Origin of the sequence: Billgrantia gudaonensis (assembly GCF_900100195.1) — a bacterium.
Taxonomy (GTDB): domain Bacteria; phylum Pseudomonadota; class Gammaproteobacteria; order Pseudomonadales; family Halomonadaceae; genus Halomonas; species Halomonas gudaonensis.
The window spans coordinates 57,672-99,013 of sequence record NZ_FNES01000004.1 but is presented as its reverse complement, the minus strand read 5'-3'; the positions used below and the strand labels follow the sequence as shown (position 1 = coordinate 99,013).

The window sequence follows — 41,342 nt, the reverse complement described above, 5'->3', positions numbered from 1 at the left end:
CCCCACGGCAGCGTGGCCGCCTGAAGAGTGCCTGAACGGGCCGACTGGCAGCACCGGAAGGCGGCGCGGCGAGCCAATTGACCTCGAACAGCTCCGGTCGCGACCGGGGCTGTTCCCAGAGCGACATCGGGATATCTCTGGCCCGGCCTGAGGTCTACCGAACATTGTCCCCGTAGGTGGTGGGTGCCAACATGATATCGAGGCGCCAGCCAATGATAACGAGTCCATCATGACCGTCCAGACCGTGAACCCCAACCGTCGCCTGCGCGGCAAGCCCCGTGGTCGCGAACTCGACCTCGGTGAGTTCGACGCCCTGCGTCGGCTGCTCGGCGACGAGCGCGAGCAGCCGACGCTGCGCCGGCGCGATCTGTTGATCGAACACCTCCACGCCATCCAGGACGCCCGTGGCCACCTGCCACTGGCGGCTCTGCGCGCCCTGGCCGCCTACATGAGCCTGCCCATGGCGGCGGTCTACGAGACGGCAACCTTCTACGCCCACTTCGACGTGGTCCACGACGATCAGACCGCACCGCCGGCGGTCACCGTGCGCGTTTGCGACTCGCTCTCCTGCCAGCTGACCGGCGCGGCCGCCCTCAAGGCCGAACTCGAAGCCGGCTTCGACCCGGCGGAGGTGCGCGTGGTACGTGCCCCCTGCATGGGACGCTGCGAGACGGCACCGGTGGTGGAGGTGGGCCACCGCCACCTTGGCCATGCCACCTCGCCGGCGGTCGAAGCGGCGATCGACGCTGGCGATCTGCATCCGGAGCCGATCGACTGGCCGCGCCTGGACGCCTACCGCGCTGCCGGCGGCTACGCCTTGCTGGAAGCTTGCCGAGCCGGGCGCGTCACGGTGGAAACGCTGATGGCCGAGCTGGAGGCGGCCAACCTGCGTGGCCTTGGGGGAGCCGGCTTCCCGACCTTCAAGAAGTGGTATTTCGTCCGCCAGGAGGCGGGACCGCGCTATTGCGTGATCAACGCCGATGAGGGCGAGCCCGGTACCTTCAAGGACCGCTACTACCTCGAGCGCGAGCCGCACCGTTTCCTCGAAGGGGCGCTGGTCAGCGCCTGGGCGGTGGAGGCGGAGGCGCTCTACGTCTATCTGCGCGACGAGTACCCCGGGTTGCGCCGGGTGCTCGCCGAGGCGATCGCCGAACTGGAGGCGGCCGGTCTGATCGAGCCGGGGTACGTGGTGCTGCGCCGCGGCGCCGGCGCCTACATCTGCGGCGAGGAGTCGGCGCTGATCGAGTCGCTGGAGGGCAAACCCGGCAAGCCGCGCCATCGCCCGCCCTTCGTTGCCCAGAAGGGGCTCTTCGACCGTCCGACGCTGGTCAACAACGTGGAGACCGTCTACTGGATCCCGGGGATCCACGAGCACGGCGCGGCATGGTTCGCCGACCAGGGGCGACACGGGCGCAGTGGCCTTCGCAGCTTCTCGGTCTCCGGGCGGGTGAAGCGCCCCGGCGTACACCTGGCGCCGGCCGGGATCACCCTGAACGAGCTGATCGAAGAATACTGTGGCGGCATGGCCGAGGGCCATCGCCTCGCCGGCTACCTTCCGGGGGGTGCCTCCGGTGGCATCCTGCCGGCGAGCAAGGCGGACATCCCGCTCGATTTCGACACCTTGCAGGCGGAAGGCTGCTTCATCGGATCGGCGGCACTCATCGTTCTCTCGGACCAGGACGATCTGCGCGGCGTGGCTACCAACCTGCTGGCCTTCTTCGCTGACGAGTCGTGCGGGCAGTGCACGCCGTGCCGTGTCGGCAGCGAGAAGATGCTGACGCTGCTCGAGCGCGATGCCTGGGATGCCGGTGCGCTCGAGCGCCTCGCCCAGGTGATGATGGACGCCTCCATCTGCGGACTGGGGCAGGCGGCACCCAACCCGGTGCTGGGACTGCTCAAGGACTTCCGCGGCGAACTGGCCGCCCAGAATCTGATCATCAAGGGGTGAAATGATGAGCGACACGAGCTTCACCCTGACCCTAGACGGCATCGAGGTCCGCGCCCGCCCCGGCGAGACGCTGTGGCAGGTGGCCAAGCGCGCCGGCGAGACCATTCCTCATCTGTGCTTCAAGGACGCCCCCGGCTACCGCGCCGACGGCAACTGCCGAGCCTGCATGGTCGAGGTCGAGGGCGAGCGCGTGCTGGCCGCGAGCTGCATCCGCGAGGCGCGCCCTGACATGGTGGTCAGGAGCCACTCTTCCGAGCGTGCCCGCGTGGCCCGCGAGGGCGTGCTGGAATTGCTCGCCGTCGACCAGCCCGAGCGCGAGGCGAGTCCCGATCGTTCGAGCCACTTCTGGGCCATGGCCGATCAACTCACCGTGGACGCCACGGCGGTGCGCGAGTGGCTGCCGCAGCACGTCGAGCGCGCCACGCCCACCGTGCAGCATGTCGCCCCGCGTGATGGTGCCCTGAGCCATGCCCAAGGGCATGACGGCAGCCATTCGGCGATGCGCGTCAACCTCGACGCCTGCATCGAGTGCAACCTCTGCGTGCGCGCCTGCCGGGAGGTGCAGGTCAACGACGTCATCGGCCTGGCCCACCGCGGTTCGGCGGCCAAGATCGTCTTCGACTTCGACGACCCCATGGGCGACAGCACCTGCGTGGCCTGCGGCGAGTGCGTCCAGGCCTGCCCCACCGGGGCGCTGATGCCGGCGACCCTGGTCGACGAGCAGGGCCGGGGCGACTCCGCCGTGGCGGATCGCCGGGTCGACTCCGTCTGCCCCTACTGCGGCGTGGGCTGCCAGCTCACCTATCACGTGAAGGATGACGGCATCCTGTTCGTCGAGGGCAAGAATGGCCCGGCCAACCAGGAGCGGCTGTGCGTGAAGGGGCGCTTCGGCTTCGACTACCCCAATCACGCGGCGCGCCTGACCACCCCGCTGATTCGCCGCGACGGCGTGGCCAAGGGACTCGACCCGGACTTCGACCCCGCCCAGCCGCTGACCCATTTCCGCGAGGCGAGCTGGGAGGAGGCGCTGGACCTGGCCGCCCAGGGACTCGTCGACCTCAAGGCCGCCCAGGGGCCCGAGACGCTGGCCGGCTTCGGCAGCGCCAAGTGTTCCAACGAGGAGGCTTGGCTGTTCCAGAAGCTGGTGCGCACGGGCTTCGGCTCCAACAACGTCGATCACTGCACGCGGCTGTGCCATGCCAGCTCGGTGGCGGCGCTCATGGAGTGCATCGGCTCCGGTGCGGTGACCGCGTCGTTCATGCAGGCGGCCAACGCTGACGTGGTGATTCTCACCGGCTGCAACCCGGCGGTGAACCACCCGGTGGCGGCCACCTTCTTCAAGCAGGCCGCCAAGCGCGGCACCAAGTTCATCGTGCTCGACCCGCGCGGCCAGGCTCTGGACGCCTATGCCCATCTCAGTGTGCGCTTCACGCCGGGGGCCGATGTCTCGCTGTTCAACGCGTTGCTCAACGTCATCGTTAGCGAGGGGCTCTACGACGAGGATTACATCGCCGAGCACACCGAGGGCTTCGAGGCGCTCAAGGCGCACGTGGCCGAGATGACCCCCGAGTCGATGGCGCCGGCCTGCGGCGTCGATCCGGCCACCATCCGCGAAGTGGCGCGCCTCTACGCCACGGCCGAGCGGGCGATGATCTTCTGGGGCATGGGGATCTCCCAGCATGTTCACGGCACCGACAACGCGCGCTGCTTGATCTCTCTGGCGCTGGCCTGCGGCCACACCGGTCGGCCCGGCACCGGGCTGCACCCGCTGCGCGGCCAGAACAACGTGCAGGGTGCCTCCGACGCCGGTCTGATCCCCATGGTGCTGCCGGACTACCAGCCGGTCGGCGATGCCCAGTTGCGCGCCGCCTTCGAGGAGCTGTGGAACGCCCCGCTGGACGAGCAGCCGGGCTTGACCGTGGTGGAGATCGTGCACGCCATCCACGACGGCACCATCCGCGGCATGTACATTCAGGGCGAGAACCCGGCGATGTCCGATCCCGACCTGGATCACGCCCGGGCGGCGCTGGCCAAGCTCGAGCACCTGGTGGTGCAGGACCTCTTCGTCACCGAGACGGCACAGTTCGCCGACGTCATCCTGCCGGCCTCCAGCTGGTCGGAGAAGGAGGGCACCGTCACCAACACCAACCGCCAGGTGCAGCTCGGTCGGGCCGCGGTGTCGCTGCCCGGTGAGGCCAAGCCCGACTGGTGGATCATCCAGGAGATCGCCCGGCGTTTCGGCCTCGACTGGCGCTATGCGCACCCTCGCGAGGTCTTCGCGGAGATGAAGCGAGGCATGCCCTCGCTCGACCACATTACCTGGGAGCGGCTCGAGCGCGAGCATTCGGTCTCCTATCCCTGTCCGGCCGACGACGCCCCCGGTGCCGACGTGGTGTTCTCCGACGCCTTTCCCACCGCCAGCGGCAAGGCCAGGTTCTCGCCGACCCTGCCGCTGCCGCCGGACGAGCCGATCGACGCCGACTACCCGGTGGTGCTGACCACCGGCCGCCAGCTGGAGCACTGGCACACCGGCTCCATGACGCGCCGCGCGCGCGTGCTCGACGACCTCGAGCCGGCGGCGGTGGCGAGCCTTGCCCCGGCGGAAGCGCGCCACCTGGATGTGGCGCCCGGCGAACCGATCACCATCACCACCCGGCGCGGCAGCATCACCCTGGCGGCGCGCGTCGACCCGGCCATGCCGGAGGGTATGGTATTCGTGCCGTTCTGTTACGCCGAGGCGGCCGCCAACGTGCTGACCAATCCGGCGCTGGACCCCTTCGGCAAGATTCCCGAGTTCAAATACGCGGCGGCACGGCTGTCGAGGGCAGCGACCGCCGAGCCGAATGAAACTGTCGAATCGCGGTAAAGGGAGGGCTGGGTATGATGATCGCTGAGTTGGTCGATGGCGACGACTTTCGCCAGCGGCTGGTGGCGCTGGGGGTGCGCATTCCCGACGGCGCCTGCCCCGAGACCTGCGCGCGCATGGCGCGGCTGATGCACGAGCAGGTGGGTGTCGAGGGGCTGGTGGCGCTGGTGGCCGAGCTCGAGGCGCAGCGCGAGGTGATGTTGCCTTCGGTGCGCAACGCCCTGGAGCAGTTCCTGGTGCCGGTAGTGGCAGGGGGCGCGAAACCGTGAGAGTGACCCCGCCGCAAGGGTGGGGCCGCTATCCTTTCAGCCCTGTACCACCTGCAGCGACGGGGCGCTGTGGTTGAGGTTCTCCCGCAGCCGCTCGCTGTACCAGTCGATGAAGTCGATCACCCCGAACTCGTAGGTCTCGGAGTAGGGACCGGGCTCATAGGCCCTGGAGTTGATGCCGCGCTGGTTCTCTTCGGCGAGGCGGCGGTCCTGATCGTTGGTGGCATCCCACACGTGGCGCATCCGCTCGGGATGGTAGTCCACGCCCTCCACGGCATCCTTGTGTACCAGCCACTTGGTGGTGACCACCGTCTGCTGGGGACCCAACGGCATGACGCGGAAGACCACGGCGTGGTCGCCCATGAAGTGGTTCCAGGAATTGGGCAGATGCAGGATGCGCAGCGATCCCATATCGGGGTTCGAGAGGCGTCCCATCAGCTTCTGGCACGCCGGCTTGCCATCCAGGGTCATGGAGACGGTGCCGTTGAGCATTGGGGTACGGGTCAGGCGGTTGCGCTTGCCGAAACGCTTGAGCTGCCAAGGCACCTGCTGGGCATCCCATTCGGCCTGCTTGCGTGCAACGAGTGCCTTGTAGGCCGGGGTGGCACGCGGGTCGTCGGTGTCGTCGAACTCCTGCAGGGAATTGAGCAGCTCAGGGTGGGCGCCATTGCAGTGATAGCACTCGCGGTTGTTTTCGATGACCAGCTTCCAGTTGGCCTGTTCGACGATGGAGGACTCTACGGCCACCTTGACGTTGGTCATGTCGTAGGGTTCCAGGTAGTGCTCCAGCGTGTCCAGGAAGTCGTCGACGGCCGGTGGGGTTTCGCTCAGGTTGATGAAAATGAAGCCCCCGGCACACTTCACATGGACCGGCTTGAGGCCGTAGGCGGCGAGGTCGAAGCTATCGCCCATGTCGCTGCCCGCGAACAGCAGGCGGCCGTCCAGCTCGTAGGTCCACTGGTGGTAGGGGCAGACCAGCTTGGCCACCTTGCCCTTGTCCTTCATGCACAGTCTCGAACCGCGATGGCGACAGACGTTGTGGAAGGCATGCACCTGCCCCTCGTGACCGCGCACGATGACGATCGGGTTGCTGGCGACATCGAGCGTCATGAAGTTGCCCTTGGCGGGTATCTCGCAGGTCATGCCAGCGAATAGCCACTCCTTCTCGAAGATCTCTTGCATGTCGAGATCGAACAGCCTGGCATCGTTATAGAACGGCTGGGGTAGCGAAAAGTTGCGGACCCTCGACTGCAACATGTCGGCAGTCGCCTCGCGTGCCTTGGCCAAGGGGTCGTCCAGTTCGTGAGTCGCTATCAGGTTCATACCGAATATCCTTTTGAACGCCGCCTCCCCGCGAGGACGGCGATACGATCATGGGTTGCTGTTGTTGTCGTGAGCGGATTGGCATTGACGCATGGAACAACCTGGCGTCCGTATTTTTCGGCGATTGTGGTGCATGTCCGACGCTGCCAGATGTCTGTTCACGACCTCGGATGATGCAACGGCGACCAGGCAGCTGTATCTCCGCCAGGGAATGGGTGCGGAAGGCATGCGCATGTCGCAAACAGGCAAGCCAGATATTCAGTGCGTACTCAGAATGCGGACGTGAAAAGGCGCTGGACCGTGTGCACGTTACGGACCGGTGGAGGCATAGCCACGGCACTGCCAGGCAGAGACGACGATGACAATGAATTTTTTCAACCCGGTCACGACCCAAACCTGGACCAATGGGCGTCATGCGGTCCGCTGCGTCAAGGTGATCCAGGAAACCTGGGATGTACGGACTTTCTGCTTCATGGCAGAGCAGCCGGTACTGTTCTTTTTCAAACCGGGCCAGTTCGTGACGTTGGAGTTGGAAATCGATAACGAGCCGACGATGCGCTCGTACACCATCTCCAGTTCGCCATCCATACCCTACAGCTTTTCGATCACGGTCAAGCGGATACCGGGGGGCAAAGTATCCAACTGGATACACGAGAACCTCAAGGTCGGCGATGAGCTGGTGGTGCACGGGCCGGTAGGCAATTTCAATTCGATCGACTTTCCTGCCGATAAGGTCTTGTTTCTTTCCGGCGGTGTAGGCATCACTCCACTGATGTCGATGACGCGTTGGCTCTTCGATACCAATGCCAATGTCGATGTCGAATTCGTCCATAGCGCCAGGGCTCCCCGCGATGTCATTTACCATCGTGAGCTGGTGCATATGTTCTCTCGGATACCCGAGTTCAAATTGCACATCGTTTGCGAAAGCAAGGATGATATTGGCGAGGCTTGGGCCGGTTACCGTGGCTACTTGAATCAGCAGATGCTGGAGTTGATGGTGCCCGATTACCTCGAAAGGGAGGTTTTCTGTTGCGGCCCTGCACCGTACATGAATGCCATCAAGAATATCCTGCGCAGCAATGGCTTCGACATGAGCCATTACCATGAAGAGTCTTTCGTAGCCACGCCGTCGGACGTTCGTGAAGACGTTCTGGAACTGGCCGAGCAGGCCGAGGCGGAAGCCGAGGACATCGATTACGAAGACCTGATCAGCGTCGAGTTTGCCGGGTCGGGAAAAAGCGTGCGCATTCAGCCGGGCGAGACGGTGCATGCGGCTGCATCGAAGCTCGGTCTGCATATTCCCAAGGCCTGCGGAATGGGGATATGCGGCACCTGTCGGGTCGGACTGAAGTCGGGTGACGTGGAGATGGATCACAACGGTGGCATTACCGACGAGGACATCGACGAAGGGTATATTCTTTCCTGTTGCAGCAAGCCGTTGGGCGATGTGGTAGTGGATTACTGAGCCGTGACGGCAGCAGGGTGCGGCTGGCGCGATTATGGCCGCCAAGTTGTCGCATCCGTTCAATCTTCGTGTTTCGGCATCCGCTATCAATAGCGGGTGGCAGAGTCGGCCGCTCGGGCGATTCCGGCGTGTTGGCCTGTCTCGCTCGATGATGACGGTGTCGTTTTCAGAATACCGCGCGCCCCCTTTTCGCCTATCGTTGAACAGCCACTTCCCAGGGTGATGTCATGAACGCCAACAACCTTACGACAGCCGACCCCCAGATTGCCGCCGCCATCGCCGACGAGGTGGCGCGTCAGGAGGCCCACATCGAGCTGATCGCCTCCGAGAACTACGCCAGCCCTCAGGTGATGGAGGCTCAGGGCAGCCAACTGACCAACAAGTACGCCGAGGGTTATCCAGGCAAACGCTACTATGGCGGCTGCGAGCACGTCGATGCGGTCGAGCGGCTGGCCATCGAGCGGGCCTGCGCGCTGTTCGGTGCCGACTACGCCAACGTCCAGCCCCACTCCGGTGCCCAGGCCAACGCCGCAGCCTTCATGGCCCTGGTCTCCCCGGGCGACACCGTGCTGGGCATGAGCCTGGCCCATGGTGGCCACCTGACCCACGGCGCCGCACCCAACTTCTCCGGCAAGTACTACCACGCCGTTCAGTACGGCCTGAATACGGAGACCGGCGAGATCGACTACGACGAGGTCGAGCGCCTGGCCAACGAGCACCGGCCCAAGCTGATCATCGCCGGCTTCTCGGCGTACTCCCGGGTCATCGACTGGCGGCGTTTCCGCGACATCGCCGACGAAGTGGGTGCCTGGCTGATGGTCGACATGGCTCATGTGGCGGGCCTGATCGCGGCCGGCCACTATCCGAGCCCGCTGCCCCACGCCCACGTGGTGACCACCACCACCCACAAGACCCTGCGCGGTCCGCGCGGCGGCCTGATTCTCTCCGCCAGCGGCGACGAGACGCTCTACAAGAAGCTCAACGGGGCGGTCTTTCCCGGCCAGCAGGGCGGTCCGCTGATGCACGTCATCGCCGCCAAGGCGGTGGCCTTTCGCGAGGCCATGAGTCAGGACTTCGTGCGCTACCAGGCCCAGGTCATCGACAATGCCCGGGCCATGGCCGGCGTCTTCGTCGACCGTGGCTTCGAGGTGGTTTCCGGCGGTACCGACGACCATCTCTTTCTGGTCTCGTTGATCAAGCAGGGCGTGACCGGCAAGGACGCGGACGCCGCCCTGGGCCGCGCCCACATCACCGTCAACAAGAACGCCGTGCCGGGCGACCCGCAAAGCCCCTTCGTGACGTCCGGGCTGCGTATCGGCACTCCGGCCGTGACCACCCGCGGCTTCGGCCAGACGGAGTGCGAAACGCTGGCCGGTTGGATCTGCGACATCCTCGACGTCCTGGCGCTGGGCGCCGACACCACCGGAGTCGAGATCGAAGTGCGCGGCAAGGTGGCCGAGTTGTGTGCTCGCCATCCCGTCTATGCCCAGGCGACCGCCGCGGCCGGCACGTCCATCGCGTGAGTCCGTTCCCCGCCGGTACCCCCGGCGGGGCCCTCGAGGAGTAGATCCCTATGCAACGTTATTCAGGCTTCGGGCTGGTCAAGCACGCGCTGAGCCACCACGAGAACTGGCAGCGCCAGTGGCGCAATCCCACGCCCAAGAAAGCGTACGACGTCATCATCGTCGGCGGCGGTGGCCATGGCCTGGCCACCGCCTACTACCTGGCCAAGGAACACGGCATCAGGAACGTTGCCGTGATCGAGAAGGGCTGGCTGGGCGGCGGCAACACCGCGCGCAATACCACCATCGTGCGCTCCAACTACTTGTGGGACGAGGCGGCAGCCCTCTACGAGCACTCCATGAAGCTGTGGGAGGGCCTGTCCCAGGACCTCAACTACAACGTCATGTTCTCCCAGCGCGGCGTCTTGAACCTTGGCCACACCCTGCAGGACATGCGCGACATCCAGCGCCGGGTCAACGCCAATCGGCTGAACGGTATCGACAGCGAGGTGCTGGATACCCAGGGCGTCCAGGCGTTGGTGCCGATCATGGACTGCTCCAAGAACGCCCGCTATCCGGTGCTCGGCGCCTCCTGGCAGCCGCGCGCCGGCGTGGCCCGGCACGACGCCGTGGCCTGGGGCTTCGCCCGCGGTGCCGATGCCCACGGAGTGGACATCCTGCAGCAGACCGAGGTCACCGGCTTCAAGATCCGCGACGGTCAGGTGTACGGCGTGCACACCAATCGTGGCGACATCGAGGCCAAGACCGTCGGCTGCGTGGCGGCCGGCAACTCGGGGGTGCTGGCGAAGATGGCCGGCCTCAAGCTGCCGCTGGAGTCGCACCCGCTGCAGGCACTGGTCTCCGAGCCGCTAAAGCCGGTGCTCGACACCGTGGTGATGTCCAACCACGTGCACGGCTACATCAGCCAGACCGACAAGGGCGACCTGGTCATCGGCGCCGGCATCGACGGCTACAACGGCTATGGTCAGCGCGGCAGCTATCCGACCGTGGAGCACACCCTGCAGGCCATCGTCGAGATGTTCCCGATCTTCTCCCGGGTGCGCATGAACCGCCAGTGGGGCGGCATCGTCGATACCTGTCCCGACGCCTGCCCGATCCTCTCCAAGACCAAGGTCAAGGGGCTCTACTTCAACTGCGGCTGGGGCACCGGTGGCTTCAAGGCGACGCCGGGGTCGGCGCACGTATTCGCCGCCAGCCTGGCCAAGGGTGAGATGCATCCGCTGGCCGCGCCGTTCTCTATCGACCGTTTCCATACCGGAGCGCTGGTCGATGAGCACGGCGCCGCCGGCGTGGCCCATTGAGAACAACGTGAGGACAGGCGCTTCGAGATGCGCGCCGGGGGCAAGGCGAAGCGAGGGTCTTTTGCCATGGATGGCAAAAGTAGCGCCCAGGGATGGGTTCACAGCGCCCTCGCGCAGACTTGTCGCCGGAGAAGCTCATCGGATCCGGAGTGAAAGTCTCTCCAAGGGAGAACCACCATGCTTCATATCTACTGCCCCTACTGCGGCGAGACCCGCGAGGAAGAGGAATTCCACCCCAAGGGCCAGGCGCACATCGCTCGCCCGGCGGACCCCGAAGCGTGCTCGGATGAAGAGTGGGGCGACTATTTGTTCTTCCGCGACAATCCCCGCGGCATCCACCACGAGCTGTGGGTGCACGCCGTAGGCTGCCGCAAGTTCTTCAACGTCACCCGCAACACCGTGACCTACGAGATCCTCGAGACCTACAAGATGGGCGAACGGCCGACGATCACCGCCGAGCACCCCGAAGGCCGGCCGGCCGACGCCACCGCCCAGCAGACATCGCTTCGTGACGGAGTCCGCGCATGAGCCAGTTCAATCGTCTCACCCAGGGCGGCCGCATCGACCGTTCTCGCAAGCTGAGCTTCACCTTTAACGGCAAGGCCTATGAGGGGCATACCGGGGATACCCTGGCCTCGGCGCTGCTCGCCAACGGCGTCGACATCGTCAATCGCAGCTTCAAGTACTCGCGGCCTCGCGGCATCGTCGCCGCTGGCGCCGAGGAGCCCAATGCGGTGGTCCAGCTCGGCACCACCGAGGCGGCCCAGGTGCCCAACGTGCGCGCGACCCAGCAGGCGCTTTACGATGGCCTCGAGGCATGCAGCACCAACGGCTGGCCCAACGTCCAGCGCGACCTGATGAGCCTGGTCGGCAAGCTGGGCGGCCAGTTCATGCCGCCGGGCTTCTACTACAAGACCTTCATGGCTCCGGCCTCGCTGTGGATGACCTACGAGAAGGTCATCCGCAAAGGGGCGGGACTGGGGCGCAGCCCCATGGAGCACGATCCGGACAGCTACGACCACCTCAACCAGCACTGCGACCTGTTGGTGATCGGCGCCGGCCCGGCCGGCTTGGCGGCGGCGCTCACCGCGGCGCGTGCCGGTGCCCGGGTGATCCTGTGTGACGAGCAGGAGGAGCTGGGCGGTTCGCTGCTCGATACCCGCGAGTTGCTCGATGACCGGCCCGCCGCCCAGTGGGCCGAGCAGGTGATCGCCCAACTCACCGAGTGCGACAACGTCACATTGCTGGCCCGCACCACCGCCAATGGCTACCACGACCATCACTTCGTGACCCTGCACGAGCGGCGTACCGAACACCTCGGCGAGACCGCGCCCACCGTGGACGGTCATCGCCCCTCCCGCTCGCGCATGCACCGCGTGCGTGCCGGCCAGGTGCTGCTCGCCACCGGTGCCCACGAGCGACCGCTGGTCTACGCGGGCAACGACGTGCCGGGCAACCTGGTGGCCGGGGCGGTCGCCACTTACATCCGCCGCTACGGGGTGGTGCCGGGCAACAAGCTGGTGCTCTCCACCAGCAACGACTACGCCTACCGCGCCGCTCTGGATTGGCTCGAGGCCGGCCGCGAGGTAGTGGCCATCGTCGATGCGCGCCGCAACCCGGACGGTGAGCTGGTCGAGCAGGCCCGTGCCCGCGGCATTCGCATCATCGAAGGCGCGGCGGTGCTCGAGGCCAAGGGAGACAAGCGCGTCAGCGGCGCCCGTGTTGCCACCATCGATGCCGAAGCTTTCAGGGTCACCGGTCAGGCCGAGACCCTGGCCTGCGATACCATTGCCAGCTCCGGCGGCTATAGCCCGGTGATCCATCTGGCTTCCCACACCGGCGCCCGGCCGACCTGGAACGACGAGATCCTCGGTTTCGTGCCCGGCCTGGTGAAGGGCGTGCACGCTGCCGGCAGCGCCCGCGGCGTGCATGACCTGGCCGAGGGCATGGCCGACGGCATGGCCAAGGCGTGCGAGGCGCTGACAGCGCTGGGCAGGTCCGCCGACACCATCGAGCTGCCCCGGGCCGACGCCATCCGCGAAGGCAAGGCCTGCGCGCTCTACCATGTGCCCCACGAGAAGCCGACCCTGCGCGGGCCCAAGCAGTTCGTCGACCTGCAGAACGACGTGACCGCGGCGGCCATCGAACTCGCCACCCGCGAGGGCTTCGAATCCATCGAGCACGTCAAGCGCTACACCGCCATGGGCTTCGGTACCGACCAGGGCAAGCTCGGCAACATCAACGGCATGGCCATCGCCGCGCGCTGCCTGGGCAAGACGATCCCCGAGGTGGGCACCACGGTGTTCCGCCCCAACTACACCCCGGTCACCTTCGGCGCCATCGTCGGTCGCCATTGTCTCGAGCTGTTCGACCCAGAGCGTTACACGGCCTTGCACCAGTGGCACGTTGAGCACGGCGCCGAGTTCGAGGACGTGGGCCAGTGGAAGCGCCCCTGGTATTTTCCCAAAGCCCGCGCTGGCGCCGTCAACGGCGAACGCGAGAGCATGGCGGAAGCGGTGGCTCGGGAGTGTCGGGCGGTGCGCGAGGCGGTGGGCATTCTCGACGCCTCGACGCTCGGCAAGATCGACATCCAGGGCCCCGACGCCCGGGAGTTCCTGGGGCGGGTCTACACCAACAAGTGGGCCAAGTTGGTCCCCGGCCGCGTCCGCTACGGTCTGATGTGCAAGGACGACGGCATGGTGTTCGACGACGGCACCACCAGTTGCCTGGGCGAGAACCACTTTCTGATGACCACCACCACCGGCGGCGCGGCCACGGTGCTGGAGTGGCTGGAGATCTGGCACCAGACCGAGTGGCCGGAGCTGGAGGTCTACTTCAACTCGGTGACCGACCATTGGGCGACCATGACCATCACCGGGCCGGAGGCGCGCAAGTTGCTGGCCGAAATAACGGACATGGACCTGGATCGTGAGTCCTTCAAGTTCATGGATTGGCGCGAGGGCGTCGTCGCCGGGGTGCCGGCGCGGGTGTTCCGCATCTCCTTCACCGGCGAGCTGGCCTTCGAGATCAATGTCCAGGCCAACTATGCCCTGCACGTATGGGAGACGCTGTTCGCCCATGGCGACAAGTACGGCCTGACGCCCTACGGAACGGAGACGATGCACGTCTTGAGGGCGGAAAAGGGGTTCATCATCGCCGGTCAGGACACCGACGGTTCGGTGACCCCGGAGGACCTGGGCATGCAGTGGGCGATCGGCTACGACAAGCCGTTCTCCTGGATCGGCAAGCGGGCTCTGTCACGTCCCGACACCGCTCGCAGCGACCGCAAGCAGCTGGTGGGCCTCCGGCCCAAGGATCCCCAAGTGGTGCTGGAGGAGGGTGCCCAGATCGTCTTCGATCCCCATCATGCCATCCCCATGCCCATGGTGGGGCATGTGACCTCCAGCTATTACAGCCCGACCCTGGACTCAGGCTTCGCCCTGGCCGTGGTCAAGGGCGGTCAGCAGAAGATGGGCGAGAGCGTCTATCTGTCCATGGCCGACGGCCAGGTCCATGAGGCCGAAATCGTCAGCCCGATCTTCGTCGACCCCAAGGGAGAGCGCCAGAATGTCTAATACCGCTGCCGAGAAGGTCAGAACCTTCGATACCCGCACCCAAGCCAAGATTCCGGTGGAATCGCCGCTGGCCTACTCCTATCGCCGCTCGGGGGCGCCGGCGCCCACCGCCAAGAGCCGGGTGGTGCTGCGCGAGCGGCCCTTCCTGGGTCACCTGGTGCTGCGTGGCGGGGCCATCGTCCTCGACGAGGCGGTCCGCGAGGTGCTCGGCATCCCGCTGCCCGGCGAGCCCCAGGGCCTGGTCCACGACGCCGATGGCCAGCGCTCCATCCAGTGGATCTCCCCGGACGAGTGGTTGGTCATCGTGCCCGGTGGCGAGGAGTTCGCGCTGGAGAACCGGTTGCGCGCGGTCCTGGGCGACGCCCACTTCGCGATCAGCAACGTCAGCGGGGGGCAGACTCTGGTCGAGCTGACGGGCGAGGCGGCCCGCGAGCTGCTGATGAAATCGGTGATCTACGATGTGCACCCGAGCCACTTCCCGGTGGGCAAGGGCGTCACCACCGTCTTCGCCAAGGCCACGGTGATCCTGCGCCGACCGACGGAAACCCGCTGGGAGCTGGTGGTGCGCCGCAGCTTTGCCGACTACACCTATCGCTGGCTTCTGGACGCGGGCGAGGAGTACGGCATCGGCGTCGAGCGCTGATCCGAGGGCTTTCCAGGCCGGGGTTTGCTCCCGGCCTGCTTCATCAGGAGACTCGCCATGAGCCGTAGTGCCGATACCTGGATTCTCACCGCCCAGTGCCCGAGCCGCCTGGGCACCGTCGATGTGGTCACTCGATTCCTGAAGGAAAGGCGCTGTTACATCACCGAGCAGCACTCCTTCGACGATCGCCACGGCGAGCGCTTCTTCATCCGCACCGAGTTCCGGCCTCAGGACCCCGACTTCGATGCGCAGGCCTTCCAGGCCGTCTTCGCGCCCCGGGCCGCGGCGTTCGAGATGGTCTTCGAGCTGACCGCGCCGGAGGCACGCACGCCGGTGGTGATCATGGTCTCCAAGGCCGATCACTGCCTCAACGACCTTTTGTATCGTTACCGCACCGGGCAGTTGCCCATCGACATCCGGGCCGTGGTCTCCAACCACCCGGATCTGCAGTCACTGGCCGACTGGCATGGCTTGCCCTATTACCATTTCCCGATCACGCCCGAGACCAAGGCCGAGCAGGAGGCCCAGGTCTGGCAGGTGATCGAAGAAACCGGAGCGGAGCTGGTGATCCTGGCTCGCTACATGCAAGTGCTGTCCAGCGAGATGTGCGAGCGGCTCGCCGGCCGGGCGATCAACATCCACCACTCCCTGCTGCCGGGTTTCAAGGGTGCCAAGCCCTACCATCAGGCCTACGAGAAGGGCGTCAAGCTGGTCGGCGCTACCGCTCACTACATCAATGACGATCTCGACGAGGGGCCGATCATCACCCAGGGCGTTGAGCCGGTCAGCCATGCCGACTACCCGGAGGACCTGGTGGCCAAGGGGCGCGACGTGGAATGTCTGACCCTGGCCAGAGCCGTGGCTTACCACCTCGAGCGGCGGGTATTCCTGCACGCCAAACGCACGGTGGTATTCGCCAAGTAACGCGGAAGCCTGCCTGCGCTCGAGCATGTGGCGTTCGGTGCGGAGTGCGCCATCGGTCTCTCGGTGTCCTCGTCGGTTGCGTGGCATCGGGGCGATGGCGCTCTGCCGTCTTGTTGAGCGTGCTCAAAAAAGAGCCGTTTGCCCATGCAAATGAGAGGTCTTCCATTGTAGCTGTGAGTGATAATATTTATCATGTCTCTGGTCTCATCCCGCTCCATCCAACCCTGCCAGAGATAGACACATGCATCCTTCATCCCATTCTGCTGCCATGCAGCCTCTCGCCGCCGCGGTTCGTCGTGCCATTGGCGTGTCGGTATCGGGCATCCTGCTCTCGGTCCCCCTGGTCGCTCAGGCCCAGGAAGAGGCCATGGAAACCGATACGGAAACCATGGTGGTGGTGGGTACGGCGCTGAAGGTGGCATCTCCACTGGTCGAGACCCCGCGTCCCGTCTCCATCGTGGAACGCGAGGAACTGGACGAGCGCAACGTCCAGCGCCTCGACGAGACCTACCGCTATCGCTCCGGCGTCCTCTCCGGCCACTACGGAGCAGACAACAACACCGACTGGTTCAAGGTCCGGGGCTTCGATCAGGCAACCTATCAGGACGGCCTGCGGATTTACCGCGAAGGCTTTTACCAATGGTTGCCAGAGCCCTATGGGCTGGATCGTGTTGAACTCTTCAAAGGGCCCTCGTCGATTCTCTACGGCGAGGCACCATCCGGTGGCTTGATCAATGCCGTCAGCAAGCGGCCCACGGACGAGCCGCAGGGCGAGATCGAGATACAGGCTGGCAATCGCAATCACCGGCAGTTCGCCTTCGATACCTCGGGGCCTGCCACCGACGAGGGCGACGTTCGCTACCGCATGGTAGGCCTGTACAAGGAACGTGACGGCGACCTGGACGATACCGATAACGAACGTTTCTACCTGGCGCCCAGTCTCGAATGGGACATTTCCGATGATACTCAGTTGACCGTGCTGGCCAGCTTTCAGAAGGACGACGGCGTCCCCGTCAACCCTTTCAAGCTGGCCTATGGCACGGTTCAGGATACGCCGTTTGGCAGGGTGGATCCTCAGACCAACTACGGGGCCCCCGGTTACGACAAGGACGAGCGTACCCAGACGGCGGTTGGATACGAGTTCGAGCATGCCTTCAACGACACGTGGAGGTTCGAGCAGAACTTCCGCTATAGCCATCTCGATCTGGATCTGCGCAGTACCTATATGATGATGGGCACCGGTGATGGTCAGACGGCATTTCGCGGTCATCTGCAGCGTGACGGCGAGATCGACAGCTTTACCGTCGACAACCGCATGGTCGGAAAATGGTATGGCGACCGCACGGAAAACACGCTATTACTCGGGGTGGACTACCAGGACCTGACACTGGATGGCAGGGAGTTCGACAACTACTTCTACGACAGTGTCGATATCTTCAATCCCCAGAGCGGCATTGCCCCAGTACCCAGCGATCAGTTGACCCGCCGCAAGATCGACAAGGAGCAGTTGGGGCTCTATCTGCAGGATCAACTGCGTATCGACGATCGCTGGGTACTGCTGGGAGCCGTTCGTCACGACAGTGCCGATGTACGCAACGAATCCGAACGCGATAACAACACCGTGGATGAAACCCAGTCCGCGACCTCCTGGTCCGGTGGTGTCATGTATCTTGGCGATAATGGCCTGAACCCCTATCTCAGCTACACGGAATCCTTCCGACCGGCAGCGCAGACTAATTCTAACGGTGCCATATTCGAGGAAATCGAGGGCGAGCAGTGGGAGCTGGGCGTCAAGTACGCACCGTTCGACTGGGATGGCTATGTAACCGCAGCGCTCTTCGATATCGAGGAGTCGAACTCCTTTGCCACGGCGCCTGGTGGATATCAAACGTAGGAAGGCGAGACGACCTCCAGCGGATTCGAGATCGAGGGGGTGAGCTACCTCACTGACGCTCTCAAGCTGACGGCGGCTTACACTTACACGGATGCGCGCGATAAGGATGACAATCGCAAGGCCCTGATTCCCCGTCATATGGCGTCGGCATGGCTGAACTACGATTTCGAAGGGACCGCTCTGGATGGCTTGCGCTTGGGGGCAGGTATACGCCATGCCGGTGAGTCCGTGGATGGCGACATTACCGTGCCGGATTACACCGTGGGAGACGCCATGGCCAGCTATGACTTCAACCGTCATTGGACTGCCCAGATCAACGTCAACAACGTTACCGATGAAGAGTACGTCGCCAGCTGTGACTTCTGGTGCTACTACGGCGAATCGCGCAGCGTGATCGGTAGCCTGAGCTATCGCTGGTAGGTTGCCACCCGAACGGCCCTGTCCTGCGCCCGGCCTCTGGCCGGGCGCAGCGCTCGTTACAGCGCTTTGAGGTCAAGGGCCTCGTCATCCTGTCCGAGACAGGGCCGTTGCCATCTGGGGAGTCTGAGCGCTTGCCAATGGCGACGCAGACGAGCTGGAGATTGCCGGTACGCAAACCAGACGCTGGGTGTGGGGGTCGCGAATCACGTGGGCATCGAGGTCGAAGACCTGCTTGAGCCTGGCGGCGGTGAAAACCGCTTCGGGGCTGCCTCCATGCATGATGCGTCCATCGCGCATCATCACCAGCTCGTCGGCATAGGCTGCGGCCAGGTTTAGGTCGTGCAACACGACCAGGAGCGTGCGGCCCTGGTCGTGGGCCAAGTGTGCCAGCAGTTCGAGCAGATCGACCTGAACTTTCAGGTCGAGGAAGGTGGTCGGTTCGTCGAGCAGCAAGAGATCGGTTTCCTGAGCCAGCACCATGGCGATCCAGCAACGCTGACGCTGGCCGCCGGATAGAGAGTCCACGGGTCGCGAGGCGAACTCCGTGACCCGTGCGATGGACATGGCGTCGTTCACCGCTCGCTCGTCTTCGCGCGACCATTGACGCCACAGTCGCTGGTGGGGAAAGCGCCCCATACCGACCAGTTCGCGTACCGTCAGCCCCTCGGGAGCCGTTGGGCTCTGCGGCAGTATGCCGAGCTTGCGAGCGACGTCGCGGGTGGGCGTGCGGTGGAGGTCCTTGCCGTCGAGCAGTACCTGACCGCGCTGCGGACCGAGCGTGCGTGCCAGCGTCTTGAGCAGGGTCGACTTGCCGCTGCCGTTGGGTCCGAGCAGGATCGTCAGGCGTCCCTCGGCAACCTGGAAGTCCACTTCGTCGAGAACGCGGCGACTCTCGTAGCCGACGCAGAGGCGCTCTCCCCGCAGGCGGTGGGAGGTCATGCTGGCTGTCACCTCTAAAAAGTGAGAATCATTTGTATCAGGGCGCGAGAGTGTGGCATCGTCAGCGCCCCTCTGTCCAATAGCGTGTTGCAGGAAGCGATCATGAGCCGTTCGATCTCCGTTGCCCTGTGGGCCATTGCCTGTTTGCTCGCGCTTTCCGGCCTGCCGCGGGAGACCCGGGCCGAGCCGGTGCGAACGGTCGATCACGCCTTCGGCGAGAGCCGGATCGCAGGCAGCCCGCAGCGTATCGTGACGCTCTATCAGGGAGCCACGGACAGCGCACTGGCACTGGGGCTGGAACCGGCGGGGGTGGTGGAATCCTGGCTCGAGCGCCCCATGTACCGATATCTGCGCGACAGCCTGCCCGAAGACGTGCGCTATCTTGGCCTGGAGACACAGCCGGATCTGGAGGCGATCGCGGAGCTGGCTCCCGACCTGATCGTCGGCGCGCGTTACCGCCAGGCGAGTGTCTACCCGCTGTTGTCGCGCATCGCTCCCACGGTGATCGCCGATACCGCCTATGAATTCGAAGCCATGCTCGAACTCCTCGGGAAGGCGACCGGTCGCCGGACGAAGGCGCGGGCGCTGCTCGATGCCTGGCACCAGCGCGTCGCCGACTTCCGCTGCCGGGCCGCAGCGGCACTGGGCGATGCCTGGCCGCAGGAGGTCTCGGTTGTCAGCTTTCGGGGCGATCATGTGCGCCTCTACTACGATGGTTTTGCCTGGCGCGTTCTCGAGCAGCTCGGGTTTCGCCGGCCCGAGGGGCAAACGGGGGCCGGCTGGGGGATCAAACTGGTCAGTCGCGAGAGTCTGCCGGCCATGGACGCCGATGCCATCTTCGTCTTCATGCGTGACGATCCGGCCGTGGCCGAGCAGCATCGAGCCTGGACCGCCCACCCGTTATGGCAGAACCTCGAGGCGGTGAAACGCGATCGAGTCCATGAAGTCGACCCGGTGATCTGGAGCATGGGGGCCGGCATTCTGGCCGCCAACCGCTTGCTCGACGAGCTCTACGCACACTATGGCTTGGTGCCTGGCCGTTCGAAGAGCGGTGGCCAGAAGGAAGGCAAGGGCGAGTCATGCTGAAGGTGCCCACGGCTCGGATTGTCGGCCTGCTGTTGGGGGTGGCATTGGCCGTCGCCGCGGCGTTTGCCAGCCTTGTGTTTGGCGCCACCGAGATCGCGCCGACGACTCTGATGGACGCCGTGTTTCGGCCCGACCCGGAGTCCGTGGAACACCTCATCCTGCGCACCGAGCGTCTTCCCAGAGCGGCCATCGCCGCCCTGGTAGGTGCCAGCCTGGCGGTCGCGGGTGCCCTGATGCAGACCTTGACCCGTAACGCCCTGGCCGCGCCGAGCGTGCTCGGTATCAATGCCGGTGCGATGTGCTTCGTGGTGGTGGCGAGTGCCATCTTCGCCCTGCGTTCGCCGCTGGCGCTGGTGTGGGTGGCCTTTCTTGGTGCCCTGGTGGCAGCACTGCTGGTCGCCTCGTTGGGGCGTGAGCGGAGTGGCGGTCTTTCCCCGGTGCGGTTGGTGTTGGCGGGAGTGGCGGTCACTGCGCTTTTCGTGTCTTTGGCCCAGGGGCTGTTGATCGTCGACCAGGCGCGCTTCGAGAGCCTGCTGTTGTGGCTGGCCGGGTCGGTAGCCGGGCGCGGCCTCGAGGTCATGACGCCGTTGTTGCCGTTCTTCGTCGCTGCCGCGTTGCTCTGCCTGCTGTTGGTTCGTCAGCTCAACCTGCTGGCGTTGGACGATGACGTGGTCAAGGGCCTCGGGCAGCGGACCGGCCGGGTCAAGTTGCTGGCCGGAGCCGTGATCATCGTGCTGGCCGGAGGCGCGGTGGCGATGGCCGGCATGATCGGTTTCGTGGGCCTGATCGTGCCGCACATGGTGCGTGCCCTGTACGGTCGGGATCATCGCTGGTTATTGCCTGGCTGCGCTCTGCTGGGGGCCACGCTGTTGTTGGTCGCCGACACCCTGGCACGCTTTCTGATGCCACCTCAGGAGGTGCCGGTGGGCGTGATGACGGCGCTGCTGGGCACGCCCTTTTTCCTCTATCTGGCCCGCCGACGGAGTCTGACACCATGAGTTCGACATGGCTTCTGCGCGTTGCCGATGGGCGGTTTTCGCTACGTTTCGAGCGCCGAACCCTGGCGGTGACGCTGCTGCTGGTCTTGGCGCTCGTCATCAGCGCCCTGGCGTCGCTGAGCCTGGGCAGTCGGGCTACGCCGCTGGCCCAGGTGCTGGAGGCGCTGCTGTTTCCTGAACGCAGTGACATCGTGCTGATCGTGCATGAGATTCGCCTGCCACGGGTGCTCTTGGCGATTCTGGTCGGCGGCTGTCTGGGTGTCGCCGGGCTGCTGCTGCAGGGGCTGGTGCGCAATCCGCTCGCTTCGCCGGACGTGATCGGCATCACCGGCGGTGCGTCGCTCGCGGCGGTGAGCTTTATGGCGCTGGGTGGGGCGGCGCTGGGCGAGGCCTGGCTGCCACTGGCGGCACTGACCGGCGCACTGCTGGTGGCGCTGGGAATTCTCGCTCTGGCCGGGCGTGGTGTGACGCCGGCAAGGCTGGTGCTGATCGGCATTGGTATCGCTGCTGCTCTGGGGGCGGCGACCACGCTGGTGCTGGTGCTCGCTGCCGATACCACGGCGATGCAAGCTTACGTGTGGCTGACCGGCAGTCTCTATGCTGCCCAGTGGCGAGAGGTGGCGTGGCTGGCACCCTGGGCGCTGCTAGGGCTGCCACTGGCGCTGGGGATGGCGCGAAGACTCGATGCTCTGGCACTCGGGGACGACATGGCCACGGGGTTGGGAACGGCCGTGTCGGGTACGCGGCTCTCCTTGCTGCTGCTGGCCGTGGCCCTCTCCGGCGCGGCGGTGGCCTTTGCCGGCGGGTTGAGTTTCATCGGTTTGCTCGCTCCGCACATCGCACGTCGCCTGGTGGCGCGCGGCCATACCGCCCTGGTGCCGACGTCCGCCCTGATCGGTGCTCTGATCCTGCTCTATGCCGACCTGCTGGGTCGAATCGCCTTCCTTCCACGCGACCTGCCGGCGGGGATCTTCGTGGCCGGGATCGGGGCGCCGTTTTTCGTCTACTTGCTGTATCGCTGGCGCTGAGGCATGAAAAAGGCGGCGCCGTAGCGCCGCCATGCGGTGAGCGAGACTCCAACCGAAGCGGTGATCAGAAATCGAGCTGGTAGCCGAGGGTCAGCGTTCGTCCGCGCCCCTTGAAGTAATACTCGTCACTGTTCCGTGCCGCCTGGGAGTAATAGGTGAAGTAATCTTCGTCCGTCAGGTTCTCGATGCCGAATGACATCCGGCCCAAGGGCAGCCGGTAGGTCAGGGAGGCATCGACCAGTCCATGACCGTCGAATTCGAGCTCGGGATCGTCGACGCTTCGCTCGAAGTAGTGGCTGTATTGCAGGTGAGATGAGAGCTTTTCGCCCCAGGCTGCGCTCCATGCCAGCTTGAGGGTGTCGGGAGCGATGTTCATGCCGGTCAGTTCGGTGTCGACGCTGCCATCGCCATCGGTATCCGATTCGCCCTCGGCCTGGGTATAGGAGAGCCGTATGCGATGGGCATCGTTCAACCGTGCTTCGCCAGTGACCTCGAAACCCTGGATCTCGGTTTTCTCGCGGTTGCCGACCCAGGTGCCGTTTTCGAAGGCGAGACGCTCGCCGTAGTCCGAGTTCGACTCGTAATAGCTCAGCTCGAGGCCATAGCGCTTCCAATCGAAGCGTGCGCCGATCTCGCGGTTGTCGGTAACGATCGGCTGCAATTGGAGCAGGGAGTCGACGTCCTGTCCGGGGGAGCTGATGCCGCGCAGCACCCGGCCCACGTCGGGCATGCCGAAGCCTTCCGAGTAGTTGGCGTAGAGCTGGGCCCAGTCGTTGGCCTGATAGACGATGCCGGCGTTGAACAGGGTCTCGTCGACGTCCAGCTCGGCCTGCTCATGGCGGACCCCGGCGTGCAGGGTCAAGGCGTCGGTGGCAGCGATGTCGCCCTGTAGAAAGGTCGCCACGTTGCGGAAGCGGGTTTCCGGCACGTAGGTTCGTCCAGTGTGGACGAGCATCTGGCGGGTATCGTCCTGCAGCAGGTCGAGACCGGTAGTCAGGGTCAGGCGGTCGTTCAGCAAACCATCTCGGGATAGGGTGAACTTGGCACCGAGCTTGTCGGACTCGTTGCGTGTCTGGTCGTAGAGAGTGTTGCCGGCACTATCCTGGTAGGGGAATGAACCATAGGGGGTGGTGGCAAATTGGGCACGAAAACGCTGGCCGTAGAGCTGGGCGTCCAGCTCATTGCCCAGCCAGTCATCGTGGGAGTAGGAGAGCCTGGCGGTGGTCACTTCGTTGTATCCCGGCTCGCCATCCGGGTCGCCCTTGCGTGCGGTGGTGGGAATACCGGCGTCGCGGTCGCCGAGCACGGGAACGTAGTCGCCGTCGCTCTCCAGGTCGAAGCGGTTGACGGATATCTCGACATTCTGATCGTCGTCGATCCAGTAGCCTGCCTTGGCCAGCAGGTCGTAGCTGGTGGAGTTCTGGATCTCGCCGGGATAGGCGATACCGACGATCTCATCGTTGCCGTCGTAGAAGACGCCGCGTTCCTGGCGGCTGGCGGCCAGCACATAGTCCCAGTCGCCGGTCTGGCCGCTGAGCCGGTAGTCCAGTTTGTGGCCGAAGCCTTCCGACTCGAAGTCGTCGTCGCTGGTTAGACTGACGCCGGCATGCTGGTGCACGCCGGCGCCATCGGGTTGTTTGGTCACGTAGTTGATGATGCCGCCGGTGGCGCCCAGGCCGTGCTCGGCGCTGGCGCCATGGATCACCTCGATGCGTTCGACCATGGAGAGGTCGATGGTGTAGCTGTCGCGACTGCTGTCGCGCAGGGGATTGGACTGAGGGACGCCATCGACCAGGAATAGCGGCTTACGCCCGCGGAAAGTCTCGCCGGCATTGGAAAGCTTCTGGCGGCTGGGAGAGTAGGAAGGGATCAGGTTGCTGAGCACCTGGCCGGGGTCTTGGGTGATCGCCAACTGCTGCTCGATCTGCTCGCGCGTGATGACGGTGACCTTCTGCGGGGGTCTCGCCTTCGTTGCTCCGGTTGCGAGTTGCGGTGATCACCAGCGGAGAGAGGTCGTCGGAGGCTGCCGGTTCTTCGTTGTCGGTCTGGGCGAGGGCCAGGGTGGGCAGCGTGGAGCAGAACAGAAGGGGCAGGCACTTGACGATCGGGTTCTGTCGGTAGGGCATTGAATGCGATTCCCTTGGATGCATGGGCACCGGTGCTTGGCCGGACGCCGCGTGGATTGGTTGTGGGATGCGCAATGAATACTAAGGATTTGCATTACCCTTTTCAAGCGTGGCGTTGGCAACGTCTGGCAAGGCTCGCCCGGTTCCGTGCGACTGCGGCCAGTGCCCGGTCGGTACGTCAATGCGTATCGATGATCTTCATGGTGACTTCGCGTTTTCTCCTTGACAGGACCATATGTGGGTATCTTACCCTGTTATGGCACAACATATGGTGTGTGTTGGCTGTTGTGCGTCATGCCCGCCTTGCAGGAAAGGGACAAGGAAAGAGATGGAGGAGAGAGCGATGGAAGTTCATGTCTACAGCCGTCCGGCCTGTGTGCAATGTTCTGCGACCTACCGGGCGCTGGATCGTCAGGGGCTCGTTTACCGTGTCCTGGATATCGATGACGACCCTGCGGCACGTCGTACCGTGGAGGAACTGGGCTACCGGCAACTGCCGGTAGTGGTTGCTGGCGAGGAGCACTGGTCGGGCTTTCGCCCGGATCGCATCCAGGAGTTGGCGTGACGCTCGCGATGCCGCTGGAACACCCGACCGAGCATGGCGAATTGGTCTACTTCTCGACCCGATCGGGCAATACCCGGCGTTTCGTGGAGAAGCTCGAGTTGCCGGCTCGGCGAATTCCGCTGGAGCGCGATGCAGAGCCGCTGCGCGCGAGCCGGCCCTACATCCTGGTGGTGCCGACCTATGGCGGTGGTAGCGAAAAGGGGGCGGTGCCTGGGCCGGTCATTCGCTTTCTCAACGACGAGACGAACCGCGCCCTGATCCGTGGGGTGATCGCCGCCGGCAACACCAACTTCGGGGCCGCCTTCGGGCTGGCAGGGCGCATCGTCGCCGACAAGTGCGGCGTGCCTTTTCTGTATCGATTCGAACTGCTGGGCACCGATGACGACGTGGCCCGGGTCCGCAAGGGAGTGACAGAGTTTTGGAAACGACAAGCCTAGCCGAACCGAACCGTGAGATGTCGGCCAAAAGTGCGGGGCGTACGCTGGACTATCACGCCCTCAATGCCATGCTCAATCTGTATGGCCCGAGCGGCGAGCTGCAGTTGGAAAAGGATCGCGAAGCGGCGCGCCAGTACTTCCTGCAGCACGTCAACCAGAACACGGTGTTCTTCCACTCGCTGGAAGAGAAGCTCGATTACCTGGTCGAGGAGGATTACTACGAGGCCGAGGTACTGGCCCAATACGATGCCGGATTCATCAAGGCGCTTTTCGAACAGGCCTACGCTCACAAGTTTCGTTTTCCCAGCTTTCTCGGCGCTTTCAAATACTATACGAGCTACACGCTCAAGACCTTCGACGGCAAGCGCTACCTGGAGCGCTACGAAGACCGCGTATGCATGGTGGCTCTGACCTTGGCACGCGGTAACGAAGCGCTGGCTCGCGCTCTGGTCGACGAGATCGTCAGTGGGCGCTTCCAGCCCGCCACGCCGACCTTTCTCAACTGCGGCAAGCGACAGCGGGGCGAACTGGTGTCGTGCTTTCTGCTGCGCATCGAGGACAACATGGAGTCCATCGGCCGTGCCATCAACTCGGCGCTGCAGCTCTCCAAGCGTGGAGGCGGCGTAGCGCTGCTGCTCAGCAACATCCGCGAGGCAGGGGCGCCGATCAAGCACATCGAGAATCAGTCGTCGGGGATCATCCCGATCATGAAACTGCTCGAGGACGCCTTCTCCTACGCCAACCAGCTGGGCGCGCGCCAGGGCGCCGGCGCCGTTTATCTCAATGCGCACCATCCGGACATCCTGCGCTTCCTCGACACCAAGCGCGAGAATGCCGACGAGAAGATCCGCATCAAGACGCTGTCGCTGGGCGTGACCATTCCCGACATCACCTTCGAGCTGGCCAAGCGCAACGAGGCGATGTACCTGTTTTCGCCCTACGATGTCGAACGCGTCTACGGCGTGCCGTTCGGCGACATCAGCGTGACCGAGAAGTATCACGAGATGGTGGCCGACGGGCGCATCCGCAAGAGCAAGATCGACGCACGCGCCTTCTTCCAGACCCTGGCCGAGGTGCAGTTCGAGTCCGGCTATCCCTACGTGATGTTCGAGGACAACGTGAATCGCGCCAACCCGATCGCCGGTCGCATCAACATGAGCAATCTGTGTTCGGAGATTCTGCAGGTCAACACCTCGAGTCGCTACGATGACGATCTGGGTTATCGCGAAATCGGTGAAGACATTTCCTGCAACCTGGGCTCCATGAACATCGCCAAGGTGATGGACTCCGGCGACATCGGCACCAGCGTCGACATCGCGGTGCGCGGCCTCACCGCCGTGGCGGAGATGACCGAGATCCGCTCGGTGCCTTCCGTGGCCAACGGCAACGCGCGCTCGCGAGCCATCGGCCTGGGGCAGATGAACCTCCACGGTTTCCTGGCACGCGAGCGCATCCACTATGGATCGGAGGAGGGGCTGGATTTCACCAACTTCTACTTCTACTGCGTGGCCTATCATGCCCTGCGCGCCTCCAACCGGCTGGCCATGGAGCGCGGAGAGAGCTTCGCCGGTTTCGCCGATTCCGACTATGCCAATGGTGCTTTCTTCGACAAGTACACCGAGCGGGCCTGGCAGCCGCGTACCGAGAAGGTTCGGGCGCTGTTCGAGCGATCCGGCATTGCCATTCCCAGCCAGGACGACTGGCGCTCGCTCAAGGCATCGGTGATGGCTCACGGGCTCTACAACCGCAACCTGCAGGCGGTGCCGCCGACCGGCTCGATCTCCTACATCAACCACTCGACGTCGAGCATTCATCCGGTGGCCGCCAAGATCGAGATCCGCAAGGAAGGAAAGCTGGGGCGCGTCTACTATCCGGCGCCGTTTCTCGACGACGACAACCTCGAGTACTACCGGGATGCCTACGAAATCGGGCCGGAGGCGATCATCGATACCTACGCCGAGGCCTCGCAGCACGTCGACCAGGGGCTCTCGCTGACGCTGTTCTTCCCGGACACCGCCACCACGCGCGACATCAACAAGGCGCAGATCTATGCCTGGCGCAAGGGCATCAAGACGCTCTACTACGTACGCCTGCGCCAGAGCGCGCTGGAGGGAACGGAAGTGGAAGGCTGCGTTTCTTGTACGCTATAAGGATTTGCCGAAATGATCACTGCACCCAAGCGGCTCTCACGGGTCGATGCCATCAACTGGAACCGCCTGCAGGACGACAAGGACCTGGAGGTTTGGAACCGCCTGACCAGTAACTTCTGGCTGCCGGAGAAGGTGCCGCTATCCAACGACATCCAGTCGTGGAACACCCTCACGCACCAGGAGCAGCAGTTGACCATCCGCGTCTTCACCGGCCTGACGTTGCTCGACACCATCCAGAGCAGTGTCGGTGCCCCGGCGCTGATGCCCGATGCGCGCACGCCCCACGAAGAGGCGGTCTATGCCAACATCGCCTTCATGGAAGCGGTGCACGCACGCTCCTACAGCTCGATTTTCTCCACGCTGTGCGCTACCCGCGACGTCGACGACGCCTTCCGCTGGAGCGAGGAGAACCCGACCCTGCAGGCCAAGTCGGAGCTGATCCTGGAGCGCTATCGCGCCGACGACCCGCTGATGCGCAAGGTCGCCAGCGTATTCCTCGAGTCGTTCCTGTTCTACTCCGGCTTCTATCTGCCGATGTACTGGTCGAGCCATGCCAAGCTGACCAACACCGCCGATCTGATCCGCCTGATCATCCGCGACGAGGCGGTGCATGGCTACTACATCGGCTACAAGTTCCAGCAGGCTCTGGCTGAGGCCTCGGCGGAGCGGCAGGCGGCAGTCAAGGAGTACGCCTTCGAACTGCTGTTGGAGCTCTACGACAACGAGGTCAAGTATACGGAGTCGCTCTACGACGACGTGGGGCTGACCGAAGACGTCAAGAAGTTCCTCCACTACAACGCCAACAAGGCGCTGATGAACCTGGGTTTCGAGTCGCTGTTCCCGGCCAGCGTCACCGACGTCGATCCCACCATCATGGCCGCGCTATCGCCGAGTGCCGACGAGAACCACGACTTCTTCTCGGGCTCCGGTTCGTCCTACGTGATCGGGCGTGCGGTAGCCACCGAGGACGAGGATTGGGCGTTCTGACGGCATGCAAGAGGGACGAGAACGATCGTGTTCGACGATATCGATGCGTCACGGTTGATTCGCATCGCTGCCGCCGTGGTGCTCGACTCACGACAGCGATGGCTTCTGGTACGTAAGCGGCATACCCGTTTCTTCATGCAGCCGGGAGGCAAGATGGAAGCGGGTGAAGCAGCGGAATCGGCACTCTGTCGCGAGCTCGCGGAGGAACTGGGGCTTCGGGTCCAGCCCGACCGGTTGACGGAGTGCGGCGTTCGTCGTGCTCCCGCTGCCAATGAGGCAGGGTATGAGGTAGAGGCCCATCTGTTTCGGCTGGTGACCGATGAGCGTGTCGCGGCGGCGGCGGAGATCGCTGAGATACGTTGGGTCGAGCGACGCGAAGCGCTGCGATTGACTGTGGCGCCATTGACGCAGGATCTGCTTCTGCACGGCTTGGGCTGATTGCCAGGCATGGGATCGCCGGAAACGCCAGAAGCTCAGAGCCGGACTCTTGGACGCCTGGGTGATGCGGTACGGCTCGGCAAGGGTGGGGCAGAAACTCTTGCGTTCAAGGGTCTAGCACGCCACGGCGATACGGTGCTCGCCGTTGGGGTGCGGCATGACCTGCATGGGTAGGCCGTAGATGGCCTCCAGGGTGGCGTCGGTCATCATTTCCTCGGGGGAGCCATGGGCCAGTACTCGTCCAGTGTGAAGCGCGAGCAGTTCGTCGCAGTAGCGCGAGGCCATGTTGATGTCGTGCAACACGATGATCACGCACAGCTTCAACTCGTCGCACAGCTTGCGGATCAGTGCCAGCACTTCCATTTGATGGGAGATATCCAGCGCGGCCAGCGGTTCGTCGAGCAGCAGGAACTGGCTCTCCTGGGCCAGCAGCATGGCCAGCCATACACGCTGGCGTTCGCCGCCGGAGAGGGTGTCCACCAGACGGTCGGCGAAGTCCTGAGTATGGCTGAGCTCGATGGCTCGTTCGACGGCTGCCGTGTCTTCGGGCGTATGGCGACCCAGCAGGCCGTGCCAAGGATAGCGGCCGAATCCGATCAGCTCGCGCCCGGTTAGGTTCTCTGCACTGGGCAAATGCTGCGGCAGATAAGCGACTCGGCGAGCGAACTCACGCTGACCCCAGTCGCTCAGCGATCGTTCGTCGAGCAGTATTTTCCCTTGGCTCACTGGCTGTTGCTGGGCGAGCAGTTTGATCAGGGTCGATTTCCCGGAGCCGTTGTGGCCGATCAGACCGTAGATCTTGCCTTCCTCGAAGCGGTGTTTGACGGGATGGAGCAGACAGGTGCCGTTGACCTCGAAGGTAGCGCCCTTGACCTCGAACATGCTGGGTTCCTTGCACGGAGTGTCGATGCCTATAGGGTAAACGAGAATCGTTGTTCTTATCTACCGAGTGAGCCTTTGGCAACCCTCAGTACGTCATTACCACCTCAACCAACTGCGCAGGCGTTGGCCGGGTGATGGCGCAGTACTGGCGGAAGCGCGGTTGACGTTGCCCGAGAGTCGCGTCATGGCTTCCTTGAGAGGCGCCATGATGGCATCGAGATGATGGTGGCAGAGTTGGCTGTTCAGGGAGCCCGGGCACTGGGCCAGCAACAGGCCGCAGTGGTAGATGGCCGTGTCGAGGGCTTCCCGGGTATCGGCGAAAGGCGCTGCCTGTTCACGGCAGTTGTGCAACTCCCGCGACAGCATCCCGATCAGGTTGGTGTCGAGCCAACACGGCAGCGAGTCGTTCTTCTTGCCCGCCATGGAGTGCTGGATGGCCTGGAAAGAGACGTGCAGGAAGACGCAATTGTAGTAGAGCTGGGAGCGTTCCGTGTTCATAGGGCACCATGACTAATCTCAATGAGATTGATTTTCATTGTGCATGGTGTGCGTTGAGATGTCAAATGCCTCGAAGCGGAACGAACGAGACGTTGACAGTCGCTCGGTTTTTAAAAAGAATCATTATTATTTGCTGCGAGAGACGCGGACTTCCCTCATGACGGCATCTCGGCCGGACGCGCCCATTGCGTATCACACTGGTAGCCGAAGCTCCCTCGGTCGGCTCTACCGGCAGCACCACCCATGGCTGCAGAACTTGTTGCGCGGTCGGCTGGGTTGCGGCGATACGGCGGCCGACCTGGCCCAGGATGCCTTCCTGCGGTTGCTCAAGACGCCTCGCCGCTTCGACAGTGACGAAGGGGCGCGCGCCTACCTCAGCCGCATGGCCAAGGGGTTGTGCGTGGATCACTGGCGTCGGCTCGACATCGAACGCGCCTGGCAGGAAACCCTGGCGGTTCATGGCGAGGCTCGCCTGCCTTCCGTCGAGCACGAGCAGATCGTCATCGAGACGCTGTGCGAGATCGACCGCATGCTGGAGCGACTTCCCGAGAAGGTGGCCGCTGCCTTTCTGGGGTCTCAGCTGCAAGGCAAGCCCTATCGACAGATCGCTGTGGAACTGAGCGTTTCCGAACGCATGGTGAAGAAGTACATGGCCCAGGCCATGCTGCAGTGCGCACTGATCGAGGCGGGCTTCGAGGCGAGTCTCTGACATGGGCCGCAGCGCCTGTTCCGAGGATACGGCCAAGCGCCGAGCGCTGGCGGAGGCGGCCGACTGGTTTGCCGAGTGGCAGGCTGGGGAGTTCTCCCCGACTCAGCAAGAGCGTTGGCAGGCATGGCTCGAGGCCAGCGACACCCACCGCTGGGCCTGGCAACAGGTGGAAGCCGTCGGCCGGCGCTTCACCGGTCAGTTGGAAGAACCGGAGCGCCAGACCGCCGCCGGAGTCATCAGTCAGGCTCGCCAGCGGCGCCGCGGTCGGCGGCATCTGCTGGGCGGATTGGCCAGCCTGGCGCTGATTGCCGTGCTGGCTGGGGCGCTGTGGCAGATCACGCCGCTGCCGCAGATGGCGCAGCGCTGGGGAGCCGATCATCGTACCGGCACCGGTGAAATCGCTCGCATCGTGCTGGAAGACGGTACCCAGGTCTGGCTGAACAGCGCGTCGGCACTCGACGTCGACTATGACGACGCGCAGCGCCGGCTGGTGCTGGTGAGCGGAGGAGTGTTGGTGGATACCGCCAGGGATTCCGAGCGGCCCCTGCATCTCGATACCACGCAGGCCCGGCTGACTCCATTGGGGACTCGCTTCAGCGTTCGGCAGCGTACCGGCGACGAACTGCTCGCCGTCTTCGAGGGCGCGGTGACGCTCCAGCCCCATGAAAGAGACGAGACCGCTGTTTCGCCAGTGGTCGTGCAGGCAGGGCAGCAGGTGGCCTACAGCGCGCGCGACATCGGCACGCCAACGGCGGCAGAGGGCGCACGTGCCGCTTGGGTCGACGGACTCTTACTGGCGGAGTCGATGCCGCTCGACCGGTTCGCCGCTCAGCTCGACGCGCATCATCTATCGGTGATTCAGGTCGACCCGGCCGTTGCCGACTTGACCCTGCTGGGTGCCTACCCCCTGCACGACCTGGAACGTACCCTGAGCATGGTCGAAAGCGCGCTGCCAGTGCGCGCCCGTCGCGTGCTGCCCGGCTGGATAAGGATCGAGCCGACCGAGCCCCCCTAGACAGAAAAATGTCGCATGCCCGGTTCCCTTTTTGCCGGCTGGTTCGATTCCTGAGTACGAGCTCACGAAAACGGCAGCAAGGGGAACCGATCCATATGACGCTTCACAATTCCGATACCCAACCGCGACGGCGTGCCCGTCCGCGAATGCTGGCACTGGCCATTCACCTTGCGGCGGCGGGGGTGATCGTACAGCCGTTATGGCCGGCCGCGGCCATCGCCCAGCCGACGAGCCAGTCGCAAGTGCGCCAGTATGACATTCCGGCAGGACCGGTCAGCACGGCGCTCAACCGCTTTGCCGCCCAGTCGGGCATCCTGATCAGCGGTGCCGGCGAACTCGGGGAAGGGCGTCGTAGCCCAGGCCTGCAGGGGCGCCATGACGTGGAGGAGGGGCTGCAGCGGCTACTGGCGGGTACGGGGCTTGCGGCTGAAAGGGGAAACGATGGCAGTTATCGGCTGGAGGAGTTACCCGATGAAGTCGAATTATCACCCATCGAAGTGGCGGCGGAGCGCTATAGAGGCAGCCTGACCGAAGGCAGCGATTCATATACTTCGAACCGCGTCACGATCGGCAAACAGGGGCTGTCACTCAAGGAGATGCCTCAATCTGTCAGTGTCATCACGCGTGCGCGCATGAACGACCAGAACATGACGACGCTGGACGATGTGTTGACTCGTACCACGGGTATCACCAAGCGGAACTTCGGCCCCACGGCATCGATTTTCCGCTCGCGGGGCTACGAAATTGACACGATGCTCCTCGACGGAACCCCTATCGACAGTGCTATCGGCGTAACTGACACGATGTTCGATACTGCGGTGCTGGATCGCGTGGAGGTTCTGCGTGGTCCAGGGGGACTCATACAAGGATCGGGCGAACCCAGTGGTACTGTCAACTTGGCGCGCAAGCGTGCCCAGGAAAAGTTCGGCTTTCAGACGACTCTGTCCTATGGCTCCTGGGATGCCTATCGCAGCGAGGTCGACGTCACCGGGGCACTGGACGATGCCGGCAGGCTCCGCGGTCGCTTGGTCGGCGTGTACGATGATCGACACCATTTCATCGACCATGTTTATACCGACAAAACCATCGGTTACGGGACCTTGGAGTACGATCTGACTCCACGCACCACCGTTTCCGTCGGCCTCATGGATCAATCCGGCGATTCCAGGCCCAACTATGGTCTACCACAACTCGCCAACGGTAGTCTGCTGGACATCGATCGATCCACCTACCATGGGTCGCTCTGGGACGTGAAGGACGAGAGCATCGAACGCTATTTCGCCGAGTTGGAACACCAACTCGACAATGGTGGAAGCTTTCGCCTGATCGCCAATCATATAGAGCGTGAAACCGATACCCTGCAAAGCACTGCCGGCGTCAGCACGCCGACCTCCAATTCGGACGATATCGATATCTGGCAATGGCGTATCATCAACCCTCGAGAAGATAACTTTGTCGATGCCACGCTTTCCACACCGTTCGAACTGGCGGGGAAGACCCACGGCCTGATGATGGGCGCCAGCCATAGGGTCACCGAGGATCAGACCTTCTGGGGCTCTGGTGATCCACAGTTCATCCAGCGCAACTTGGCGGATCCTGATCCTGACACCCCGAAGCCCACATTTGACGTCAACCATACGCGGGATGTAGAGACGCAGGAAACCAGCGTTTACAGTCAGCTTCGCTTTGACGTTATTGAGGACACTACCTTGATTGCCGGTGGCCAGGTGAGCTGGTGGGAGTCAAAGGATAGATTGAATTCGGCCAACAACTTCGAAGTCGACAGTGAATTCACGCCCTATGCTGGCCTGATCTACGACATCGATGATCGAGTTTCGGCCTACGCTAGCTATACCGAAATCTTCCAGCCGCAGAGCTCGCAGAAGGTGAATGGCGATTTCCTCGATCCCAGAACTGGTCAACAGTTTGAGGTGGGCTTGAAGGGGGAATACATGAACGGGACATTCAACTGGCATGCCGCGGTCTTCCAGATCACCGACAAAAATCGTGGCATTGCCGATCCGGACAACCCGGCCTTCTCGATTGCCGAAGGCGAGGCAGAGAGCAAGGGGGTTGAACTAGAGATATCCGGTCGTCTGATGCCGCGCTGGGAAATCTCGGCGGGGTATGCCTATACCCAGACGGAATACGTCAACGATCCGGAGCAGGAAGGGCAACCTTTCTCTACTGATACACCGGAGCACGACCTGAAGCTTTGGACTCGCTACCGGTTTTCCGACAATCCAAATCGGGGATGGCGAGTGGGGGCAGGCCTCAACTACTCCAGCAGCATCTACGCAGAAGCCATGGGTACGCGCTGGGAACAAGGAGGATATACGACGATTTCCAGCCTGATCGGCTATCGAGTAAACCGTAATCTAGATTTTTCGTTGACAGGAAATAACCTGACGGATAAAAAATATTTTGAGACAGTGAGGGCTAATACCCGCAATAATTACTATGGTGATCCTCGCAACTTCATGCTGACGATGCGCTACCAGTACTAAGTCATAACGCCAAGCCATAAAGCCAGTGCGGATAACTCGTTCGTACTGGTTTTCCTATTCTTGTGTGATCGATTGAATGATCCGAGTTAGGCGTAAAAATGAGCGAGTTTATTGCTTTTTATATCAAAAAATATGCCATGATGGCTGTCATTTCAAGTGTCACCATGGTGGCGGCTTTTCCAACATGGGGTGAGCGAGGTGAGGGAACAGGGTACATTGCAACGCTTGATTTTGCCATTGCGGAGACGCTTATCGAGATGACAGAATTTCCTGTCGCCATGGGTGGTGTCGATAATTACAAAAGTTGGACCGAAGACGACTTGCTAGCGGGACAGCAGGTGGACATCGGGTCTAACCCGCAGCCCAACAAGGAATTGCTGTCCACGCTCGATCTCGAGACCATCCTGATCCCGCTGCAGTACACCCATCTGAAGAAGGATCTCGCGAGCATCGCCCCCATGGCAGCGCTTTCCCCCTACAATGGGCGTCCCTTGTCGGGCTGGAAGAAGATGCGAGTCTTCACCAAAGAACTCGGGGCGCATACGGAGCGAGAGTCAGAGGCACGCCGGTTGATTGCCGATGCGGAAGAACGCATGATCCGCCTCAATGAGACGGTGGCCAGCTTCCGGCAGCCATTGTTGCTCGTGCAGTTCCTCGATGCGAGACACGTCAGGATCTATGGGCGCAACAGCCTGCCCGGCATCGTGCTCGAGCGGCTCGGCCTGCGCAACGCCTGGGATGGCCCGTCCAGCCGCTGGGGGATTTCGATCGTTGGCATCGGTGAGCTATTCAACATCGACGCGCATTTCGTCATTGTTGACACGTCGCATTTGCCGAGCAAGAGCCTTACACAGGCAGCGGTCATGGGAAGCGAACTCTGGGGACAACTACCTAGCGTTCGAGCAGGCAGCGTCACCCTGCTCGATGCTGACTTCTGGGTTTTCGGTGCCATTCCCTCGGCGATGCGCTTAGCCGAGTCTCTCGTGACGGTGCTGATAGACGCCTCGTCCTGAACCGGCCGTCTCCGCCGATATTGGTAAGCCGTGGTTGTAATGTGAAACATTATCATCTAGCGTGCTTGAATTGCGTTGCCGTCACTGCTGACGGCGCTCAGGATCATGCGATGACGGTGGGTCATGGGCACTCTCAAGCAACCGCAGGGACGAGGCACGCCTTTCGATACCCTCTACAACGAGCATCATGGCTGGCTGAGGCGCTGGCAGAGAGCCCGGCTGGGTTGTTCCCATACCGCGGCGGACCTGGCCCACGATACCTATCTGCGCGTACTGCGCCGGGGTGAAGCGCCTGAGCCCGGGCAGTCGCGCCGCTTCCTGACGCAGATCGCCAAGGGACTGGTGATCGATCTCTACCGTCGTCGACGCATCGAGGCAGCCTACCTGGAAACCTTGAGCCTGCTTCCGGAGCCCCAGGCACCTTCACCGGAGGCGCAGGCGCTCACCATCGAAGCCTTGGTCGAGATCGATGCGCTGCTCCACGAGCTTCCCGATAAGCCGCGCCGGGCGTTTCTGATGTGTCGCCTGGATGGCCTGAGCTATCGGGAGATCGCCGAAGCGCTGAATGTGTCGGTCTCTTCGGTGGAGAAGTACATCGCCAGGGCGCTGCTGGTCTGCCACCGTGCCATGAGCGAGCCGTCGTCATGAGCCGCACTTCCGCCGATTCTTCCAGAGAGTCCCTCGACCCCGTCGCGCTGGAACAGGCCAGCCTGTGGATGGCCCGGCTATGGAGCGACGATGTCAGCGAAGAGCAGCGCCAAGCCTGCCTGCGCTGGCGGCGCGAATCGCCGGAGCATGAACGTGCCTGGCAGCAGTTGCAGGCCATCGACGGTCGGCTGGCCTCGCTGCCGAGTCATGCCGCGCGCAGCGAGCTCTTCTCGTCTTCTCGCGAGGTTTCGCGTCGGGGCCTGCTGCAGTGGGGCGGGCTGGCCATGCTGCTGGGCGGACTCGGGTTCGGGCTTTCGCGTACGCCCCAGTGGCAGCGGCAGTTCGCCGAGCACGCCACCGGCATCGGCGAGAGCCGCGAGGTAACGCTGAGCGACGGCACTCGGCTGCGCCTGGATACCGACACCGCCCTCGATGTGAGCTTCGATGCCGACCGACGGCGCATCCATCTCCTGAGGGGCGAAGTGTTGGTTACCACTGGAAAAGCCGCGGACGACCGTCCCTTCAGCGTGGTGACCCGGCAGGGGGCCTCCTACCCGATCGGCACACGATTCAGTGTTCACCAGCGGGCCGAGAGTACGCGGGTTGCCGTCTACGAAGGGCGCGTGGCGTTGGGACGGCGCGCCGATGCCGAACGGGTGACGCTGGATGCCGGCCAGCAAGCCACCATGAATGCCGATGGGGTGACGCCGCCCGAACCTCTGGATACCGGCCGGCTGGCACGTTTCGAGGGCCGGTTGGTGGCCGAAAGCCTGCGGGTCGCCGAAATGGTGGAGATACTGGCGCGTTACCGCCACGGGGTGGTGCGCTATGCCCCTGAAGTGGCCGACCTGCGGGTGAGCGGCGTGTTCTCGCTGCGCGATACCGATCGAGCCCTCGCCAGCCTCGCCGATGCGCTGTCCCTGCAGGTGGTCTACCGTACGCCGCTGTGGGTCACCATTCAGCCTCGAGACGAGGGCTGAAGCAGGGCGAAAAATTTTTCATGAAATATTGAGGGATTCTCGTTCTCGTTCGGAAGAGTGGGTGCAGACACAGAAAAATGCATCACTCAACGGGAACCTTCATGTCCACACAGAAAGCGCATTCACGCTTCATACGAACGCCTCTGGCACGAGCCATTCAATGCAGTCTGCTGGCCGGTAGCCTGGCCGTTGGCCTGCCAGCGACTGTGCTGGCGCAGGACGCGGCAGGGCAGGGCGCGACTACCCAGCAAAGCTATTCCATCGCAGCCGGGCAGCTCGACACGGCCCTCAACCGTTTTGCCGTCATGGCCGACATCGAGATCGCCTTCGATGCCACGCTGACCGCCGGCAAGCAAACCGCCGGTCTTCAAGGCAGCTATGGTGTGGAGGAGGGGCTGCAACGGCTATTGGCCGGCACCGGCCTCGCCCCAGTGCGCCGTGCCGATGGCAGCTATCGGTTGGAACGGCAGTCGACCGATGAAGAATTGCCGCTGGTCCGTGTCGAGGCGGATTGGCTGGGGCGTTCCGCCGTGGGGCCTGATGAGGGCTACCAGGCCCAGCGTAGTTTGGCGGCGACCAAGGCCGATATCGCGTTGTCCGATACGCCTCGCACGGTGTCGGTGGTCACCCGCGAGCGCATCGAAGACCAGAACGCCCGATCCTTGAGCAGTATCCTGAGCTATGTCCCCGGTATTTCGACCACGGATTTCCCGGTCGGCGATGGCCTCGCCGGCGATATCTTCTACATCCGTGGCATGAACCAGCGCGACTACGGGTATGGTACCTATCGCGATGGCCTTCGGGTTCAGCCCAATGCTTACTCTACATCGGCCGAACCCTATGGGCTCGAGCGCGTGGAGGTCTTCAAGGGGCCGACCTCCGCGCTGTATGGCGAAAACGTGCCCGGTGGCATCGTCAACCTGGTTAGCAAACGACCCACCGCCGAAGCGCGTGGTGAATTCAATCTCAGCTATGGTACCCATGATCGCCGTCAGGTCTCGGTCGATGTGTCGGGACCGCTAGATCGTAACGGAGCCGTCGAGGGGCGTGTGGTCTTGCTGCATCGGCAGTCGGCTACCCAGACCGACAGCGTTTCCGACGATCGCATCTATCTGGCACCTTCGCTGACCTTCTATCTGAGCGACCAGGATACCTTGACGCTACTGGGGTCATATCAGAAGGACGATACCGAGATACAGCTGGGGCTGCCGGCGGCGGGTACGCTGTTGCCGCACCCATCGGGCGAACTGGATAGCAGCACCAACCTGGGGCATCCGGAGTGGGACCAGTTCGACCGCGAAGTGTGGTCACTGGGCTACGAGTACGAGCATGCGTTCAACGATCGCTGGAACTTCCAGCAGAATGCGCGCTACTTGCGCTCCGAGGTGGCGCGCAAGGAGGTCTGGTGGAGTTTCCTGGGTGATGGCTTCGGCGATGTCGTGGGTGCCATCGGGCGTGATCGGGATAATGAATCCACCACTTTCGCCATCGACAATCGCCTGGTAGGGCGGTTTGGCGATGAATCCCATCGGCATACGTGGTTGGCAGGCGTGTCTTTCGATCGAACGTCGTTCTCGCAGTTGCAGGATATCGGTACTTCTGCCCCACAGATGATCAATGTTTTCGACCCGAAGTGGGGCTCGGCTCCACAGACTCCCGACCGTGCTTCGGATGGCGAAGACGTTCAGGAATTGACTGGCTTGTATACCCAACTGCACAGCAAGCTGGGCAAGGCCATCATGCAGGTGGGGGGGGCGGTTCGACTCGGCGAAGACCGAATACGACAATCGCTTGAGTCCCAACGACAGCTATTCGGTGACCGACGAGGCTTTCAGCGGTCAGATAGGCTTTATGTACCAGTTCGATTCTGGGTTGTCTCCCTACCTCAACTACTCGAACACCTTCGTGCCGGCGCGCCAGGTATCCGCAGCGAGTGGCAAGGCGCTGGATCCGATCACCGGGCGTCAGTACGAGCTGGGTTTGCGTTATGAAGTTCCTAAGACTGATACCAGCATGACGCTCTCGGCGTACGATATCGTCAAAAAGAACGACGTGAACTATGACGCCAACCAGGGCATCTATCGCAATATCGGGCGCACGGAGTCCCAGGGTCTCGAGTTCGAGCTGGTCAGCGAACTTTCTGAGGGCCTGCGTTTGACGGCCTCTTATACCTATACCGACGCGCGGGTCGTCAAGGATGAGGCCTTCCCACGCTATGAAGGCAATCAGGTGGCAGGCGTACCACGCCATCAGGCGTCGCTGTGGGCCCACTATAGACGTGACGAACGGCCCGCTGGATGGCGTTGAGATCGGCGCTGGGTTGCGTTATCTCGGCAGTTCGCACGCCTATCCGGCCCCAAGTCTTGCCTATGGCGAGCTGAAGACGGAGGCCGTGACGCTTGCCGATTTCTCGCTGGGGTACCCCTTTGCCGAGAATTGGAAGCTGGGGCTGAACGTGGAAAACCTGTTCGACGAGGAGTATATCGGTGAGTGTAACAATGCGGCTCGGTGTTACTGGGGAACGGAGCGTACCGTCCAGGGAACACTGAGGTATCGTTATTGATCATGGCGGCCATCAATGGATGCACGGCGAGGTTGGTGTCCTTCGGGCATGGCGTGCGGTGCCTGGCTGTCTGCAGTGCCCTGATCTGGGCATTCGTTCCGTCGTCTGCGCCGCTCCTGGCCTCGCCCCCGGAAACCTTTCCGGGTGAGGCGGCGGTGACGCTGGATTATGCCATCGGTGAGACGCTGCTGGCACTGAATGCGCCGCCCATCGCGATGGGCGGTGTCGCGGGGTATCGACGGTGGCGTCGTGATGCGGATGTCATGCGCGGAGTGGTTGAGCTGGGACATCGTCATTTGCCCAATTTCGAGCGTCTCCAGGCCTTGGCTCCCACCCGCGTGCTGATATCTCCGCCTGCCCACGCCAACCTCGAGGGGATGCTGGGTCGTATCGCCGAAGTTGAGCGATATTCCCTTTTCGGAACGAGCGATTCTCTCTCGGAGCGCCTCATTGCGTTAACGCAGTGGCTTGGCGAATTGATCGGGGCGGAAGCGGGGGCACAGCGCTACTTGAACCGCTATGACGCCCGCGTTCGAGAACTCAGGGACTACATCGGCAGGCTCGATGAGCCACTGATCGTACTGCGTCTGATGGACGAACGGCACGCTCGCGTATTCGGCCGCGGCAGTCTAGAAGACATGGTCCTGAATGATCTAGGAATCGACAATGCCTGGGACGGGGAAACCAGTCGGTGGGGAATTGCCACGCTGTCCGCCGAGTCGCTGTTCGAGGTAGAGGCACGCGCGCTATTTCTGGAGAGCCCCTACTCGGATGTCGGCACCCAGTCTCGTCTCCTGGGTCAGGGCCTTTGGCAGCACTGGCCTGCCGTCACCCGCCATGATCCCCTCATCGTGCCCGTCAGTCATTGGCATTGGGGCGGGCTACCCTCGGCCATGCGTTTTGCCGAGTCCCTGGTCGACGGCCTGTCGGCCGGTGACGTTCGGTCCGCCGAGCCCCAGGCAGGCGGATGCCAAGACTGTGAATTTCATCGCTAATCGTTTTCATTTAGAATCGGTCTTTCCGATATGCGACCGCCAAAAGGAATGGAACATGAACGACGCTAGGACGCTGCAGGGCACAACGATGCATGGGTCCAGGGAGAGCCGAGCATGATGGGACAGGCAATGCGGGGAGCGTCGCCAGCGCTCGCCTGTTGGCTGTTGAGTCTGCCATTGCTGCTGCTGTTCTGGCTCGGCCTGGAGGAGCAGGGCGGCTTGACGCTGGGATTGAAGGCGCTGGTGTTGCCGTCGTTCGAAGACGTCGATCAACTGCTGCTTCACTATGCCTGGTGGCCGCGCTTGGCCGTGGCGCTGTTGGCAGGGGGAGGGTTGGCCCTGGCCGGGGTGCTGATGCAGCAGGTGCTGCGCAATCCACTGGCTTCGCCCACCACGCTCGGCGTGGCTTCCGGCGCCAATCTTGCCCTGATGGCATCGACCCTGCTGGCGCCTGGATTATTGGTGTTCGGGCGTGAATGGGTCGCGCTGGCCGGCGGCGGGCTAGCAGTGGGGCTGGTGTTCATGCTGGCCTGGCGGCGTGGGCTCGCGCCCATCGTGGTGGTGCTGGCCGGGCTGGTCGTCAACCTCTACCTGGGGGCGTTGGCCACCGCTCTGTTGCTGTTCAAT

General features: G+C 63.4%; 30 protein-coding genes and 3 pseudogenes (1 of these 33 only partly in view). 28 read left to right on the top strand and 5 right to left on the bottom strand.

Annotated features, from left to right (window positions below; translation table 11 throughout):
- The first annotated feature begins 229 nt into the window (after positions 1-229).
- From BLP96_RS06265 to BLP96_RS06255, 3 genes are read left to right on the top strand one after another with little or no spacing between them, the layout of a single operon-like run.
- A complete protein-coding gene (locus BLP96_RS06265; protein WP_089684248.1) occupies positions 230-1,948 on the top strand; it encodes an NADH-ubiquinone oxidoreductase-F iron-sulfur binding region domain-containing protein in 1,719 nt (572 codons plus the stop codon).
- Between the two features lie 4 nt (positions 1,949-1,952).
- Entirely contained in the window at positions 1,953-4,814 is a 2,862-nt protein-coding gene (gene fdhF / locus BLP96_RS06260; RefSeq protein WP_089684673.1) for a formate dehydrogenase subunit alpha, read from the top strand.
- A 14-nt stretch (positions 4,815-4,828) separates the two neighbouring features.
- Positions 4,829-5,083 carry a hypothetical protein gene (locus tag BLP96_RS06255; RefSeq protein WP_089684246.1) on the top strand — a complete coding sequence of 85 codons (255 nt, stop codon included), beginning with the start codon at positions 4,829-4,831 and terminating at the stop codon, positions 5,081-5,083.
- A gap of 36 nt (positions 5,084-5,119) precedes the next feature.
- On the opposite strand, the gene BLP96_RS06250 is transcribed toward BLP96_RS06255, so the two are convergent.
- The gene (locus BLP96_RS06250) at positions 5,120-6,406 is read right to left on the bottom strand and encodes an aromatic ring-hydroxylating oxygenase subunit alpha (RefSeq protein WP_089684244.1); all 1,287 of its coding nucleotides are present in this window, start codon (positions 6,404-6,406) and stop codon (positions 5,120-5,122) included.
- Positions 6,407-6,764: 358 nt separating this feature from the next.
- On the opposite strand from BLP96_RS06250, the gene BLP96_RS06245 reads away from it, so the two are divergent.
- The 8 genes and pseudogenes from BLP96_RS06245 to BLP96_RS06210 all read left to right on the top strand — a co-directional run bounded on the left by BLP96_RS06245 (position 6,765) and on the right by BLP96_RS06210 (position 18,151).
- Positions 6,765-7,871, top strand: coding sequence for an FAD-binding oxidoreductase (locus tag BLP96_RS06245; RefSeq protein ID WP_089684242.1), 1,107 nt, complete (start codon positions 6,765-6,767; stop codon positions 7,869-7,871).
- 227 nt (positions 7,872-8,098) lie between these two features.
- Entirely contained in the window at positions 8,099-9,394 is a 1,296-nt protein-coding gene (gene glyA, locus BLP96_RS06240) for a serine hydroxymethyltransferase (protein WP_089684240.1), read from the top strand.
- 50 nt (positions 9,395-9,444) lie between these two features.
- Positions 9,445-10,695, top strand: a complete 1,251-nt coding sequence (locus BLP96_RS06235; RefSeq protein ID WP_089684239.1) for a sarcosine oxidase subunit beta family protein — start codon at positions 9,445-9,447, stop codon at positions 10,693-10,695.
- Between the two features lie 177 nt (positions 10,696-10,872).
- The gene (locus BLP96_RS06230; RefSeq protein WP_089684237.1) at positions 10,873-11,223 is read left to right on the top strand and encodes a sarcosine oxidase subunit delta; all 351 of its coding nucleotides are present in this window, start codon (positions 10,873-10,875) and stop codon (positions 11,221-11,223) included.
- Positions 11,220-14,270, top strand: coding sequence for a sarcosine oxidase subunit alpha family protein (locus BLP96_RS06225; RefSeq protein WP_089684235.1), 3,051 nt, complete (start codon positions 11,220-11,222; stop codon positions 14,268-14,270). The genes BLP96_RS06230 and BLP96_RS06225 overlap by 4 nt, the downstream gene beginning before the upstream one ends.
- Positions 14,263-14,913 (top strand): sarcosine oxidase subunit gamma, encoded by a 651-nt coding sequence (locus BLP96_RS06220; protein ID WP_089684233.1) that lies wholly within the window; start codon positions 14,263-14,265, stop codon positions 14,911-14,913. The genes BLP96_RS06225 and BLP96_RS06220 overlap by 8 nt, the downstream gene beginning before the upstream one ends.
- Positions 14,914-14,970: 57 nt before the next feature.
- A complete protein-coding gene (gene purU, locus BLP96_RS06215; RefSeq protein WP_089684231.1) occupies positions 14,971-15,837 on the top strand; it encodes a formyltetrahydrofolate deformylase in 867 nt (288 codons plus the stop codon).
- Between the two features lie 268 nt (positions 15,838-16,105).
- Positions 16,106-18,151 (top strand): annotated as a pseudogene (locus BLP96_RS06210) (TonB-dependent siderophore receptor).
- An 84-nt stretch (positions 18,152-18,235) separates the two neighbouring features.
- Here BLP96_RS06210 and BLP96_RS06205 read toward each other — a convergent pair.
- Complete coding sequence (locus BLP96_RS06205) at positions 18,236-19,090, bottom strand: ABC transporter ATP-binding protein (RefSeq protein ID WP_089684229.1); 855 nt, start codon at positions 19,088-19,090, stop codon at positions 18,236-18,238.
- A 102-nt stretch (positions 19,091-19,192) separates the two neighbouring features.
- Between BLP96_RS06205 and BLP96_RS06200 the strand changes: the two genes are divergently transcribed.
- From BLP96_RS06200 to BLP96_RS06190, 3 genes are read left to right on the top strand one after another with little or no spacing between them, the layout of a single operon-like run.
- Positions 19,193-20,176, top strand: a complete 984-nt coding sequence (locus BLP96_RS06200) for an ABC transporter substrate-binding protein (protein WP_089684227.1) — start codon at positions 19,193-19,195, stop codon at positions 20,174-20,176.
- The gene (locus tag BLP96_RS06195) at positions 20,170-21,174 is read left to right on the top strand and encodes a FecCD family ABC transporter permease (protein ID WP_089684225.1); all 1,005 of its coding nucleotides are present in this window, start codon (positions 20,170-20,172) and stop codon (positions 21,172-21,174) included. Before BLP96_RS06200 ends, BLP96_RS06195 begins: the two co-directional genes overlap by 7 nt.
- On the top strand, positions 21,171-22,202 hold the full coding sequence (locus tag BLP96_RS06190; RefSeq protein ID WP_089684223.1) for a FecCD family ABC transporter permease: 1,032 nt from the start codon (positions 21,171-21,173) through the stop codon (positions 22,200-22,202). The genes BLP96_RS06195 and BLP96_RS06190 overlap by 4 nt, the downstream gene beginning before the upstream one ends.
- A gap of 64 nt (positions 22,203-22,266) precedes the next feature.
- On the opposite strand, the pseudogene BLP96_RS06185 reads toward BLP96_RS06190, so the two are convergent.
- Positions 22,267-24,328 (bottom strand): annotated as a pseudogene (locus tag BLP96_RS06185) (TonB-dependent receptor).
- Between the two features lie 343 nt (positions 24,329-24,671).
- On the opposite strand from BLP96_RS06185, the gene nrdH reads away from it, so the two are divergent.
- From nrdH to BLP96_RS06160, 5 genes are read left to right on the top strand one after another with little or no spacing between them, the layout of a single operon-like run.
- Complete coding sequence (nrdH, locus tag BLP96_RS06180; protein WP_089684221.1) at positions 24,672-24,893, top strand: glutaredoxin-like protein NrdH; 222 nt, start codon at positions 24,672-24,674, stop codon at positions 24,891-24,893.
- An 8-nt stretch (positions 24,894-24,901) separates the two neighbouring features.
- Positions 24,902-25,330, top strand: a complete 429-nt coding sequence (gene nrdI, locus BLP96_RS06175; RefSeq protein WP_089684671.1) for a class Ib ribonucleoside-diphosphate reductase assembly flavoprotein NrdI — start codon at positions 24,902-24,904, stop codon at positions 25,328-25,330.
- A 17-nt stretch (positions 25,331-25,347) separates the two neighbouring features.
- Positions 25,348-27,480 carry a class 1b ribonucleoside-diphosphate reductase subunit alpha gene (gene nrdE, locus BLP96_RS06170; protein ID WP_089684218.1) on the top strand — a complete coding sequence of 711 codons (2,133 nt, stop codon included), beginning with the start codon at positions 25,348-25,350 and terminating at the stop codon, positions 27,478-27,480.
- 12 nt (positions 27,481-27,492) lie between these two features.
- Positions 27,493-28,467: a class 1b ribonucleoside-diphosphate reductase subunit beta gene (gene nrdF, locus BLP96_RS06165; RefSeq protein ID WP_245682178.1), complete on the top strand. Its 975-nt coding sequence runs from the start codon at positions 27,493-27,495 to the stop codon at positions 28,465-28,467.
- Between the two features lie 27 nt (positions 28,468-28,494).
- The gene (locus tag BLP96_RS06160; RefSeq protein WP_245682177.1) at positions 28,495-28,905 is read left to right on the top strand and encodes an NUDIX hydrolase; all 411 of its coding nucleotides are present in this window, start codon (positions 28,495-28,497) and stop codon (positions 28,903-28,905) included.
- Positions 28,906-29,019: 114 nt separating this feature from the next.
- Here the strand turns inward: BLP96_RS06160 and BLP96_RS06155 are convergent, their stop codons facing one another.
- Together BLP96_RS06155 and BLP96_RS06150 are read right to left on the bottom strand one after the other, a co-directional pair.
- Positions 29,020-29,787 carry an ABC transporter ATP-binding protein gene (locus BLP96_RS06155; RefSeq protein ID WP_089684216.1) on the bottom strand — a complete coding sequence of 256 codons (768 nt, stop codon included), beginning with the start codon at positions 29,785-29,787 and terminating at the stop codon, positions 29,020-29,022.
- A 96-nt stretch (positions 29,788-29,883) separates the two neighbouring features.
- Positions 29,884-30,285 carry a hypothetical protein gene (locus BLP96_RS06150; RefSeq protein WP_089684214.1) on the bottom strand — a complete coding sequence of 134 codons (402 nt, stop codon included), beginning with the start codon at positions 30,283-30,285 and terminating at the stop codon, positions 29,884-29,886.
- Between the two features lie 157 nt (positions 30,286-30,442).
- Between BLP96_RS06150 and BLP96_RS06145 the strand changes: the two genes are divergently transcribed.
- From BLP96_RS06145 to fhuB, 9 genes and pseudogenes are all read left to right on the top strand, one after another.
- Positions 30,443-30,994 carry a sigma-70 family RNA polymerase sigma factor gene (locus tag BLP96_RS06145; RefSeq protein WP_089684211.1) on the top strand — a complete coding sequence of 184 codons (552 nt, stop codon included), beginning with the start codon at positions 30,443-30,445 and terminating at the stop codon, positions 30,992-30,994.
- Position 30,995: 1 nt separating this feature from the next.
- Positions 30,996-32,009, top strand: coding sequence for a FecR domain-containing protein (locus tag BLP96_RS06140; RefSeq protein WP_089684209.1), 1,014 nt, complete (start codon positions 30,996-30,998; stop codon positions 32,007-32,009).
- Between the two features lie 95 nt (positions 32,010-32,104).
- Complete coding sequence (locus tag BLP96_RS06135) at positions 32,105-34,516, top strand: TonB-dependent siderophore receptor (protein ID WP_176761473.1); 2,412 nt, start codon at positions 32,105-32,107, stop codon at positions 34,514-34,516.
- A 98-nt stretch (positions 34,517-34,614) separates the two neighbouring features.
- Positions 34,615-35,529 (top strand): ABC transporter substrate-binding protein, encoded by a 915-nt coding sequence (locus BLP96_RS06130; protein WP_089684208.1) that lies wholly within the window; start codon positions 34,615-34,617, stop codon positions 35,527-35,529.
- A gap of 123 nt (positions 35,530-35,652) precedes the next feature.
- A complete protein-coding gene (locus tag BLP96_RS06125) occupies positions 35,653-36,177 on the top strand; it encodes a sigma-70 family RNA polymerase sigma factor (RefSeq protein WP_089684206.1) in 525 nt (174 codons plus the stop codon).
- Entirely contained in the window at positions 36,174-37,157 is a 984-nt protein-coding gene (locus BLP96_RS06120) for a FecR domain-containing protein (RefSeq protein WP_089684205.1), read from the top strand. The genes BLP96_RS06125 and BLP96_RS06120 overlap by 4 nt, the downstream gene beginning before the upstream one ends.
- A 77-nt stretch (positions 37,158-37,234) precedes the next feature.
- Positions 37,235-39,720, top strand: a pseudogene (locus BLP96_RS20530) (TonB-dependent siderophore receptor).
- Between the two features lie 2 nt (positions 39,721-39,722).
- Entirely contained in the window at positions 39,723-40,715 is a 993-nt protein-coding gene (locus tag BLP96_RS06100) for an ABC transporter substrate-binding protein (protein ID WP_089684198.1), read from the top strand.
- Between the two features lie 114 nt (positions 40,716-40,829).
- On the top strand, positions 40,830-41,342 hold the beginning of the coding sequence (gene fhuB / locus BLP96_RS06095; RefSeq protein ID WP_089684196.1) for a Fe(3+)-hydroxamate ABC transporter permease FhuB. The gene runs 1,473 nt beyond the window's last position; the window shows 513 of its 1,986 coding nt (coding positions 1-513); its start codon is at positions 40,830-40,832; its stop codon lies beyond the right edge, outside the window.

What these genes read in the sequence shown, in the direction of transcription:
- BLP96_RS06265 (WP_089684248.1), top strand. Translation starts at nt 230, where the DNA reads ATGACCGTCCAGACCGTGAACCCCAACCGTCGCCTGCGCGGCAAGCCC.
- fdhF (WP_089684673.1), top strand. Translation starts at nt 1,953, where the DNA reads ATGAGCGACACGAGCTTCACCCTGACCCTAGACGGCATCGAGGTCCGC.
- BLP96_RS06255 (WP_089684246.1), top strand. Translation starts at nt 4,829, where the DNA reads ATGATGATCGCTGAGTTGGTCGATGGCGACGACTTTCGCCAGCGGCTG.
- BLP96_RS06250 (WP_089684244.1), bottom strand. Translation starts at nt 6,406, where the DNA reads ATGAACCTGATAGCGACTCACGAACTGGACGACCCCTTGGCCAAGGCA.
- BLP96_RS06245 (WP_089684242.1), top strand. Translation starts at nt 6,765, where the DNA reads ATGACAATGAATTTTTTCAACCCGGTCACGACCCAAACCTGGACCAAT.
- glyA (WP_089684240.1), top strand. Translation starts at nt 8,099, where the DNA reads ATGAACGCCAACAACCTTACGACAGCCGACCCCCAGATTGCCGCCGCC.
- BLP96_RS06235 (WP_089684239.1), top strand. Translation starts at nt 9,445, where the DNA reads ATGCAACGTTATTCAGGCTTCGGGCTGGTCAAGCACGCGCTGAGCCAC.
- BLP96_RS06230 (WP_089684237.1), top strand. Translation starts at nt 10,873, where the DNA reads ATGCTTCATATCTACTGCCCCTACTGCGGCGAGACCCGCGAGGAAGAG.
- BLP96_RS06225 (WP_089684235.1), top strand. Translation starts at nt 11,220, where the DNA reads ATGAGCCAGTTCAATCGTCTCACCCAGGGCGGCCGCATCGACCGTTCT.
- BLP96_RS06220 (WP_089684233.1), top strand. Translation starts at nt 14,263, where the DNA reads ATGTCTAATACCGCTGCCGAGAAGGTCAGAACCTTCGATACCCGCACC.
- purU (WP_089684231.1), top strand. Translation starts at nt 14,971, where the DNA reads ATGAGCCGTAGTGCCGATACCTGGATTCTCACCGCCCAGTGCCCGAGC.
- BLP96_RS06205 (WP_089684229.1), bottom strand. Translation starts at nt 19,090, where the DNA reads ATGACCTCCCACCGCCTGCGGGGAGAGCGCCTCTGCGTCGGCTACGAG.
- BLP96_RS06200 (WP_089684227.1), top strand. Translation starts at nt 19,193, where the DNA reads ATGAGCCGTTCGATCTCCGTTGCCCTGTGGGCCATTGCCTGTTTGCTC.
- BLP96_RS06195 (WP_089684225.1), top strand. Translation starts at nt 20,170, where the DNA reads ATGCTGAAGGTGCCCACGGCTCGGATTGTCGGCCTGCTGTTGGGGGTG.
- BLP96_RS06190 (WP_089684223.1), top strand. Translation starts at nt 21,171, where the DNA reads ATGAGTTCGACATGGCTTCTGCGCGTTGCCGATGGGCGGTTTTCGCTA.
- nrdH (WP_089684221.1), top strand. Translation starts at nt 24,672, where the DNA reads ATGGAAGTTCATGTCTACAGCCGTCCGGCCTGTGTGCAATGTTCTGCG.
- nrdI (WP_089684671.1), top strand. Translation starts at nt 24,902, where the DNA reads ATGCCGCTGGAACACCCGACCGAGCATGGCGAATTGGTCTACTTCTCG.
- nrdE (WP_089684218.1), top strand. Translation starts at nt 25,348, where the DNA reads ATGTCGGCCAAAAGTGCGGGGCGTACGCTGGACTATCACGCCCTCAAT.
- nrdF (WP_245682178.1), top strand. Translation starts at nt 27,493, where the DNA reads ATGATCACTGCACCCAAGCGGCTCTCACGGGTCGATGCCATCAACTGG.
- BLP96_RS06155 (WP_089684216.1), bottom strand. Translation starts at nt 29,787, where the DNA reads ATGTTCGAGGTCAAGGGCGCTACCTTCGAGGTCAACGGCACCTGTCTG.
- BLP96_RS06150 (WP_089684214.1), bottom strand. Translation starts at nt 30,285, where the DNA reads ATGAACACGGAACGCTCCCAGCTCTACTACAATTGCGTCTTCCTGCAC.
- BLP96_RS06145 (WP_089684211.1), top strand. Translation starts at nt 30,443, where the DNA reads ATGACGGCATCTCGGCCGGACGCGCCCATTGCGTATCACACTGGTAGC.
- BLP96_RS06140 (WP_089684209.1), top strand. Translation starts at nt 30,996, where the DNA reads ATGGGCCGCAGCGCCTGTTCCGAGGATACGGCCAAGCGCCGAGCGCTG.
- BLP96_RS06135 (WP_176761473.1), top strand. Translation starts at nt 32,105, where the DNA reads ATGACGCTTCACAATTCCGATACCCAACCGCGACGGCGTGCCCGTCCG.
- BLP96_RS06130 (WP_089684208.1), top strand. Translation starts at nt 34,615, where the DNA reads ATGAGCGAGTTTATTGCTTTTTATATCAAAAAATATGCCATGATGGCT.
- BLP96_RS06125 (WP_089684206.1), top strand. Translation starts at nt 35,653, where the DNA reads ATGGGCACTCTCAAGCAACCGCAGGGACGAGGCACGCCTTTCGATACC.
- BLP96_RS06120 (WP_089684205.1), top strand. Translation starts at nt 36,174, where the DNA reads ATGAGCCGCACTTCCGCCGATTCTTCCAGAGAGTCCCTCGACCCCGTC.
- BLP96_RS06100 (WP_089684198.1), top strand. Translation starts at nt 39,723, where the DNA reads ATGGCGGCCATCAATGGATGCACGGCGAGGTTGGTGTCCTTCGGGCAT.